The sequence below is a fragment of the Candidatus Eisenbacteria bacterium genome (genome assembly GCA_016867495.1).
Lineage (GTDB): Bacteria > Eisenbacteria > RBG-16-71-46 > CAIMUX01 > VGJL01 > VGJL01.
Genome location: VGJL01000002.1, coordinates 1 through 57,671 on the forward strand (window position 1 = coordinate 1; position 57,671 = coordinate 57,671).

A 57,671-nucleotide genomic window follows, 5' to 3' on the forward strand; every position below is an offset into this window, starting at 1 on the left:
GATCGTGTGCGGGCCCGGCGTCAGGTGATCCGAGAGATCGAACTCCATCGGAAGGACCTCCACGCCCGGGCACCAGCCGCTGCGGCTGTAGTCGGAGGACCAGCTCCCATCCGTCCAGCGCGCGCAGTAGGGATTCCGGTCGCGGAAGCGCCGGCAGTCGTCGCGCCACGGATGGACGCGGGCGACCGCGACGCCGTCGACCGAGATGACGTTCGCCTTCGAGACGAACTCGTCCTCGTCCCTTCCATCGGTGCAATGCCCCGTGGAGAAGTAGCGCAGCACGGTCCGCGCGAGCCCCTGCGGCACTTCGACGCGCGTTTCCATGCCGCCTCCGTTATCCCTGCGATTGAAGGAGTCCGTGTAGAGGACGGGCAGGACCCATGCGGGGGCGTCGTAGGTCGTGTCCGGCTCGTAGCGGAGGGAGAAGTCGACGCGCCAGCCGGGGCTCGTCCATGTGTCGATGAAGGCGCGGATGTCGCGCCGGCCCGTGAGGAGCGGCGCGAGGTCCGAGACGTCCACCTCGTGCTCGGTGCGCCCGCCATAGGAAGTGACGAATCGCACGATCTCGAGATCCGGCGTCCCCTCCGCGACGAGGCGGATGTTCCCGGCGCGATCCCAGCGGTCCCACACCTCGCGATCGTTCTTGGGCGTGGGGCGCAGCGTGATCAGGGCGTGGACCCGGCAGGGAAGATGGGGTTCGGGAAGCATGGCCGCGGTGCGGACGATGCGCCCGCCGTCCTCCGCCGTGAAGCCTTCCGGAGCGTAGCGTCCGGCCGAGTCGGCGTGGAAGTGGACCATGGCGCCGGTCAGGATCGGGACCGACACGGTGTCGAAGGGGGAGGGGAAGTCGATCGGCTCCCGCGCCCCGGCGTTTCCCGCTGCGAGCGAGGTTCCGAGTACGATCACGATCGCGGCCGCGGTTGCCGGCGATGTTCTCGGCACGAAGCGGTCAGCGATGATTCGCGGGGGAAGCGGCCTCATGCGTCTCTCCCCGTTCGGAGCGCGACGCGGGAGTAGACGGGCGATGCGGGAGTGGACGGACGGCGCGGGGGGCGGCATCAAGCGTCCCTCCTCACGAATCCGTCATCGGTGTGATCGCGTTGCCTCGTTCGCAGGGTCCGGAACATCCGTGCCAGGTCGACGAAACCGCCCGTCGTGAACCAGACGACCGTGACGACGGCCAGGCCGACCTGAATCCAGATCTGGATTCTCCAGAATCGCATCCACGAAGCGTCGCGCACCTCGTGCGTCAGGTTGTAGACGGTCCCGACGACGAAGACGAGGAACCAGCCCAAGGTCCAGACATAGTTGAGCAACAGGATCAGGCGATCTCCGCGCGTGAAGTCGGGTCCCGCCCACAAGGTGCGGAGGCCCCGGCGTTCGCGCGTCCAGTCGGACGCGCCATGCGGCGCGTGCTTGCCCCGATGGAGAAGCCTGTCGAGATCGAAGTCGGTCCGCCTGCCGAGGAGAGAGACGAGGACGAACAGGACGGCGGAGGCGCCCATCGCGAGCGCCCAGAACTCCTGCCCGTTGATGAAGAAGTCCTCCTTGAACTGATGGATGACGATTCCACCCACGGAGATGAGGGAACCCGCGAGCATCGCGGTCCATGCGGCGGCGGTCGATCCCCTCTTCCAGTAGAGCCCTCCGATGATGACGGCTCCCGAACCGCCGGCGAAGATGGCTCCCGTGATCGCGAAGAAGAGGAAGATGTACTGGGTCTGCTTGAAGATCATGCTGAAGCAGAAGACGAAGACCGCCACGCCCAGAATCGCCAGCCTCAGGACGCGGAGATGCGTCTTCGTTTCGAGCGGCCGCCCGCGCAGCGGGATGATGACATCCTGGACGAGGATGGTTCCCCAGGAGTGGAGGTAGGAGTTGAAGGTGGTGATCGAGGCCGCCAGCATGATGGCGACGAAGATCCCTACCAGGCCGGGCGGCAGCATCATGCGCATGACAAGCGGGACCTTGAGCTGATTCTGGACAGCCGCGGTCTCCCCGGCCGGAAGGAGCGCCTGCACGGAGGCGGCGACGGACCGGAAGTCGACATGGTGGAGGACGGTGTAGGCGACGATCGGGACGAACGAGAGCATCACCCCCTGCGGCATTCCCCTCCAGAGCCCCACGATTCCCGCCATCCTCGCCTCGTGGGCGTTCTCCGCGGAGGCGTTGTAGGCCTGGGTCCCCTGCCAGGACATGGCGGAGTAGAGGAATCCGAAGACTCCGATCAGGAAGTACCAGAAGTTGAAATCGCGGAGAGCGCTCGTTTGAAAGGGGTTGATCAGCGATTGATCTGCGGGTGCTTGTTGTAACGTCTCGGTGATCGTCGTCCAGTCGACTTGCAGGAGGAAGAAGAGGGCGATCACGAGGAGCCCCGCGTTGAGGAACGCTCCCTGGAGGAAGTCGGCGACGATCACGGCCACCTGTCCGCCCAGGAAGAGGAATCCGATCGCGATCGACAGCAAGAGGATCATCAGAAGCGCGAAGACGGAGAGGGTGATCGGTCCGATCTGGATCTCGGCGGGAAACCCGCAGAAGTACTGGAAGAAGCGGGCCTCGACGGCGGGGAAGATCCCCATGTTCACGATTCCCGAGAGAAAGGCGAGAAGGCCGGTGAAGATCCGAAAGCGCCTGCTGTACCTATGCTCGAAGAACTGCGCGAGCGTCATGCAGCGCGTCTGGCGGAAGCGATAGATGACCCATCCCGCGGCCGTCGCGACGAGGACCACGACGCCCATCGTCATGCCCCACCAGCCCATGGAGAAGCCGGCGAGGAAGTTCATCTCGAGGTTCCCGATCACGGTGATCGCGCCGAGCGCGGCGGCCCCCGAGGAGACAGCGATCAGGTAGCGCCCCGCGCTGCGTCCGGCCGCGAGGAAGTCCGCCACGCTTCTCACGTGGGAGCGGCTGACCAGCGCGGATGACGCCATGAACGCGAACATGAGACCGACAATGATCCAGTCGATTCCATGAAGTGGCATCGGATCTCCCTATCGTGTCCGCCAGACGCGCCCGGCGTCATCGATATGCAGAATCGCGCCGTCCGCCCCGTTCAGGGAAGCCTCGAATCCGGCCGGCGTGACAGCGATCCGAGCCTCGGAGGGGATGGCCTGTTCGGAGATGAAGGTCGATGTCGCCAGGACGGAGAGATCGCCGGCGAAGCCCAGGCCGCGCTCGACGCGCTCCTTCTGGGCATAGTAGAGGAGACGAAGCGCCCAGAATCGCGCATCGTCCGGGTCGGCGCGCGGGGGCGCCGCGCCGGTTCCGGCCGGGATCGCCGAGAACTGGACGAATCCCCACATCTCCGGGTAGTGCATCGCGATGAGTCCCTGCGGAGACCAGACCCAGTTTGCCTCAGGAAGCGGCTTGCCGGTCGCAGGATCCGTCACCTTCCTGTACCCGCCATCCGCCGAGTCGAGCCGCCACTCGACCCGGGAGAAGTTGACGCGCCAGAGATCGCCGTTGGCGGGGGGAACCGGCCGGCCGGCGCACTCCCTCAGCGCCTCCCACGGGAAGGCGATCTCGACCGACCAGCCGGCGTCGAGATCGGAGGGGTCGTTGAGAGTGCCGTCGAGCAGGGTGGCGGTTTCGAGCCCCGCGATGTCCCATCCATGGACTGCCGGGCCGCCATCTCGGTAAGGCCGGACGAGGAGCAGATCCCAGACGGTGTTCAGGGCGTTGATCTCGAGCTCGTAGTAGAGATGGGTGTCGCCGTCCGGATCGAGGAAGACCTCGAAGTCGTTCTCGTGGTAGATGACGGCGTCTCGCGCCGTGTAGGTCGCCCAGAGATGCGGTTCCTCCATCTCGGCGAGAATGTACAGGCACCGATCGTCCCAGAGCATCTTGACGCGTGTCCGCAACGGCGGAAGCGGCCGGAGGTCTCCCTCGATGTCGACGAACGGCTCCGACCAGGAAGCGGCTTCCCACACCGGATCGCCGGGACTCCCATCGATGCGCGGAGGGGCCTCGGCCCTGTAGCAGATCTGATGCCGCGGCGAATAGGGGATCTGGGGAGTCGGAAAAGCGGATGACGCGGGCGAGAGAGAGCAGATCGACAGAAGGAGGCAAAGCGCCAGAACCGTCCTCATGCGCGGCAGTCCTCGAGCAGTTCGGCGATCGTCGTCGTCGCAAGACAGACCGTCGTGTCGGCCGCCCCGTAGTAGACCAGCGCGCGGCTCTCGGGAAGCGCGAATCCCTCGGCGTCTCGATCGGGGACCACCCATCCGCACGGCAGGACGACATTCGGCACCTGGCCGACCATCTCGTACGGCTCGCGCGGCTCGAGGATGTTGTAGCGGGTCCGCGCGAGGAGCCGGGAAGGATCGTCGAGGTCGAGGAGCAAGGCGCCGACCTGATAGACGTTGGCGCTGGCGAAGTGGGTCGCCACCCCATGGTAGAGAAGGAGCCATCCCTCGCGCGTCTTCACGGGAGGCGTGCCCGGCGCGATCCTCTCGTCCCAGTATCTCCACCTGCCCTTGGCCACTGTCGCGCGGCGGCGCCACACACGGAGATCATCGGAGTAGGAGAGGACGATCTCGTCACCGGTCGGGGGGCCGTCATCGGGACGCACCCGATTGGGGCGCTCGAGCATCGCCCACTTCCCGCCGATTCTCTCCGGGAAGAGGGCGCCATTGCGGCTGTCGTCCTCAGATATGACATCGAGGAAGCGAAGCTCGCGAAAGTCCTTCGTCGCGGCCAGGCCCAGGCGGCAGTCGTCATCCCTGTCGAGGGCGAGGACCACGAGCCACTCATCTTCGATTCGCGTGATCCGCGGGTCATAGGCGTGATAGACGCGCCCCGCGCGGCTCAGGTCGCGCAGAGGGATCTCCCCCGGACGGACGCGGAAACGCACGCCGTCCTCGCTATCCGCGCCCATGAGGTAGGTCTCGCGCCCTCGATTCTGCACGCGGAGCAGCAGGAACACGCGGCCGTCCAGGAGGGCCGCCCCCGGATTGAACACGGACGAGACGTCGGCGAGATGAGCCTCGCTCGCCGGGATGTCGGCCCGTGTGAGGATCGGGTTCGCGGGATGGCGGCTCAGTGGCATCGATAGGGAGCCAAACGCATCGAACGCCGGTTTGTCAACCGGGGATGCAAAGAGGGGCCGCAAGCTGGCACAATCGTCTCGTGGGCGGTGGAGCGCCCGGCAGGGGCGCGAAGGTCTCTTCCCGGAGGTGGAGGTTTGGCGGAGTCGTTGGGGGCGAAGGAGTCAGGGATGCCGGGAGCCGGCTGGCTGCGCGGCTATCGGAGATCGATCTCGGGGGAGAAGCTCTCCTACCACTCCCCCTATCCGGACGCCGCCACGGCGCTCCTGGTCCGAGCCACCGATGGGGGGATGCGGATCGAGTGGGAGAGCGAGCCCGTTCCGGTGGATGCGGCCGGCCCCTCGACCTTCCTCTGGATGTGCGGGCTCGCCACCCAGAAGGGCGCCCACGCCTTTCATCTCTCGGTGGGGGGCCGCCCCGTCCTCTGCTTCCGCACAGGGAAGGACGCCTCCGAGAGATGCTGGGAGATAGAGGGGGAGGATGGGGCGAGGTTGCGCTTCCTGACGACGATGGTCGATCAGTTCGATGAGCTCTTCGGGTTCATGTGGCTCGTCCTTCCGCCGTCCATGATCGAGCCCGGGAAGCCGGTCGTGATCGGCGTCACGGGGGAGAAGGGAGAGAGCCAGGACTGGTACATGGTCTTCGAGTACGACCTGCAGCCGTGGGTGCGGGCCTCGGGAGAGGAAGCTCTCGTGCGGGAGGGCGGCCGGCTCCTCCAGCTCCTCCGCGTCGAGGTCAGCCACCTCGGTCCGCCGCGGGGGGTGAGCCTCTCCAGCGAGTCAAGCCGAGGGCGGATTCGCTCCGAGCTTACGACCGGCTACAACATCTTCCATCTCCCCATCGAGCCCGCCGGGGCCGAGACGGAGCTCGAGGTCACGATATCGATCGAGGGCGAGGGGGACCGCGTGGAGCGCGCGCGCGTTCGCCCCGTCGAAAAGCGGGAGATCTACCTTCTCCCTCACTCCCACCTGGACATCGGCTATTCCGATCCGCAACCGGTCGTCGAGAGAAAGCACTGGGGCTACTTCGAGCAGGCGCTCGAGCTCTCCGAGCGGAGCGCGGGCAATCCTCCCGGAGCGAGGTTCAAATGGAACGTGGAGAACCTCTGGGCCGTGGAGACCTTCCTCCGGCAGGCCCCGCCGGAGATCAAGGAGTCGTTCTTTCGAGCGGCGCGCGACGGACGGATCGGCCTGCAGGCGCTGCTCGCGAACGAGCTGACCGGGATCTGCCATCCGGAGGAGATCCTGAAGCTGACGGAGTTCGCGCGGAGGCTCGCGGGCGAGTGCGGGGTGCGCATCACGTCGGCGATGATCACCGACATCCCCAGCTACACATGGAACCTCGTCCCGGCGCTCGCGCAGGGCGGCGTCAGGTATCTCTCGAGCGGACCGAACTACATGCCCCGTCTGCCGGACGGCGGGGACCGGATCGGCTACGCGCTCAAGACATGGGGCGATCGTCCCTTCTACTGGATCTCCCCGTCGGGAACGGAGCGCGTCCTGCTCTGGATGACCGGCCGCGGCTATTCGTGGTTCCACGGCCTCAACACGGGGAAGATCGGCTCCGCCGCCGAACGATCGATCCTCGACTACATGCGCGAGCTCGCCGATGCGGGCTACCCGTACGCGATGGTCCAGGTCAGGTACACGATCGGCGGGGACAACGGTCCGCCCGATCCGGAGCTTGCCGATTTCGTCAAGTCGTGGAACGAGAGGTTCGAATCGCCGAGAATGGCCATCGCCACTTCCCAGGAGCTGTTCGAGGAGTTCGAGGCGCGATATGGCGATCGCCTGCCCGAGGTGCGCGGCGACTTCACTCCCTACTGGGAGGATGGCGTCGCCTCCAGCGCGAGGGAGACGGCCGTCAGCCGGAGATCGGCGGAGCGGCTCCTCCAGGCGCAGGCTCTCTGGTCGATCCTGCGGGCGGACGACTATCCGGCCGAGGAGTTCTACGAGGCGTGGCGGCATCTCCTGCTCTTCGACGAGCACACCTGGGGCGCGGCCGACAGCGTGAGCGACCCGGACGGGGAGAACGCGAGGGCACAGTGGGCATGGAAGGAGGCTCTGGCCGCGGAGGGAGCGCGGAGGGCCGATCGTCTCCTGCGTTCCTCGCTCGACGATTCTCTGGCCGGCCGAGCGGCCGCGCCCGGACGGGATGGATCGCGCGCCATCGAGGTGTTCAACACACGGGCGTGGAGACGAACGGAGGTCGTCCTCGTCCCGCGCGATCTCTGCGACACGGGAGATCTCGTCCTCGATGATGCCGGCGCCCCCGTCCCCTCACAGCGGCTGTCGACCGGGGATCTGGCGATTCTCGCCTCCGGCGTGCCGGGGCTTGGGATGATGCGCTATCGAGTGCAGCGCGGGAGCGCGTTCCAGGGAGATCTCGGCGTCCTCTCGGTCGAGCCGTCATACCTCGAGAACGACCGAATCCGAGCGACGCTGGATCCTGAGACGGGCGCCGTCTCGAGCCTCGTCCTGAAGGGGCGGCCGGACATCGAGTGCGCCGATCAGGCGGCGGGCAATGGTCTCAACGCCTATCTCCACCTGCTCGGCCACGGGCCGGAACGGGCGCGCGGCGCGCGGCGGGCCAGAGCGCGGGTCAAGGAGAGCGGGCCCTTGGTCGCTTCGCTGCGAGTCGAGGCGGAAGCGCCCGGGTGCAGATCGCTCGCGATCGAGTACACGCTCCACGCGGGCGCCGATCGACTTCTCATCGTGAACGAGATCGACAAGGAGAGGGTCCGGGAGAAGGAGAGCGTGCACTTCGCATTCCCCTTCCGGATCCCGGGCGGGGTGTTCCGGTTGGACCTGGGTTGGGTCTTCATCCGGCCGGAGGAGGACCAGATCCCGGGGGCGTGCAGAGACTTCTTCTGCTTGCACAACACCGCCGATCTGTCGGGGGATCGCGCCGGGATCACCTTCGTCGCTCTCGATGTCCCGCTCGTCGAGATCGGGCGGATCACCGACGAGTCGCCGGTCGCCGGGGGGACGCGAGCGTGGCGCCGGGCCATCGAGCCGACCCAGACGGTCTTCTCCTATGCCATGAACAACTACTGGCACACCAACTACAAGGCCGATCAGGAAGGCCGCGCCGACCTGCGCTACGCGGTGAGACCCCATCGCGTCGATGGTTGCCTTGGAGCCAAGAAGACGGGCATGGAACTGAGCCAGCCGCTGGTGGTCCGGCGGGCCGGCGGGGGACAGGTCTCCGCGGAGCCCCTTCTCGAGATCGAGGGCGAGACGGTCGTCTTGACATCGATCGCGCCGCTCGAGGACGGCGCGGGATGGCTCGTGAGGCTTCACAATGTGTCTGAGTCGCCGGGGGCGGCGCGGCTCGGTGGGATGATCGGACGGGAGTGCGCGGTCTATAGGAGCGATCTCGATGAGGCTCGATACGAGCCGATCGATGGGTCTTTCGCCATTCCCCCCTGGGGCATCGCGACCCTGCGGGCCGAGCGACGCGCGCGGTAGGAGGAGCCCGCCGCCGGGCGCGCGCGATAGGATGGGCCCGCCGGCCTCTCTCGAACGAGTCGCCGATGCCGGGTTCGCGGGCTCACTCAGTCCCTACGAGGATCTTCCGGAGGAGCCAGCGGGACTCCATCCTCGATCGCTGGGCCGGCGTGATCGTCACGACTCCTCGCTGATCGGCGATGTGATCGAGGAGGTCGCCGACGGGGAGGAAGCATCCGTCCTTCTTCGCGAGGCGCTCGATGAGCTGCCGGAATCGCGGATTCAGCCTGCCGTCGGCATAGAACCCGTTCGCGAAGTGGGTATACATGATGCAGGCCCCGCCGTCCTCTTCCAGACGATCCTGCTCGCGCTCGGAGATCGTCGCCGCGAATGTCGCGCAGCTCCCGCCCGGCGAGGAGGCGAACCAGGAGTTCACATACGGGCGGGCGGGGTCGTGATAGGGCATCCAAGGACATGAGCGGATGGTGTCGATGCCGGGGAAGACGAAGCTCCGAACATAGCGGACCCGCTCGCGGCAGATGTCTCCCCAGAAGAGAGGGTCTCCCTCCACATGCCCCCGAGCCCTGCCCGCGCTCCGGAATCCGGTCAGCATGTTGTACAGCAGGGCGCGGGGCCCGGTGAGGCGCGCGTCGTACCAGTAGATGCTCTCCCGGGTGCCGGCGTGGTTCGCGAGGGTTCGCGGGTCGTGGCCGAAGAGCTGGCGGAACCGATCGAAACCGTGGATCGTCTCCTCCCGCGAGCTGGTTCCGTAGGAGACATTGTGCAGGGCGATCTCGAATCCTCGCGCCTTGAGATCGAGGAGCCAGGTCAGATAGGCCTCGTCCTCGCACGTCATCCCGGCAAGGTGATGCTCCTCCTTGCCGGGGCTGACCCAGACCGATTTCGTCGTTCGCAGGCCGAGGTCCGCGAGGAGATCGTAGACCGGCCGCGCATTCTCCAGAGTGGCGCGGTCGGTGTCGTCGAAGACCGAGAACGCGAAACGCTTTTCTCCGGGCCAGACCATGGTAGGGCGAGAGTATCCTCGGGATGCCGGCTTCCGCAAGAATCGAGCGTCCGAGGCGAGGCCGAGCGTCCCGGATGCAGTCAAGGCGCTCCGGGGTTGTAGAATGCCCTTGCGGAGGCTCAACCTCCAGGAGGAACGGATGTCCAGCCTGTTCTGGTACAACGGCCACGAGCTCCTGCTTCCCGACATCGTGCGGGCGGAGAACTGCCACCTCTTCGATTCCGAGGGGAGGAGGTATGTCGACCTGGAGTCGGGCGTCTGGTGCACGCCGATCGGGCATGGGCATCCACGCGTGCTAGGGGCGCTGGTCCGGCAGTCCGCGCGACTTGCGCACACGGGGTATTGCTACTCCTCCGCGATCGTGGAGGAGGCCGCCGGGCAGATCCTCGCCCTTGCCGGCCTGCAGGGCGGCAGATGCGTCTTCCTCTGCTCGGGAGGGGAGGCGATCGAGTACGGAGTCCGTGTGGCCCAGGCGGTCTCGGAGCGCCCCTTGCTGATGACGATGGCCGACTCCTACTTCGGCGCCTACGGATCGGCGAGCAAGCGGAAGGAAGACGAGTGGTTCGCCTTCGATTGGATGGGCTGCATCGACTGCGATCACTCCGAGGGATGCGGCAGCCGATGCGAGCGGTGGGCCTCGATCCCGTTTCAGCGGATCGGCGGCTTCCTGCTCGAGCCGGGAAGCTCCTCCGGGCTCGTCCGGTTTCCGCCCGAGCGGCTGGTGAGAGGGATCGTGGAGCGAGTTCGCGCGGACGGCGGGCTCTACCTCGTGAACGAAGTGACGACCGGAGTGGGCCGGACGGGAAGATGGTTCGGCTATGAGCACTACGGGCTCTCTCCCGATGTGATCGCGCTCGGGAAGGGGATCGGGAACGGATATCCGGTGAGCGTGGCGCTGTTCTCGCCTGAAGTCGTCAGGCGAATCGGCGAGGGAGGCGTCAAGTACGCGCAGTCGCACCAGAACGACCCGCTGGGAGCGGCGGTGGCGCTCGAGGTCGTGCGCGCCATCCGCGACGAGGACCTCATCCGGCGCGGGGTGGAGATCGCCGGCCTTCTGGTGAGCGGGCTCCGCGGGATCGGAGAGTCCCGCAGCCGGATCAGGGAGATTCGATCGCGAGGACTGATGATCGCCCTCGATCTGGCCGATGACCCGGGGGCCTCCTATTCCGACTGGACGCAGCGAGAACTCGTCCGCCGCGGGTATGTCCTCGCCCGGAGGCCGGGTCTGAACGTGCTGCGGATCGACCCGGCGTTGACGATCGAGCGATCGGACATCGAGGGGTTCATCAGGACATTCGACGAGGTGCTCGCTGAAGGCTCCCCGCGCTGACCTTCTCGGCGGCGCAGGATCCGGGCACTGCCGATCTTGGTCGCGGGCGCGTAGAGGGAATCGACATGTGTCCGGAGGCGTCTGAGATGAGGCTGACGGAGCTGGTAGTTCTCCAGATCCGGGGAGATGACGACGAGCGCCGGCGGGTTCGCTGACAGATCGGCGAGAAGCTCATCCAAGGCTCCCGGCAGACCGGGGCGGCCCGCATGGTCCACGTTCGGTCCAACGATCGGCATGAGCCCCACGAAGCGGCCGGGCGCGGATCGTCCCGCGATCACATAGATCTCGGGACGCGGCCCCCACACCAGGATCGGATCGCTCGGCGCCGTGCGCGCGCGAATCGCCTGGGCGATCTCGATGTTCTCCGCGGAGGGTCCTGCTGATCCCGCCAGCGAGCCTCTAAGCGAAACGGCGACCTGAGCAAGCAGAAGAACAGCGCCGAGGGCGAGAACCCAACGCCTTCGGGCATTCCACAGTTCCTGCGCCCCGATCCCCGCGAGACAGCAGAGGGGCGGGAGCAGGAGCTGGATGTAGTGCGGGAACGGGCGGGCCGCCCCGAAGGCGACGGCCGCGGCGAGCGCCAGCCATACGCACAACAGGCGCAGCTCCCCGCGCTCGCGGTATCGAAACGCCGCGAAGGCGAGAAGGGCCATCGGGGCGCATATCGGAAGGGCCAGCCGGCCGAAGATCGCCGCCTGCCGGAGCGACTCGAGAGCGCCGATGGAATCCGAGCGATCGAAGAGAACGTAGCGAACGGCGCAGGAGAAGGCTTCGGCCAGCGCTCCTGATATCAGGAAGGGGAGCCCCGCGGCGGCCAGGACCAGTCCGGCCCCGGCCGTCGCCCGGCCCGCTCTACGCCGGTCTTCCGGGGTCGTCAGGAAAGGAATCGCGAGGAACGCCAGCGCGCTCTGCTTGAAGAGACCGGCCGCGCCCACGAGGACTCCAAAGAGCAGGATCTTCCTCGCGCGCAGGGAGATGATCGCGGCCGTGACGCAGAGGACCATGAACGGCTCCGCCGCCACCGCGTGGCCTTCTACCGAGAACGAGCCCGCCACGGCCGCGTACACGACGATGCAGGATGCGAACGGATGGCGCAGGCTCCGGCGCATCAGCGCATGAAGCGCGACCAAGCCGCCCAGGCGCGCCAGGAGATGGACGAGCCGCAGGAGAGTCATCCCCTGCGCCGGCCAGAGGTCGAAGCAGATCGCGGAGAGGTAGTACAGGCCAGGGAAGGGAACATCCCAGAAGTCGCGATACAGGATGAATGAGGAGGATGCATGGGCGCCGAAGTAGGCCAGCATCGCCTCGTCCCGTCCCACGAGAGATACGCCCAGGACCGGGACCTGCTCGATGATCGCGATGGCAAACGCAACGATGAGCCACAGCATCTGCGTCCGACTATAGGGGAAGTCGAAGCGTCCGTCAGCCCGGCCCTCAGCCGAGCCGGCGCGGTCTTCCGATTCCCGAGCGCACCTCGCGCTTCACATCTCGCCAACCGTGGATGGCCCGGTCGTAGGCTCGGGCAACGCGATAGGGGAGCGTGCGCGCTCTCGATCCCAGATGGGGCGCCAGGTCGGGCTCGCTGTTGACCAGACGGACGAAGTCGTAGCACTCCGACAGGGAGCCGAAGCGCGCGGGGCGCGGCCTGCAGTCGAGGATCTGGACGCCGTCGCCGACTCGGAGGAAGTTCGCGATATGGGGATCCCCATGGACCCACCCGGCGCGATGGAGCGAGGCCAACGACTCCACGACCAGACCGTACTGGTCGGAGCCGCACGGAACACCCGGGACGAAGAGGTAGAACATCCAGGAGTCAACGATCATCCCGAGAGATCTGCGTTCGAGAGAGCAGATGTACTCCGGCACGGGGATCCCGTCGCTCCGAACCGCGAGGCAGGCGGTGACGGTCGCCGTGGACTCTCCCGTTCTGAGGAGAGTCGTGAGGCGATTCCACGAAGCCCGGTTCTTCATGCGAGGCGACTTGGCGACCACACGCCGCCCCTCGACTTCGAAGACGCCCACGTAGCTTCGGTAGTCGTCGCGCAGCGGCTCGACCGGAGGGGGAGGGGGAGTGAAGCGCGTCAGGAGGCGGGCCAGCCGCTCATGCCCTGGCGCGGCGCGGACGAGCCAGCCATCGTGCGAGAACTTGACGAGAGCGTTGCGCATCGTAGGCGCGGTGTCACTCGGGCATCTGGCCCATGGTCGTCATCGAAGCTCCTCCCCCTCCATGCGCGAGGGGAGTCGATTCTTCAAGCAGGTCCCACAAGTCGACCCCACCGGTCGGCGTCACGACGATCGGCGATCCAGCCGCGCGGCAAAGCTACCAGAAACCGGCGGGAGGTCTCAACATGGCTGCGGTCGTCGCCGCCTACGCCGCAGCACCCCGGAGTCGAAGGCCGACGCTCAGGAGAATGAGGAACAGAGTCAGGAAGGCGAGGATCGCGGGAGCGGCGGGCGTGTCGAACCTGATGGAGGCTGTCAGTCCCGCGAGGCAGGCGAGGAATCCGAAGATCCAGCCGATCATGAGCGCCGCGCCGGGGCGATCCGTCGTCATGAGGCCGGCCACGGCCGGAATGACGAGCAAGCCGAAGACAAGCAATACGCCCGCGATCTGGACGGAGGATGTGACGACGATGCCGAAGAGCGCATAGAAGAGGAAGTCCCACGCGAACATGTTCCTTCCTCTTTCTTCCGCCCGCCGAGGGTCGTTGGTGATCTCGAGGAACGGACGGCGGAGGAGAAAGTGGATCGCCCCGATCGCCGCATACAGGATGGCTGTCTTCAAGACCTTATCGGGCGCGATGGTGAAGAGCGATCCCACCAGAGTCTCCTTCAGGTGCTCCGGTCCGGCGGGGGACTTCTCAAGAACGAGGAAGACCGCCGCCTGCGCGGTGGCGAAGACGATTCCGATGAACGCCTCCAGCGGGATCTGCCGATGCCGGCGCCGCAGCCAGGCGAAGCAGAGAGCGCCGACCATGGTCGTGGCGACGGCGAGAAGATAGGAGGCGATTGCGTTCTCCTCCAGGTGCAACACGACACCGACGGCGACGCCCAGGGCCGCCATCTGCGCCAGCGCAAGGTCCACGAAGATCACGCCGCGGCGCACGACGTGGAACCCGAGGTAGGCGTGGATCCCGGCGAGGACGACGCTCGCGGCCAATGCGGTCCGGAAGAACGGAAGGCCGATCGCTTCGATCATGGATTCCTCACTCCGCAGCAGCGAGCGCGCGCAGGAAGGTGTCGAAGTGCGCGAGATAGCTGTCGGGTTCAGTCGTGTCGCAGGAAGGGGAGATCTTGACGATCCTTGCTCCCGCCTCGCGGGCCAGAAACGCACCCGCCTCATCGGAGAAGTACGGTTCCTGAAGCACCGCCAGGATCGTTGAACGGCGGAACAGATCGACCAGCTCGCGCAGGTGTCTGCCGGGAGGGGGAATGCCGGGGATCGGCTCGATCGTCCCCCTCACGTTGAGGTCGAACGCTCTCGCCAGATAGACCCAGGAGGCGTGATAGGAGACGATGTCCCGGCTCGGGATGTCGGCGAGGAGGCGTTGTCCCTCGGCAAGGACCTTCTCCGTCTCCTCGGCGAAGCGCTCCGCCCTCTGCCGATACGCCGGAGCGTTGGCGGGGTCGATTCGCGAGAGCGCCTCGGCGATCGATGAGGCGACGATCGCGCCGTTGCGGGGATCGAGCCAGTAGTGCGGATTGCCGCCCGGATGCACATCGCCCATGGAGGCGTCGACCTTGCCCTCGGGCTTCTCGAGGATCTCGAGGCCGGCCGAGCAGTCGAGCACCGTTAGCTCGTCGTTTCGCGATCCGTCGATGATCGGATCGGCCCATCCGTCGAGCCCCAGACCGACCTTGAGGTAGAGGCGCGCCCGCGAGACGCGGACCATGTGCGACGGGAGAGCCTCCACTCGGTGGACATCGGAGTTGGGCCGGGCGATCGCCTGGACTTCGACCAGATCGCCGCCGACGCGGCTGGCGATGGACCCGAGATCGGTCGTCGAGGAGACGATGCGGATCTTCCCTTGGGCGGAGTCCGGGACGGCGCCGTGGAGGGCTGCCGCGAGGAGCAACCCTGCGATGAGGCGGTTCATTGTCGCCTCCTAGAACTGATGCGCCTTGTGAGGGCCCATCGAGAAGATCACATGCAGGCGCGCGCTGTTCTCGGGCTCGCCTGCGTCGGGCTCGAGTCTCTGGTAGACCAGGCGAAAGAGCAGCGTCTCTTCCATGACCGCGTATCCGGCGAAGATCCCGAGGGCGCGACTCCACCCTTCTTCGACATTCGGCTCCTGGTAGCTTTCGTAGGAGATCCCCGCGTTGTATCGCAGCCCGAAGTTATAGTCAGCGAAGAGGTATCCACCCGTCGGCGTCACGGCGGTCTTCGCATAGCCCGCCTCGGGCCTCCATGTGGCCTGCTCCCGGTCGAGGGCGATGACCTCTCCTTGGATCACGAGATAGGATCGGCTCGAGTTCCAGAGCTTGGCCTTCAGATCCGCGCCATAGACCTCGGTGCGCGCTCGCGCCGCGACGTTGTTGGTCCCGCCGGCCGCGGAGATCCCGAACTCGATGCCTGAGCGCTCTCCGAGCGGGGCGAATCCGCTGAGGCGTGCCGCTACTCCCGGACGAGTGAGCTCCTGCTTGTCCCCCGTGTCCGTCAGCAGGGGATCCAGCGTGTCGCCGGGAGCCCGCTCGACACGGAAGGATTGCCCGTCCAGATAGTCGAGGGCGGCAGTCAGTCCGGCATCGCCGAAGAGGGGAATCCGCGCCGACAGGGAGATACCGACGTCATTGAATGACTCCTCTCCGGGAAGATAGGTCGTGAGGACGGTCAGGGGTTCGGCGAACGGATACGTATGCGGATGGAGCGGGTTCATCTTCCCGAAGCCGACCCGGTACTTCCCGCCCTTGAGATTGAGACCGAGAGGAAGACCCCGAAGGACTGAGAAGTACCCCTCCTCGAGTTCGGCCCCCTCCTCCCCGATGGCGAGCGTGAAGTATCCCTTCGCGTACGGATTGAGGTAGGCGTCCAGGACGATTTCGGTCTCCCCGGCAGCCGCCTTCAGGCGGTTCCGATCCGGATCCTCGGGCTGGTCGCTGATCGACAGGAATGGTTGGCCGATCACGGAGATGTCGGGATTGACGACGCCGGCCGCGGCGGGGGCGGCCAGCATGGCGGTGACTGACAGGCACAAGATGAGCGCACGACGCATGATCGAATCTCCTCGCCCGCGATCCTCGCGGGCGGCAACACGAAAACCCCATCCGCCGTGGGTCGGGGCGACTCGCGGCGGGTGAACGACTCTCGAGCGGATGCGATCAGGCGACAGGCGGCGCGCGAGGTCGATGAGAGCGGGGGGAGGGGATCGCTGGCGGGCGCGCGACCTCGACCTGTGCGACACAGCCGGTGTCGGCGGGAGCGCCGATGGCTTCCAGCGGAGAGTCCGGCGGCAGATCCTCCTGCGAGATCGCCAGCTGGCACCAGGAACAGGCGTGGTCCGTGGCGAGAGGATCGTGATCGTGGTGCTCGGCGAACTCCGCGACGGCGGCCAGGGCCGTTAACATGCACAGGACCGCAAGAGTGCCGAGAAGAGCGGGCGAGCGCCGTCTCATGCGTGAGAGACTAACCGGCCAGGAGACATGGCGCAAGCGAGTCAGTCTCACGCGCACTGGGAGACCGATGTCGATCGAGCGCGGGAATCCGGGCCGCGGGGGATCCTGTTCCTCTGCGTCGATCCCCGCGGCTGAGATCGACCGCGTGATCACCCTCTGCGCGGAGGAACTCAAGCGTCGTATCGACAGGCTGCTGCTGTCGTCTTCCTCCGGCTGATCCGCCCACCCCGGGCGCCTTCATCCCCTTGACGACTTGGCGAGTTGGCCATATAGTCTGTAAGCAGAGATGGCAACGCAGACTGAGAGAAACATCTTCCGCGCGCAGGCGAGGGTCCTGAAGGCTCTCGCCAACGAGTCGCGCCTGATGATCATCGACCGCCTGAGCCGGGGGGAGTGCAGCGCCGGGGATCTGACACGTCTGGTCGGATCGGACCAGACGACGGTCTCCAAGCATCTGGCCGTCCTCAGAGCCCACGGCATCGTCGACGACCGGCGTGAGGGGAGCATCGTCATCTATCGCCTGCTCACGCCGTGCGTGATGAGCTTCTTCTCATGCGCGACTCAAGTGATGAAGGAGTCGAGGTGAGGCCAGCTCTCTTTTCTGTCTCGGTGTTGTTGAATTGGCCAAGTCGCCATATGCGAACATGGGAGAGGCGCATCAGTTGGGCGAGCTGATCATCAGGCTGCTGCAGGGCGGGCTCGGAAATCTCGCGTCCTACCTGGCCGCGCACGTGCTCCTCTGCCTTGTTCCGGCCTTCTTCATTGCGGGGGCGATGACCGCGCTTGTCCCGAAGCAGGCCATTACCCGCCTACTCGGGCGCAGCACCCCTCGGGCGATCTCATACCCGGCCGCGGCCCTCGCGGGATCGGTCCTGGCCGTCTGCTCCTGCACGATCGTTCCGATCTTCGCGGGGATTTACAGGAAGGGGGCCGGTCTGGGACCGGCCATCACCTTCCTCTTCTTCGCCCCCGCTGCGAACATCCTCGCGCTGATCTACACGGGCGGCCTGATCGGCGCGGATCTCGCCATCGCTCGTCTGATTCTCTCTCTCGCTTTCGGCATCGGCATCGGCATGATCATGGCGTTGATCTTTCGCCATGAGGACGCGGCGCACGATCGAGACACAGACGCGCTCTTCGCAGGGGCATCGGAAGGAACGCGGAGCCCGCTGTACTTCCTTCTTGGCCTGGTTGTGGTGCTGCTCGTCGGAACGTTGAAGCTCGACTTCCTCAGCAGAGCCTATGCAGAGATCACACTGTCATTCGCCGGGGGGGTCGGTTTGCAGGAAGCGCTCCTTCGTCTCATTCCCTTTGACGCGACGCGGGGGGAGGAAGGGGTGAGCGTTCAGGGAGCGATCCTGATCGCTTTCCTTGCGCTCATCGCCGTCACGGCGTGGCGCGGGCTCAGAAACATCGATGAGGGATGGAACCGGTGGGCCAAGGCCTCCCTGGCTCTCATGGCGGTCACACTGTTGATCGCGGCGGCGCGAATCGCTCCCCGCCCCGAGGGCCTCTCCATTGGATTCACCGGCCGCTTCGTCGGAATGGGGCTCGGCATGACGGGAATCGCCTTGATGGCGCGATGGCGCCTCGGCGCCGACGAGACGCGCGCCTGGCTCGCGGAGAGCTACAGATTCATCCGCCAGATCTTCCCCCTGCTCATCGTCGGAGTGTTCGCGGTAGGCATTGCCCGCCAGGTCATCCGCCCCGAATGGATCAAGTCTCTCGCCGGGGGCAACACGCTGCTGGGGAATGCCGCCGGGGTGCTCTTCGGAGTCTTCATGTACTTCCCGACGCTGGTGGAAGTCCCGATCGCCAAGATGTTCCTCTCGCTCGGGATGCATCGAGGCCCGCTCCTGGCGTATCTGATGGCTGATCCCGAGCTGAGCCTGCAGAGCATACTGATCATCTCGGCTATCATCGGTCGAACGAAGACCTGGACGTACGTGGGCTTGGTCGCGGTCTTCAGCGCGCTCGCCGGACTCATCTACGGCGCGTGGGTGGACCGCAAGGGGATCGCGCTCCTCTTCGTCTATCTCATCGTCTTACTCAGCGTTGTCGCGCTGGGTCTGCTCCTGGTGAAAAGACGCAATCGTCGGCGAGCCGCGGCGCGCCTGCTAGCATCTCAGGTGCTGTCAAGTCCGTCTGACTCCCCTTGCGGTTCATGAAGGAGGTGGCTTCATGTCGAGTGTCCTTGTGCTCGGTCCCGGATGCCAGAAGTGTCAGACTCTCTATGAGCGGGTCACGCAGGCGGCGGAGGAGATGGGTCTCGCCTGCGAGATCGCCAAGGTGACCGACATCGAGGCCATCGTCGGCTTCGGCGTCCTCTCGACCCCGGCGCTCGTAGTCGACGGTACGGTCAAGATGAGTGGCCGCGTTCCGACGGTCGCGCAACTGAAGGAGATGCTCAAGTGAAGGAACCTCGGGCCTTGAGCTATGCCCCAGATCGCGGCGGCTGGATGCTTGGTTTGTCGAGTCGCCCTCTTGTCGTCGCGACGGCGCTCGCTCTCCTACTCGTCGGAGGCGGCCTTCTTGCCTATGCGGCGGCCGATGATCCCAAGCCCGTCGCTCCGGCCGATACTCTGGACTCCGCGAGCGATCAAGCCGCGCTCTCGCGCCAGATCATCTCCTACTACTTCCACACCACGAAGCGCTGCGTGTCCTGCCGCAAGATCGAGGCCTATGGGCGGGAGGCGATCGAGGCCGGTTTCCCCGAGCAGTTGCGCCGCGGCGAAATCGTCTGGCTTCCCGTCAACATCGACGAGAAGGACAACGAGCACTTCGTGGAGGACTATCAGCTTTTCACCAAGTCGATCATCCTCGTGGAAAGGAACGACACCACGCAGGTTCGCTGGAAGAACCTCTCGCGGGTCTGGGAGCTGCTGAACGACAAGTCGCGCTTCGTGCAATATGTCCAGGAGGAGACGCGCGCCTATATGGAGTCACCGAACTGATCATGGATTTCGCGCTCGCCCTCGGCTCGGCGCTCTGGCTGGGAGTCCTCACGTCGATCAGCCCCTGCCCGTTGGCTTCCAACATCGCCGCCGTGAGCTACGTGGGCAGGACGGTCGGCAGTCCGGGGCGGGTTCTGGTCGCGGGCCTCGTCTACTCGCTCGGGCGAGCGCTGGCCTACGTGTCGGTCGCCATGCTGGTCGTCTCCAGCGTTCTGTCGATTCCCAGGGTCTCCTTCTTCCTCCAGGAGCGGATGAACCAGGTTCTCGGGCCCCTTCTGATCGTCATTGGGATCGGCATCCTCGGACTGGTCCGGTTCCCGCTGCCTTCCTGGAGCTGGGGGCAGGCGGCCAAGGAGCGAAGCGCGCGCGCCGGCATCCTCGGCGTGGCGTTTCTCGGGATCCTCTTCGCCCTGTCGTTCTGTCCCGTTTCGGCGGGGATCTTCTTCGGCGGGCTCATCCCGCTCGCGGTGAACGCTCAGTCCCGGATGCTCGTTCCGGCCGTCTACGGGATCGGCACGGGCCTCCCCGTCCTCGTCTTCGCGATCCTCCTCGTTCTCGGCGCGCAATGGGCCGGCAGAGCCTTCCGGATCCTCACGGCGATCGAGCGCGGCGCGCGTCCCGCTACGGGGGCGATCTTCATCCTCGCGGGCCTCTACCTCTCCTTGAGATACCTCGTCGGATTGGGGATCTAGACGCGCCCGAGTGGATCCGAGAAACGGGCGGGCGCGCCGCGAGGCCCGGCGCGATGTGTCGCGTTGTGACCCGCTCCGCGCTAGCGGATTCGAAGCATGGTTCCCGTTGCGGTCTGGGGGCCTCTCTCCGCCCGCCAGAAGAAGGCTCCTGACGGGACGGGGCGTCCGAGCTGATGCGGCAGTCGACCAGATCGAGATGGGTGAGACCGAACAGGTGGTCTCCCGCCGCGTCGGCGGCCACCCGCGTCAAGTCCTGCGGCGATGGGCTCGAGCCGTCGAGCAGCCTGACCGGCATGAAGTCCAGGTCGGCGCCCTGAAGGAGGCGGAAACCGTAGTAGGGCCGCTGCCCCGCGGGCCCGGGGACCGTCCCCTCGATCGTCGAGGGCCCGTCCAGTACGGCGGTCATAGCTGCTTCCTGTATGCCCGCAGAGGCGAAGAGGATCTGATTCTGGACGCCGGCCCCCGTGGGGTTCTCCGCGCGAACCGTCACACGCCCATCAGGCAGGGGCGCGTTGTGGCGGATCTGGTTCCAGTAGTCATGACCGCGAGCCTGTGACGCCGCCGCGAGAAGGGATGCGAACAGAAGCAACGCGATCGGTGCAGAACGCATCGGGCGCCTCCTATAGACGGTATCCAATCGTGATCCAGTGGCTCTGGTTCCGCAGGGGAACGGGGTCGTTCTCGATGAGGACCTGTTCGTCGCCGAACGGCACGTATGCGTATGTGGGAAGACGGAACTCGTTCCAGCCGATCGTGAAGCGATACTCCATGGCGAGGTCGATGCCCGCCAACGCGGAATCCGACCCGAAGCCAAGCGCCAAGCTGGTGTCGGATTCGGAGCCAGGGCTGTCACCCGACTGGGCGGAATGGAATCCCGCGCGCTCCTTGTCGAGAGTCCCTAGGCTCAGGCCGATGCCCGGGCCGATGTACCCGCGAAGGGCCCCGGGGGCGGCCGGCCCCGTCGGGGCGGCAGCCCCTATGCAGACCGCCAGCAGGAGAACCAGACCTCTTCATAGATCGTCTCCTGGACGTCGACTTTCATGAGAACGACTCTCTCCACGCGGTCAGGAGGGACTCTTCCCGCCGAAATGATTCTCCCTCTAGCAAACTCGATCGCTGCGCCCTAGCATGGTCTCGGCATTCGTCTGTTTGTTGCCCGGCAGCTCGGCAGGTGGCCGCCGGCCGGGCAGGCCGCAGCAATGAAGGGAGCCATGAAGATGAGCAGGTTATTCCTTGTACTCGCGTTGTTAGGATCTCTGGCGCTGGCGTCATGCAGCGACGATGAGAACAATGGGAATCCATCCGACACGACAGATCCCGAAGTCACGATCCAGCAGCCTGCGAATGGAGCCACGCTGCCCGCGGGCGCTGTCGGAATCTCCGCGCTCGCCACGGACAACCAGGCAGTCGCGAAGGTTGAGTTCGCTGTCGACGGAACGACCATAGGCGAGGATGCGACCGGGGTGGCCAACGTCTATCAGTACACCTGGGATGCATCGGGTGCGGCGGCGGGTAGCCATACGATCCGGGCGCGGGCCATAGACACCTCGGGCAACGACAAGGATGCCGCCGTCACGGTCACGATCACCTCGGGCGGCGGACCCACGTACCATTCAGAGAACATCACAACCGACGAGACCTGGCGCGCGTCAGGCAATCCGCACATCGTGACCGGACCGATCGGTGTCGGAAACGGAACCCCAGGCCTCTCGGCCACGCTGACGATCGAGCCTGGCTGCATCGTCAAGTTCGCAGCCGATGCCGACGCGGGCCTCGGTTGCGGGTGGGTTGCCTCAGGTTCGATCGTTGCCGTCGGCACGCCGACGCTTCCCATCCTCTTCACCTCGAACGCCGCCATCCCTCAGCGTGGCGACTGGCGCGGGTTCAGCTTCTTCGAAGGGACCATGGCGACCGCGCGCTTCAGCTACTGCACGATCGAGTACACCGGCTACGACGACGGAGCGGGTCTCTACGTCTCCTGGGGCGCCGCAGTCCGGATGGACCACAGCACGATTCGCCTGGGCGCCGGCCCCGGGGTCAGCTATGACCACGCTGGCCACGTCGAGCAGTTCAACAACAACATCATCACTGGCTGTGCCGGGTACGCCCTGGAGACCGAACCCGAGTACGCGCGTCATCTGGGCGTGGGCAACAACCTCTCCGGGAACGACCCGGGCAAGGACAAGGTCATGCTCTATGACGGCGTGGTCGTGACGAGCGGCACTTGGCGCAGTCAGGGCGTGCCGTTCGAGGTCGCGCAGGTGAACGAGGGCGGCGGCATCTATATCACCCCCACCGACGGCACCACGGCGATCCTCACGATCGAGCCGGGAACCACGATACGGTTCAGCGCCGGATCACAGGTCCTCATCGGTTACGGCGGTTCCCTCGGGGGACTCAGGGCGGTGGGGACGGAGTTGCAGCCGATCACGTTCACCAGCGCTGCCTCCAACCCTCAGCCAGGCGACTGGCAGCAGATCAACTTCGCGGACGGCACGGCGGACGCTCAGTCGCGCCTCGAACATTGCGTCATCGAGTACGGCGGCAGCGCGGGCTACGGGAACGTCTTGATCGCTGATGCGCTTCCCAGCATCTCGAACTGCTCCATTGGAAACGGCTCCAGCCACGGGATCGTCCTCGCGGGGTTCGAGTACCCAAGCGCAGGAACTCTCGAGGCGAACAACACGTTCTATAGCCTTGCCGGCGAGAACGTGCACGTGGAGCCGTAGGGGCGCCTGCGGAGCCCGTTCGTAGGAGACAGGATGCGTGCCGCGCACCGGATCGACGGATGCGCGGCACGCGACCTCTAAGGGCTCAAGCTGTCGAGTATCGCCTCGAGGGCCGCGAAGCCTACCGAATCGCAGATGTCCTCGATCATGTCGGTCTGCGCCGCGTCGGGGCCGATCAGGCCATCCTTGACCATGAAGACCTTGTAGTCGAGATCCTGCGCTCCATGATAAGTCGCCAGAACGCATCCGGTCGAGCTGAGGCCGCAGAGGAAGACGGTGTTGCATCCCTTCTCGCGCAGCAGGTCTTGCAGGTTCGTCTTCTTGAACGAATTCGGGAAGTTCTTGATCACCTTCGGATCATCGTCCTTGACCGTGATGGAAGGCATGAACTGGAAGCCGTCCGAATCCTTCGCGGGGCCCCACTTCGGATCCGTGTGGTAGACGCGGATCACGGGCAGCCCGCGCTCCATCGAGGGGACAGGACGACAAGAGCAAGGATCAGGCTCAGGATCAGAATCCGCTTCATCACACACCACCTCTTCCAGCTAGCGCCCCAGCACGAGCGTCGCGCGGCCCAGCTCCCGGCCGCCCGTTCGAACCGTCATGAAGTATGCGCCAGCCGGGGCGCTCCTGCCAGAGGCTTCGCGCCCGTCCCACCTGATCTCCCGAGATCCTCGCGCTTCGCTCGACCAGACGCGCCGCCCCGAGACGCTGAGGAGATCGACTTGAACCAGTCCCGCTGGCGCGGCATCACTCCACCGAATCGTCGCCCCGCCGCGCGCGGGATTCGGAGAGACGGTGACGTGAGCGACTCCCGAGACGGTCTCCGCGACTGCCGACGGCTGATCGATGTCGTACGAGAAGATGCTGCGGCCATAGGTGCCGGCCGTGAGCCGGCGCGTGACCGGATCGAGAGCGAGCGACGTCACGACGACGTTGGGGAGATCCGATCCCAGGACTGACGAGACACCTCCTCCATCCCGACTTTCGAAGACGCCCACGTCGGTCGCGGCGAAGAGCCGGGCCGGATCGGACGGATCGATCGCCAGGTCGTTGGCCGGCGCCTCGGGGAGGGTGCCGGCGATCGCCGTCCAGCTCGCGCCCATGTCGGTCGTGCGAAAGAGGTGGGGAAGCGGCTCTCCCCACCGGAAGCCGGAGATCGTCACGTAGGCCGTCTCCCGCGAAACGGGGCTCGCGTGCACCGATGTGATCCAGCGATCGGGCAGCATGCCGGAGACATCGGTCCAGGCTCCTCCCGAGTTCGTCGTCACCTGCACGCGCCCGTCATCGCTTCCCGCCCAGATCACGCTGGCATCGAGGGGCGAGCTGTCGATCGTGGTCAGCGTCCCATGGACCTGGCCCGGCGCGCCTCCGCCGCTTCCCCCCGTCAGATCGCCCCTGATCGCCGTCCAGCTCGTCCCGTTCGTGCTCCTGTAGACGCGCTGCGTGCCGTAGTACATGCGGTCCGGATTCGTCGCATCGAAGCGGATCGGCGTATTCCAGTTGTGCCTGTCACTGCCGCTGATCCCGCTCATCGCGCTCATCCAGCTCCCGCCGCCGCCCCCGCGAAGACGACGGCATCATTCCCGGGATCGACCGCGAGGTCCGTGATGCGCCCGCCGATGTTGGTGGGGCCGCGGAACTCCCACGTCCCCCGGCCCGCCTTGCCCTGCTCCTTCATGGCCCGCGCCTCGATCTGGGCGGCCTCCCACGCCTCGCGCGGGATCTGGCCGAACGGGTATGCGCGCTCGAGGAAGAACCAGGGATTCGGCGCCTTCGGGGGCTTGCAGAGGGGAACGGGCTCGGTCGTGAACTCAGAGGACTATTGTACGCCAGTGGACGGTCGGCTCGCGCGCCGGGCGGGGGTCGATCAAACCACCGTCCACAACCGGGAGGCCGGCAACGCTTCACCGAGCCTCCGGACTCTGCCGGAAATGGTCCAATTCCTCGGTTACGACCCCCGGTTGACCCCTGAGGCAAGTGATTCGAGAGGTCGTCCGCCGTGCCCTGGCACGGGGGAACGGCCGTTCCGGTCTTTCGGGACCCACAGGACGCAACCCGGGATTGGGCTTGCTCTAGCTCCGGTCGGAGACGGAGCAAGTATCTCTTGTCAGATGCAATCGGCTGATCTACAATACCACTGCAAGATGGCCGATTGGGGTGGTAACATGTTCTATACCAGGGGATTGCTGGATCGGATTTCAGCAGGATCGGCGCAGTTTCCTGCCCTTCTCCTCACCGGACCGCGCCAAGTCGGCAAGACCACCCTGCTCCAGCATGCCGCGGACACCGATCGCCGATACGTGACTCTGGACGATCCCACAGTCCGCGCTCTGGCCCGGGAGGACCCCTCACTGTTCCTCCGCCAGAACCCTCCGCCCCTTCTGATCGACGAGGTCCAGTACGCGCCCGGGCTCTTTCCGTATCTCAAGGTCGAGATCGATCGCCTGAGGCGCCCGGGTCTCTTCTGGCTCACCGGCTCGCAGCAGTTTCACATGATGCGGGAGGTGACGGAGACGCTCGCCGGTCGCGTTGCCGTGATCCAAATGCTGGGCTTTTCATGGCGTGAGGGAACCCGACGTCGTGTCGACCTCGAGCCATTCCTACCGACTCGGGAGTGCGTCGCCGATCGCATGGTGGATCGCGCCGGAGCCGACACCGAGGAACTGTACAGGTTCATCTGGACCGGTTCGATGCCCGTGTTGAGCGCTGGGCCCGTTCTGGACCGGAGTCTGTTCTTGAGTTCCTACGTGCAGACCTACCTTCAGCGTGACGTTCGCGACCTCTCCCAGGTTGGAAGCCAGGAGTCGTTCCTGCGCTTTCTCAAAGCCTGTGCCGCCCGCACCGGCCAGATGTTGAATCTGTCGGACCTGGCCCGCGATGTCGACATCAGCGTCGGGACGGCGAGGAGCTGGCTTTCTATCCTGGAGGCCAGCCTGCAGGTCTATCTGCTTCCCCCCTTCCACACCAACGTCACCAAGCGGCTGATCAAGCGACCGAAGATGTACTTCCTCGACACCGGGCTCTGCAGCTACCTCGCCGACTGGACCTCGCCGGGGACCCTCGCCTCGGGCGCCATGGCGGGCGCCATCCTTGAGACCTTCGTCCTGGCTGAAATCCTCAAGAGCTGGTGGCACCGCATGAGACAGCCGAGTCTCTACTTCTACAGGGACAAAGATGGACGGGAAGTCGACTTCCTCTTCGCTCAGGATCGCGTCCTCTACCCGGTCGAGGTGAAGCGTTCCGCGACACCCCAGCGGGACTGGAGACGGCCGCTGGCCGCGCTCGACCGGCTTTCCGGCCAGCGCGGCCCCGGAGCGGTGATCTGCCTGGCGGCGGCGCCGATCGCCTTGGATGAGCTGATCATGGCGGTTCCAGTCGACATTCTCTGAACAGGACGGTTCGGAACGCGGGAGTCTGACCTGTGCCCGTCCGGTGCCGAAGGCAGTTCCATCGCGCGTGCATCTCGAGGATCCTGGTGCGAAGTTCATAATCGATTTATAATAAATGCGTTATGTGGTTCGATGTCAGATTGATCAGTGAGCAAGTATATTTGCTCACTGATTGAGAATTCTGTTGACCTCTCCTAACCTCACACCGTAACTATATCTTGGATATGCAGATCGAACGTCGAATCGTGGCTCGGATCTTGGATCGGCTGTCGGCGGGACCGCAGCTGCTCCAGATCATCGTCGGGCCCCGTCAGGTCGGTAAGACCACTGCGGCTCTCGCCGTCGGCAAGCGCTGGAGTGGGCCGGTCCGTCACGCGGCCGCCGATCTCCCGCTGCCTCCCGGGCCCGAATGGATCAGGAACCATTGGGAGCTCGCGCGCAGAGACGCGCGGGAGGGTCCGGCCCTCTTGATCCTGGATGAAGTGCAGAAGGTGCGCGGATGGAGCGAGGCGGTCAAGGCCTGCTGGGATGAAGACCGGGCGGTCGGGAGAGAAATCCGTGTCCTGCTTCTCGGTTCCTCCGCGCTGCTCCTCGCGCGAGGTGTGACGGAAAGCCTTGCAGGTCGCTTCTTCCTTCACCGCTGCCTGCATTGGTCCTGGCCGGAGTGCCGCGAAGCGTTCGGCTGGGACCTCGACCGCTGGATCTTCTTCGGGGGATACCCAGGCGCGGCCCCGCTCGCCGACGATCAGGCCGCCTGGCAGTCGTACGTCCTCGACTCGCTGATCGAGACGGTCCTTTCACGCGACGTGTTGTCGCTCCAGACGGTAGCCAAGCCGGCGCTTCTTCGGAATCTGTTCGCCTTCGCCGCCTCGCATCCCGCGCAGATCATCTCCTACAACAAGATGCTTGGCGAACTCCAGGACGCCGGCAACACGACGACGCTCGCGCATTACCTTCGCCTGCTGACCTCGGCGTTCCTGATCAGCGGACTCGAGCGGTTCTCCGCCGGGCAGGCGCGGACGCGAGGGTCCAGCCCGAAACTGGTCCCATGGAACAACGCGTTGATCAGCGCGCTTCGCTTGCAACCATTCGTGGAGGCGCGCTCATTGCACGACGCATGGGGGCGCCTGGTGGAGAATGCCGTGGGCGCACATCTGTTGAATCACCTGCAGGGGCTGCCCTACGAGGTCACATACTGGCGTGACCGCAATGCCGAAGTCGACTTCGTGGTCCGCTCGCCGCGCGGCCTGTGGGCGATCGAGGTCAAGAGCGGACGTCCCCGGAAGGCGCAAGGGATCGAGATGTTCCTCCGGAGGCATCCGAAGGCAAGATCCCTGCTTCTCGGCCCCGGGGGGATGCCCCTGGAGGAGTTCTTCTCGCTGGATCCATCAGAGCTCTTCGTGTGAGCGAGCCGCCCGGGAGTCTGCAAATCGCTCTCCGGCGACCGGGTCTTGCGAAAGCCACGGCAAGGCTCGCGTGATCGACCCGGCCGAGATCCCGGCATGCCCCAAGCGCGCGGCACGGATTCCGTCCTCCGAGGACCGCGATATTCTGTTTGCTCACAGTCGGTTACGGGTAAGTGTGCAGATTGTAATTTGATATTTCAACTTGTGCGGGTCCATGGGCCGAACATAGAGTAGCTGATGCCAGCCGCTCCGCTCCCGCAGGCAGGACCACGCGGCCGCGCTTCAGGAGGTAGATGATGATCCCCCGAACGCTCGCCACGGTTCTTCGAAGCCGGGCCAAGGACTACCCGGTCGTCTTTCTGACGGGACCGCGGCAGTCCGGGAAGACGACCCTGGCGCGCTCCACCTTTCCGGACTTCGAGTACCAGTCTCTTGAGGAGCTCGCCACGCGGCAGTTCGCGCATGAGGACCCCCGCGGGTTTCTTCATCGGCTGAGTGGCTTCCCCGGGGCGATACTCGATGAGGCCCAGAATGCCCCCGCCCTCTTCTCCTACGTCCAGGGATTCGCGGATGAGGGCAGGGGCGGGCCGCTGATCCTCACGGGGTCGCAGCAGTTTCTTCTCTCCGAGAGGATCTCTCAGTCCCTCGCAGGTCGCGCGGCTGTTCTTGAGCTGCTTCCGTTCTCCATGGCGGAGCTGGACTTCCGGCCTGCCCGAGAGCCCATCAGTTCCGCGATTCTGAAGGTCGGCCCCGCCCGTGAGCCGAGATACGACTTGAACACGGCATTGTCGATGGGCTTCTTCCCTCGGATCCACGATCGGGGCCTCGATCCCGCACCATGGTTGGACTCCTACGTGCGGACTTACGTGGAGCGCGACGTTCGCCTCATCTCCGGCGTGGGCGACCTGGATGCGTTCACCCGCTTCATCGGTCTCTGCGCCGGTCGAGCCGGGGGGCTCTTGAATCTCTCCTCGCTCGGCGCGGACGCTGGCGTGAGCCATGTCACCGCGAAGAAGTGGATCTCCATTCTCCGGGCGAGCTACGTCATCGATCTCGTTCAGCCGCATCACGAGAACTTCTCGAAGCGCTTGATCAAGTCACCCAAGCTGCAGTTCCTGGACTCGGGCCTCTTGTGTTTTCTCCTGGGGATTCGCAGCGCGGAGCACCTGGCGAATCACCCGCTTCGGGGCAGGATCTTCGAGAGCTTCGTCTACGCGGAGCTGTTGAAGATCTTCCTCCACCAGGGTCAGCGGAGTCGCATCTTCTTCTGGCGAGACTCGCGGGGTCGGGAAGTGGATTTTCTGATCGATCTTGGCGCACAGCGAATCCCAGTCGAAGCCAAGATGGGCAGGACGATACCAAGCGATGCCTTCGCGGACATGGACTGGTACGTGCGTCTGTCCGGGGACGCGAAAGGAGTACTCATCACCGGAGGAAGCGAGGCGTATCGCCACGGCGTCCACACGGTGCTTCCATGGTTCACTGTGAGCGGATGACCCGCATCCGGACGGAGATCGGGCCGCCCGGGAGTCTCCAGATCGCTCTCCGGCGACCGGGTCTGACGGAAGCCACGGCAAGGCTCGCGCGATCGACCCGGCCGAGAGCTCGCGGATAGCGCTCCCACGCCGAGCGCAGGCTCAGTCGTCCACGGATGCGCGATCGAGCACTCGATACCCCACCGCCTCGGCGACATGCTTCTCGCCGACGTCCGTCGCTCCCTCCAGGTCGGCGATCGTGCGGGCGACGCGCAGGATCCTGTGGTAGGCGCGTCCGGAGAGCCCCAGGCGCTCGGCGGCCATTCGCAGGAGCGCGTGCCCTCTCTGTCCCGGCCAGGCGTGGCGGGTGAGCAGCCTGAGTCTCATCTGCGCGTTGCAGTGGACTCCGGGCTCGTCCGCGTAGCGCGCCGTCTGGATCTCGCGCGCGGCGATCACCCGTGTCCGGACGGCCGCCGTCGACTCGCCGTCGCTGGTTCCCGCGATCGCATCGAGCGAGACGCGCGGCACCTCGATGTGGAGGTCGATTCGATCGAGGAGAGGTCCGCTGACGCGGCCGCGGTAGCGCCGCACCGCGGTCGGCGGGCAGCGACAGGCGCGCCGGGCGTCCCCGAGGTGCCCGCACGGGCACGGATTCATGGAAGCCACGAGGACAAGCTTCGCCGGAAACGATGCGGAGCCGTGGGCGCGAACGATCGTGATGCTCCCATCCTCAAGCGGCTGCCTGAGCAGATTCAAGGTCATCGGCGAGAACTCGGGCAGCTCATCGAGGAAGAGAACTCCGTTGTGCGCGAGGCTGACTTCGCCGGGAGCTGGGCTCATCCCGCCGCCGACGAGGCCGGCTCCGCTGATCGATGAGTGCGGCGCTCGGAATGGACGCTGGCAGAGGAGCCCCGCGCCGGCGGGGACCCGCCCCGCCGCGCTGTAGACGAGGGTCGTCTCGAGACTCTCCTGTTTCGACATCGGAGGCAGGATCCCGGGGATGCGCTGGGCGAGGAGCGTCTTGCCGCCGCCCGGCGGCCCGATCAAGAGGATGTTGTGACCCCCCGCGACGGCCACCTCGAGCGCGCGGCGGGCCATCTGCTGGCCGCGCACGTCGGAGAGATCGGCTTCCGCATCGCGCCGGTCCGCATCCGGCCAAGCGGGAGCGGGGACCGGCTCGCGCGCGACCGGCAAACGTCCGCCGATGGCCTCGACCGCCTCGCGTAGGTTCTCCACGGGAACCGTCTCGACGCCGTCCACGATCGCGGCCTCCGATGCGTTCTCGGCGGGGATCATGAGCCGGCGTCGGGGCTCCGGCGTCGCGGCGACGACCATCGCCATTCCAAGGACACCCCGCACCGCCTTGACGCTGCCGTCGAGGGAGAGCTCTCCGGCGATCGCCCAGCCGCCGAGCGCCTCGCGCGTGAGGCGCTTCTCCTCGGCGAGGATCGCCAGCGCCACCGGAAGATCGAAGGTCGCCCCTTCCTTGGGCAGCTCCGCGGGGGAGAGATTGATCGTGATCCGCCGGTCGGGAAACGAGAGGCCGCTCGCCTTGATCGCCGTCTCCACGCGCTCGCGGCTCTCCCGAATCGAGAGGTCGGGAAGGCCCACGATCGTCGTTCTCGGGTAGCCGTTGCGGACCGAGACCTCGACCGTGACGGGTCGCGCCTCGACGCCGACCAGGGTGAAGGACGTGACCTGGGAGACCAGGTAGATGATGCCCGGCCGCTCCGCGCGACAGGGGATGAGGCTCATCGTCGCTCCCTCATTGAGCCGATGAGCGCGTGCAAGAATCCGGCCGCCGGACCTGTCGGCTTCCGAACGATCCGGGAAGCGAGCAAGCGCGCCGCGAGGCCCGGCGCCCCCGGAACCTGGCCGGGCCGAGCGGATGCGCCAAGCGAGCTTCTCGGATGGAATCGAGTCGCTCTAGGCGAGGACCTTGTAGACCAGATCCCCGACCCGGGCGTGCTCCTTCACGCCGATGCCGATCGACTGCCCCTTCGTCGCGCGCGGGACATTCGTCTTGTCGATCTGCATCGACTCGATCTTCTCGGTGAAGTCGGAGGTGTGCCCCACGATCCGGATCGTGTCCCCGACGGCAAGCTCCCCGTCGCTCAACTCGATCGCGGCGACCATGATCTTCCCGAAGTAGTGGGTCACGCGGCCTATCTTGACCTCATCCGCCATTTCCGTACCCTCCCCGCGGGCCGGGATCGCTCCCGAGCCCTCTTCGGACACTGGCTGACAGGCCGGCAGTCTACACCATATGGATCTCAGAGGGTGTCTCTCTCGACTGTCGATGCGAGGGCGAAGGCATCGACGGGCGCGGACACGAATCCGATCGGAGTCGCGCCGATCGCCCGCGACATCGACGGCGCGCCCGGCGTCGCGGGCCGCCCGGCATCGATGCCGGCCAGTCCCCCGTCCGTCACACGATCCGGCGGGCGCTCTTCCGAGCTGGGCGCCATCTCGGGACCGGTCGGGCGGCCGGCCTCCACGGCGATCCTCTCCCTACCGCCTCCCGCGTGGCGCGAGCCGAGCCACACTCCTCCGAGGGCGGCCAGGCAAACGAGCGCCACCGTGGCCGCGGCCGGCACAGGGAGCGAGAAGATCGGCAGGATCCCAAGCCTCCCGACGCGGCCGATCCCTCTCCCGGCCCGGCCGGTCCCTCTCCCGGCCCGGCCGGTCCCTCTCCCGACACGGTCGACCCGCTTCTCGACGGGGCCGATCCCGCGGAGAGTCGCGGCGAGATCCTCTTCCATCGCCGCGTAGGACGCTCGCTCCGGACCGTCCTCCGCCGCGCTCTCGGCCGCGGGCGTCGACGATTCCAGGAGCGCGCGGAGCAGCCTTTCCTCCGACGCGCAGGCGGCGCACTCGGCGAGATGCTGCTCGAGCAGGATCGCATCCTCCTCTCCGAGCTCATCGCTGAGGCGATCGATGATACGGCCCTGCCAGCTATCGCATGACACCATCACTTCCTCCATCCGCGGCGCCGCGCTCCGCGTAGTCCTCGAGATCGGCTCTTAGCCTTCTCACCGCGAAGTGGAAGCGCGACTTCGCGGTTCCGATCGGGCACTGCATGATCTCCGCGATGCGCTCATAGGTGAGCCCCTGGTCGATCTTGAGCAGAAAGACGACGCGGTGATTCGCCGGCATCCGCTCGAGCGCCCGCGAGACGCTCGTTCTCAGAGCGCCGGCTTCACGGGCGCGGGCCGGATCCGACGAGACGGGGGCGGCCAGAAGGGCCAGCTTCTCCTCGGGATCCGCGGACGCCGGTCGCGCGCGCTCCTTCCGCCAATGGCTGTAGGCGAGGTTCGAGGCGATCCGGTAGAACCATCCCGCGACGCTCCCGCGCTGCTCGAACGCCGGCGCCGCTTTCAGGATCCGAAGAAAGGTCTCCTGCAACAGGTCCTCGCCCGCTTCTCGGGAGCCGGCGGCGCCGCGGAGAAACCGGCCCAGCCGGGGCGCCCACCTCCGGAAGAGGAGACGGAAGGATGCCTCGTCGCCGGCGGCGACGCCCCTGAGAAGGGCGAGATCGTCCGGCTCCGACTCGCGATCAGATGTCTCGATCACGAGTTCCTTGCGCATGCCTGTCTGCCCCACGAGGCTCCTCGGTTCCTGGCGATTGGGCATCCGTTCGCAGTCGGCTTGGCGTCCGGGCCCGCGCGCGGTACCCCAGGAGGATAAACGCGCGGGGAGGCCGATTGGTTCAAATGCTCGGTTCAGGTCCCGCCCCGCATGGCGGCCCTGTTCAACCCTTCATGGGTCGCTGGCGTTATGCTAGTGGCCGCAAAGGGTGCGTGCCGCGAATCGTCCCGCCAGGGACATGGGGGAAGCCATGCGATCCAGGTATGTCGGACTGTCCTCTGGGCTCGTCGTCGTCGCCTTGGCCTTCGCTTGCCTGCCGGCGGTGGGCCCGGCTCGAGCAGAGGCGACTGCCTCCGCGGGTAGGCACTCGGCCGCCGGCGCGGATCTCGCGGGACGCCCCGCGGAGATCCTCTCGTGGCGCCATCAGATCCTCGCGCCGGAGCAGTACCAGAGATTGGCGGCGGAGTGGGAAGCGTACGTACAGAAGCACCCGACCGACGCCAGGGCGATCGTCGAGTGGGGGGATGCCCTGCGCTACTGCGGCAAGCGAGAGGAGGCGGTCAACGCCTATGCGATCGCCTACCAGACCGACTCCACGGACGCCGCGGCGATCACGGCCCACGTGCAGCACGGCATCTGCGGCGACTATGAGAACGCCGACTGGAATCGCGCGAAGCGAATGTATATGCGCGCCGTCGAGAGCGATCCAACCTACCCCGACACCTATTACATGCTATGGTTCACGGCGCTGAGAACGGGGGATTCCGCGCTGGCGGGGAAGTGCCTCGCCCGGACCGTCGAGCTGGGCGACATGCCGCGTCCCCTGGTGGACTTCGGCTACAACATGCTTGCGGGCGCTCCCGAGAACGCGATCGTCCTCACGAACGGCGACAACGACACCTATCCCCCTCTCGCCGTGCAGAGCACGATCGGCTTCCGGACCGATGTGAGCATCGTCAATCTCTCGCTTCTGAACGTGAAGTGGTACATCCGCCACCTCCGGGACGCGGGCGTCCCGTTCGGACTCGATGACAGGGCGATCGAGAAGCTCCAGCACGCGGAGGGGAAGGTCATCTCAATGCAGGCTCAGGAAGCCCTTCTGGCGAGTCTGAGAAAGGGCCGCTCGCCGCGCCCCCTTCTCTATGCGGCCTCGGTCATGGAGCAGAACAGGGCGCTGAAGGGCCCCTCCAGAGTCGACGGACTGCTGGAGTGGATCGTGGAAGCCGAACAGACCCCGCGCGCCGTCGGAGAGTTCGATCTCGATCACACCCGCATCCTCCTTGACAGGATCTACCGATTGGATGGCATCACGGACCCGCTCATCGACTGGGAGCGCGAGAACTCGGTGGCGAAGCTCGGTCTCAACTATGTCGTCCTTCTCTCGAAGGTGGGGGAGGGGCTTCTCGCCGAGAACAGGCCTCCCGAGGCGGCCCCCTATCTCCTCAAGGCGGTCTCGATCCTTGCCTTCCATGATCGGCCGGAAAAGGCACGGGAAGTCGTCGAGGTCTGGAGGAAGACGGATCCCGGCTCGCCTCTCCTGGCCGAAGCCCTGCGGCTGATCGAGCGGGCGGACGGGCGCGCGGCGCCGGGGCGCTGAGGCCGGTCCCGCCCGGCGCCGTCCGGCACTGTCCGGGCCCCTCGGCCCGTCCACAGCTGCCCGGCCCCTCCGGCCAGTCCAGCCCTGTCCGCCCCGGAATCGCTGAACATCTGGACCCGGGGACGCGTCATTACCTATTGTGCCGCGTGGCAAGGGGTCCCCGGGAGGGGAGTCCGGGAAGGTGTCGATGGGATCTCGGTTTTCGTTCCTGATCGCGCGTCCGTGCCTCCTCGTGTCCCTGCTCGTCGTCCTGGCGCTTTGCGCGCCGGGTCTCGGAGCTGTGGCGGAAGCCTCCTTCGCGGGGTTCTCGCGGCCGGCAGCGGAGCCCCGTCCGGAATCGGCTGGCGCGGCCGCGCCGGCCGATCCCGCCGACCGTCGCGAGATCCGAGCGCTTCGGCTCGACGACGGCGCCGGGATCAATGTGGATGGACGGCTCGATGAGCCGGCCTGGGCGGCGGGCCAGTCGGGGAGCGGATTCCGCCAATGGGATCCGGCGAGGGGCGGCGATGCATCAGAGCCGACCGTCTTCAAGGTCGCTTACGACCGGGAGGCGATCTACTTCGCCGTCGCCTGCTTCGAGATCGATCCGAGCCGCATCACCAAGCGGCTGGCTCGGCGCGATCGATTCAGCAACTCCGATCTCGTCAGCGTCTACATCGATCCCTATCGCGACCGGACGACGGGGTACAACTTCCGCGTCAATCCGCTGGGAGTCCAGGAGGACTCCTACGTCTTCGCCGACGGCAACATGGATCGCGATTGGGACGCGGTGTGGGAGGCGGAGACCTACGAGGACGACGAGGGATGGTACGCCGAGTTCCGGATCCCGTTCTCCTCGATCCGATACCATCCCGGGGAATCGACGTGGGGCCTTCAGATCTACCGCTACTTGCACGGGCGGGGCGAGGACACGGCCTGGGTCGTCTGGGACCGGGAGCTGCCCGGCTTCGTGAGCCGCTTCGGGGAACTCACGGGGCTGGAGGGATTGTCGGCGCCGCGTCAGCTCGAGCTCCTGCCCTACGTGGTCCATCGCACGACCGATGAGGCCGTGACCGGTCCGGAAAAGGCGGATCACTTCGAGAACATCGGCCTCGACCTCAAGTACGGCCTGACGGCCGATCTGACCCTGAACGCGACCTTCCAGCCGGACTTCGGTCAGGTGGAGGCCGATCCCGCGCTGCTGAACCTCTCCCCGTACGAGGTGCAGTTCCAGGAGAAGAGGCCCTTCTTCATCGAGGGGAGCCGCTCGTTCGAGCACACCTCGTTCAACCTGTTCTACTCGCGCCGCATAGGCACCGCGAGCGAGGATGAGCGGATCCGCTACGCGGCGAAGATCACGGGGAAGACCGCGGGGGATCTCAGCATCGCGATGCTCTTCGCGGCGACGGACAGCACGCAGCCGGGCAAGGCCCACAACTTCCTCAGGAGCGGCGATTGTCCCTCCCGTTACCTTGTCGGGAGATTCGGCAAGGAGTTCGCGCGCGGCGACCACCGGCTGCACATCATGCAGACGGCCGCGCTGAACAGCGGGTGCCGCGAGAGGTGCGGGGACAAAGGCTCGCGAGAGGCCTACACCACTGGCCTCGATTTCGACTTTCGCTTCCGCGATCGCCTCTACTCCGTCGTCGGCTCGGCCGTCGGCTCGATCATCGACCCCGAGGGGAATCCCGCCGACTCGATGCCGGCTCCGTCGGAGTCGTACGGAACGGGGGGAAGCCTCGAGCTTGCGAGAAGGGGCGGGTCGATCCGGGGAGGGATCACGGGATACTGGGCCTCGGGTCGATTGAACCTGAACGATCTCGGGTATCTGCGGTCGGGGGACGAGATCCGGACGGGCCTCTGGATCTACCGTCCCTACAACCCCGAGGGAGAGGCGCGGCGCGTGAACTCCGCGAGCCTCAATCTCAACCTCTTCAAGAGCTGGCTCTACGCTGGCCGGACCGGCCGCGACCTGACGACGGGGACTCCGGCCTGGACCTATGGCCCGGGGCATCCGCGCTTCCTCTCGGTCGAGTGCAACGCCTTCGTGCAGTGGCGAAACTACATGGCGAGCTGGTTCGGCATCAACGGCCACGACGAGGGAACGCAGCGCCACGAGACGAGAAGCACGGTCCATCTCGAGAGCGGAGACCAAGTCGCGATTCCCGGTGGAGGGCCCCTCGTCAGCGAGCCGGCGACGCTGGGAGGGTGGATCGGCTCTTCGACGGACGGCCGGAAGAGTTTCGTGGGCGAGGTGAACTTCGATTACTTCGAGGACACGGCAGGCAATGTGTCCAGGGGCGGCAACGCGAGCGTGAACTGGAGCCAGACCGGCGCGATCCGCCACACCCTGAGCGCGAGCCACAACGTCAGGACCGACGATACCGACCATCTCGGCAACTTCGAGAATCCGGGCGGCGGCATCGGCGGCGTGAGCTACGTCTTCGGGAGGCTCAAGCAGAGGACCGTCGACCTGACGCTGAGGACGAGCCTCCTGTTCAACAGGAGGCAGTCCCTCGATCTCTACGCGCAGCCATACGTGACCGTGGGCGACTACAGCGGCGCGCGCGAACTCGCCCGGCCGGACAGCTACGACTTTCGGCCCTACTCCGCGGAGGGGTTCCGGGCCGGAGACTACGACTTCCGGTACTCCTCCGTGAACCTGAACGTGGTCTACCGGTGGGAGTACCGCCCCGGCAGCGCCCTCTACATCGTCTGGACGCAGGGCCGCGAGGGGTATGTCGATCGCGGCTCTTTCTCGGGCTCCGACCGTTTCGACAACGAGATGAGTAGCCGCTCTCTCTTTCGAAACGAACCGACCAACACCTTCCTCGCGAAGATCTCCTACTGGTTCCCGGTGTAGGCAAGTCAGGACGAAGCCTGTCGCGCCTGCTCAGTTCAAGATGACGAGCTTCCTCGTGGACGAGAACGCGCCCGAGCGCATCGAGGCCCAGTAGACTCCGGCTCCGACGCTCTTGCCCGCGTCGCTCTTGCCGTCCCACGCGGCCGTGTGCCCGCCCTGCTCCATCGGGCCATCGACGAGAGTCCGGACGAGCCGTCCCCCGACATCGAAGATCCGGATCTCGACATGCTTGGGCGCGGCCAGGCTGAAGCGGATCGTCGTCCGCCCCGATGCCGGATTGGGCTCGGTTCCCCAGAGCCGGTCGATAGGCACCTCGGACTCCCCGGCCGCATCGGCTGGGTAAGGCCATGTGCCCTGATCGATGGCGAGGTCCTCGGTCTCGGTGAGCCTTGGGATCTGGTCGTTCGTGGGCACCCCGAACGCCCACCGGAGCGCATCGCCGATCTCGCCTGCCGCCGCGGCGAAGATCGCCGGCGGGTCCGTGCGGCAATGATCCTCCGCGGGAAGAGCGAGGCAACTCCAGCTCACCCCGTCGAGGACCGTTCTGTAGTTGCCGTCCGTCGCGGTCCAGCTGTTTCGGATCTGGCCCCAGTAGAGGTCAGGGGAGCCGTCCAACGCGGCGTAGTAGCGGCTGCCTGTCCCTGCGGTCGGGGACAGGATGGAGAAGGTCGTCCCCGGGATGACCTCGGAGATCCCTGGCGCCCAGCGGAAGCACTCGTCGGCGGCGTAGGTCCCAGTGAAGCCGGCGCCCAGGACCTCCTGCATGAAGGGGCGTCCGTACGTCGGGAACTCGTTCAGGATCTGCCCGGCGAAGTTGCCGTTCATCACGAAGGCCTGGCGGTACTCGTTGGCGCCGGAGTCCGGCGTCGTGAGCCACCAGCGGTACAGCGCGTAGTCCCAGTCCTCGGTCGTCCCCGGGCCATGGTTTCCGGTGCTCAAGAGGATAGTCCGGTACCCGAGGATCTGATTCAGGGTCATCCCATTGTTGCTGCCCACGATCGCGCCGCGGGCGAATGGGGCGTTCCAGTTTGACGATGCGTCGAGGTAATCGTAGCGGTCCCAGTGTGGGAAGAAGGGGAGCGGGCAACCGTCCTCGTCCTGGCAGGGCGGTGAGCCGTGCAGGACGGTCGCGAGAGCGTTCTCAATGTAGAATTGCGCGCCTCGGTTGTCCGCATCTATGTACAAGGTTGCGGGCTGGAAGACGCAGAAGTTGAAGCCGGGCACGTAGCAGTTCGGCACGTAGGCGGTGCGGAGGCCGGGAAGGACCTCGAACTCGAAGAAGAAGCCGCCCGTGGTGTCGGGGTGGTAGGCGAGCTCGTCGGGTTGGTTCACGTAGTTGGCCGTGAAGAAGTACTCGATCTTGGTGCCGGGAAAGAGCACGTCGTCCCAGATCATCTCGTTCTCCGGGTTGCCCTCGCCGACGAAGTCGTCGTCCTGTTCGCGGAAGTTGGACAGGAACTTGTGCCTGTAGGGGCTACTGCCCAGCTGCGCGGAGTCCATCCAACCCCAAGTGAACTCGGGTCGGAAAGGCCGATCGATGGCCAGCCCGTCGGCGACCCTGTCCCTCCAGACCTTGTAGCGGGTCTGGAAGCCCATCGCGACATCGGACTGGAGGGGGGCCCGGCGGGCGAGGCGCCACCACATCTTGGCCTCCCAGCGGGTGTTCGGATCGGAGGATGGCATCGGCCCCACGATCACGAGGCTGTCCCCGCAATAGTCCTTCCGGTCTGCGCTGTCCATGAACTTGTCAAACACGATGTTGGCTGGACCGGGAGCTCGGGGATCGTAGAGTATCGTCGGGTAGCTCCCCACGTCCTGGAAGCGCATCCCGAAATCGGTCTGGATCGCCGGCCCTGTGGGCTGTCTCATGGCCCCGGTCGCGAGGATGGAACCAGGCTCAGGTTCGGCGGTCGCAGAGGCGAAGGAAACGGCGGCAAGCAGGATTGCGAGAGTCGCGAGCGTCTTCATGGTGGGCCCCCTTTCGACTGGTCTCGAGAGAGTGGCGTCTGGCCAGGAGAGGGGGGACGGCCTGGCCGGACTTGCCGGTGGGCCCTAGGGTGCGGCCTGCCTCAGCGCTTGGTGTGCGGCTGGATGCTGGGGCAACGCGCCTGCGACGGGCCTGCCTGACCTATCGGGCCCCAGGAGACCTCTCGAAACAAGTCACCCGGCATCGGCGCGATGGAATGTCGGCAGCGCCTATCTGTGGTAAATATAACTGTCATCGGGCGCCCCGTCAATCCGGCCTGCAGAATCGCTGCCGGTCGGATCGCCTTCGGGAGTCAACAGGGCGCCGGCAAGGGACAAGTGGCTGAAGAGGAAAGAACGCCGGATCTCGCCTCCGCGGCCGTCGCCAACGCGGTGACCGCGATCCTGCCTCGCATCTCCGGCCTCGCTGTCGCGATCTTCCTGACCCCCTTCGTGCTGGGGCACCTCGGACAGGCTCTCTACGGCGTCCTCGTCGCGGTCGGATCCCTCTACGAGTATCTATCGGTCCTCAGGGGCGGAATGGGCGCCGCGCTGCGCCGCTACGTGACGGTCTCCTTCCACGCGGGCAAGCGCGAGCAGGCGCGCGAGTACTACGCCGCCGGCTTCTGGTGGGGGGGGGTCTTCCGGACCTTCATCTTCCTGCTGGGGCTGTCTCTCGCCGAGCCTCTCTGCCACTTCCTGAATCTGCCGGCCGAGTTCCTCCACGATGGGGCTTGGGGGGTGGCCCTGATCCTGACGGCGGCGATCATCGGGGACGCCGCCTTGATGCTCGACATCCCCATCTACGTGACGGGGCGGACGGCGCGGCTGTCAGTCCTGCGGACGTTCGCGGTCTGGTCGAAGCTGGCCATAACGGTCCTCGCCTTTCACTTCTTCGTCCCGAGCCTTCGTGTCCTCGGTGGAGCGGCAATCGTGATCGAGGCGATCCCGCTCCTGGTCATGATCTGGATGTCGCAGAAGGCGGGGACGGTGGGGGCCGCGATCCCGCGGCCGCGCTTCGGAAGGCCGGAAGTGCGCCGCGAGCTCTTCCGCTACGGGGGACTCGCGCTGCTCTCGCAGGCGGCCGCCCTGCTCTACATCTCGACCGACAATCTCCTGATCGGCCGCATCTACGGCACAGCGGCAGTGACGCACTACTCCCTCGGGGCCCGCTGGTCGCCGTTCATCCTGAGCTTTCTCGTGACCGCGGTCTATGCCCTCACTCCGCTCTTTACCCGGCTCGACGCCCAGGGGGAATCGGAGCGCAGCCGGAGCGCTCTGCTGCGGGTTGTAGGGGTGACCTCCGCGCTGGCGGTTCCGGCGTGCCTGGTTCCCTGCGTCGTGAGCGACATGTTCCTCGTCCACTGGGTCGGCCCGGAGTACCGTCGATCGGCGGTCTACATGATCGCGATGCTCGCGCCGTCGATGCTCGATGCCGCTCTGGCGCCGATCTGGATGGCGCTGACCGCTCGCGGGCGGATCGGATGGATCACAGCGGGGGAGCTGATCGTCGCGCTCGGAAACGTGGCTCTGAGCCTCGTTCTCGCGCTCGTGTTTCATCTCGAGCTGCTCGGATTCGCTCTGGGCAACACCGCGGCGCTTCTTGCGAAGAACCTGCTCCTGCGGCCGCTCGCCAGCCGCAGGGATCCCGATGTCCCGTCGGCCCGGGAGTTCCTGGGCCCGCTGGGCAGGGCGTTCGCCGGAGGGCTCCCCGCCCTCGTGCTCTTGTACATTACGAGGGGGCTCTACGATGGCAGCCTGGCGCAGGTCGTGATCGCGGGATTCGCCGGCGGCGCGATCTGCCTTGCGGGATCCTCCCTCGCCGCTCTGGGCCCCAAGGGAGTCCGCTCCGTGATCGACATCCTGCGCAGGGAGCTGATGAGGCGACGCCCGGCCGGCTTCTAGGCTCTCCTGACTGAATCTGACAAGCCGGCATGCTTGCCGCGAGGCCGACGGACCCCGACGGCTCCCCTTCGCCCCGCTATGTTCGCGTTCGCGGCGCGGGGCTTCGGGAACCCGTCGGGGTCCCCGGACGCCCCGGGTGGAGCGCTGATGGCCCGCGCCGCTCGCGCCCTGTCACTCAGCGAGCGGAGCGGGCCGCAGCGCGACACCGAACTGGGCGGACACTCTCCAGGAGAGCGTCGCGGACGCAGCCAGCCCGCTCCCCGCCTTGCTCACTGAGCCTCGTCCACGTCCGCCAGTCTGATGCCGAAGGTCCGGCACAGGATCGGCAAGACCGCGGCAGAGTCGAAGCGGCGCGCCGCCTTCCGCCCGGCCTCCCCCATCGAGCGACGCAGTTCGGGATCGGCCGCGAGACGGACCATGCACTCCATGAGGGAGGCCGCGTCGCCGGGCTCGCAGAGAAGCCCCGTGGCATCATGAGCGACGATCTCGGGAAGCGCGCGGAAGCGGGTCGCGATCACCGGGAGGCCGTGCGTCATCGCCTCGATCACGACCGCGGGGTATCCCTCCGTCGGCCAGGCCGTAGGAAGCGCGAGGATGTCGGACGAGCGGAGGACCTCGGGGATTCGCTCGTGCGCGACCTCCCCGCGATGGACAATCAGGTCCTTCATCTCAATGAGGATCTGTCTTGCCTCCGCCAGGACGCCGTCGACCTCAGGTCCGTAGATGTCGAGGCGCGATGCGACACCGCGCGCCGAGAGCCGTTCGTGCGCGCCGCGGAACGCCTCGATGAGAGGGAGAATCCCCTTCTCGCGCTTCACCTGGCCCAGGTAGAGGAAGCGGACCTCGCCGGCGGGCTTCTCGGCGGGCCTACCCCCGCCGGCCGCGCCGGCCGGAGCCAAGGCGACATCGAGAGGCGAGGAGCCGAGGTCGGTCCAGTTGGGGATGACGGACAGATTGGGGAACTCCTCCCGGAGAGATCGCCTGAGCTGCTCCGTCTGGACGCCGACCGCCCGCGCGCGGCGGAAGGCAAAGCGGACCCCCGCCCTGCACGCCGGCGCGAGGGAGGAGTAGTAGACATCGAAGCCGCCGCCCTGGACATAGATCCCGGCCTTCTTGCCGAGCAACGATGCGATGACGCTGAAGAGGGATCCTGCCGTGGCCGCGAAGCGCTGGGAGCCGTAGATCAGGATCGTGTCGCACCGACCGATCTGCTTCATGAAGGAAGCGAAGATCCCCGCGAACGGCCCCAGGACTCTCTTCGAGGCAAGGGAGTAGCCTCGCTTGCTCCCCGAAGTCGTGTTGATGACGGCGACATCAGCCGCCGCGCGCCCGCGGACGAAGCGTACGAGCGCGTCGAACGGGATGCTCGTCCCGCACTCGGGCGGTGGGCGGGGCCCGATCAGGAGGATCCGCTGGCGGCGCTGGGCGGCGGGCCGATCCTGCGCGGGTCGCGGCCCGCGGGGCGCGACGGGTGCGCCGCTCATGAGCCGTTCCCGTGCCCGCCGGCAGCATCCTTGCGCCGCGCGGCTTCTTCCCTTTCCCGCTGCTTCGTCTTCCAGTAGTCGATGTCGGAGATCTGATCCGCTCCGCTCAACAACAGGGGGGCCGTCCGGAGGATGATCGAGAGATCCATCCAGAGGCTGAGGCGCGCGACGTACTCGAGATCGAGCCGGATCCGCTCGGGCCAACGGATCGCCCCGCGCCCCTTGATCTGCGCCCAGCCGGTGATCCCCGGGCGCACGAGGAGACGGCCTTTCTGCTCTTCGTCGTACTGCTCCACCTGGTAGCGGAGTCCGGGGCGCGGGCCCACGACGCTCATGTCGCCCCGGATGACGTTGAGGACTTGCGCCAGCTCATCGAGGCTCAGCCGGCGGAGGACGCGGCCGACCCGGGTGATCCGCGAGTCGCCCTTCTCGACGAGGATTCCGGCTCCCTTCGTCTCCGCTCCGGGGACCATCGAACGGAACTTGAGGAGGTCGAAGGGCCGTCCCCCGCGGCCGATCCGCTCCTGGCGATAGAGGACGGGACCGCCGTCCTCGATCTTGATGAGGCAGGAGATCAAGAGCATGAGCGGGCCGGCGAGGATCAGGGCGAAGGCGGCGATGACGAGATCGAGAGGCCGCTTGCCGAAGCGCGCGTAGAAGCCCGCCGGGGGAGAGCCTGGCGAGGGTCTCATCCCTCCTCCCTCCCCGGCGCTCCCGCCGGTATCGAGAGGGGCGCCGACGGGATCACGGTCATCCTCCCGCCCCGGGGATGACGCTCCTCGAGATAGGCGAGGACCTCCTCCCACCGGCGCGCGTGGGGATAGCCGGTCCAGAACGAACGCCGCACGTCCAGGGTCGAGAGGGCGGGCGCAAAGACGATCAGTCCGCGCCCCTCGAGATAGGGACGGGGCCCCGGCTGCCGGTAGAGGCGCATGCCCGGGCCGTGGAGGCTGTGGTGGCCGACGCCCGCGCCGCACGCGGCGGCTATGATCACAGTTCCGCCTTCGCGCGCGAGGGGCGAATCGCTCGCGCGGTAGGCGTTGAAGGCGTTTCCCGCCTGGAGAAGCTCTCCGTCCTTCGGATAGGCGTTCAAGAGAACCGCGTCGGCGCGGGGGATGATCTCCGTCCTGAGCGCGCGGCGCGCGAAGTCGACCGCCGCGCGATGGGCTTTGATGGGATGGCCGTAGAAGTGGCCGAGGGGCTGCCGGCGGGATCCGGGAACGATGTTCACCACAGCCTGGAGTCCCGCCTGGATCGCGATCTCCTCGATCTCGGCGCGCGCCTGATTCCCCTCGATGACGCAGACGCCCGCGCCGGAAAGGCCGGTCACGGCGGGCCTGTGGTTCATCTCGAGCGTCTCGATCCCCGCGAGGCCGGGCAGGACGATCTTGCATCCGCCGCCGAAGCCGGCATAAGGATGCGGCATCACCGATCCGACCGCGATCTTGAGATCCCGCTCCAGGAAGGTCCTGTTGATTCGAACGGGGATGCCGCGGCGGGATCGGCCCAGATCGACCAGCTCCTCGTACGGATGGTGGTTCACGACCTCGCACGAGGCGAGCGCGCGCTCGCCGAGCTTCGCGCGCAGTTCCGGGAGACGGAGGGGAGCATGCGCTCCGATTGCGACGATCACGGCGACCCGCTCGGGAGGAATCCCGGCGGCGTCGAGCCGGTCGAGGATCGCCTCGATCGCCGGCCCGGCCGCGGAGGGCCGCGTGATGTCCTCGACCGCGATCGCTGCGCTCCCGCATCCCCGCGCGAGCCGCTCGAGCGGCGGAGCCTCGATCGGGCTATCGAGCGCTTCTTCCAGGGTGGGCCCGGGCGCCGCGCCCCCGGCATCGGAAGGAAGCTCGCCCGCGAGCTTGGCGATGTCGCATCTCCAGCCGGCTGGAACTGGCAGCTCGAGATCGCTCTCCTCCGCCCACGCTCCCCAGGGAATCCGGATCGAATCAGGCGCGGGCATCCGGTCTCAGCTCCGCGCGGCTTCGATCGACGCTGTCCTGAACGATCTCAGACCGCGGCATCCTTCTTCCCCACGCGCCCCACGATCCTCGCGGGGACGCCGAAGGCGATGGCCCCCGCTTCCAGATCCTCCAGGAGGACCGACCCGGCTCCGAGCTGCCCCTCGGCGCCGATCGACCGGCCCGGGAGGACCGATCCGTTCATGCCCACGAAGGCCGCTTCGCCCAGTCGGACGTTTCCGCCGACGTTCGCGCCGGGTCCGACGGTCGCGAAGGGTTCGAGCACGCAGTCGTGCCCGACCGTCGCGTTGAGGTTCACGAGCGTGTGTTCGCCGAGGCGCGTGGAGGCTGCGATCGTGGCTCCCGCGCCGACAACCGCCCCGGGCGAGATCGTGATGCCCCCATACAGCGTCGCCCGCGGATGGACGGCGATGGCGAAGACCGCTCCCAGCTCGGCGAGGCGTAGGGCGACCTCGCGGCGGGCCTTTGGTTCCCCCACCCCGATCAGGAAGCGATGGCCTTCGCGAATGAAGTCGCCCGCGACCCGCACGCTGCCGTAGACCTTCAGCCCCGCGGGCTCTGCATCCCGGCGGGACGGATCATCGTCGAGGAATCCGACCACCGTGCAGGGGAATCCTCCCGCCTCGGCGGCCGCGCGCAGGATCTCCAGGATCCCGCGGCCGTGACCGCCGGAGCCGACGATGACGATCGGTCCCGGGCCGCTCATGATCTCCCGCCCGCCTTCCTCTCGACGAAGCGGATCAGCAGATCGAGCGTTTCGAAGTTCTCGCCGACGACGTCCTCGTCGCCGATCTCGATCGAGAAGGTCGCCTCGAGGTCCGAGATGAGGCGGATCATGCGAAGCGAGCCGAGGCCAAGGTCGCGGAGCGGGCGGGCCCCGTCGACCTTGAGATCGAGCGCCCGTCCCAGCGTCTCTCCCACGATCTTCATGACTCCTTGCGCGAGGCCGCTCCCCTCGAGCGCGACCCGGATCTCCTCCGCGCGCAGGTGGCAGGCGCGCACGGTCTCGACGACCGCGTCGAGCGTGGACTCCTCCATGTGCGAGAAGAGGGGCAGGCAGAGGATCTCCGAGAGGAGCAGCTCGGTCCCCGGGAACGGCCCCTGTCCTTCGAAGAGGTGCGTGAACCGTGTCTGCCTGTGCAGGGGAGGGGCGAAGTAGATCTTCGATTGGATCCCCTGCTTCTTGAGCGCGTCCTGCGTCTCGACGTTCGTGAGGCCGAAGCGCTCGGGATTGAGCCGGACGGCGAAGTAGTTGTAGGTCGTGCGGCAGCGCGGATCGATCGCTTGAAAGCGGCACCCGGGCAGATCTCGCAATCCCGCGCGATAGCGCTCGACGAGCGCGTGACGGCGCGCGATCGCCTGCTCGGTCATCTCGAGGCTGAGCGAGGCCAGGAGGCTGTGGAGCTCGCTCAGGCGAGCGTTCATGCCCGCGAGGCGGCAGTCGTAGTCGCCCGGGTTTCCGTATTCGCGCGCGACGCGAAGCTCGGCGGCCAGGGCGCGATCGTTCGTCGCGACGAGTCCTCCTTCGCCCGCGACGGTCACCTTCGTGGGGGCGAGGCTGAAGATCTCGGCCCGACCGAAGTTGCCCGCCATGGTGTCTCCCCACCGGGTTCCCATCGCGTGCGCCGCGTCGCTGTAGACGGCGAGATCGGCCCGCGCGAGGAGGGGGCGCAGAGAGTCCCAGTCCGGGCTGTTTCCGAAGATGTAGACGGGAACGAGCGCGCTCCCTCCATGCGCCAGCGCCGCGACGGCAGAGGCCGGATCGAGGTTGAAGGTGTCCGGATCGCAGTCGATCAACCTCGGACGCAGGCCGTTCCAGAGCAGCGCGTGGAGCGTCGCGGGGAATGTGAATGTGGGCAGGCAGGCCTCTCCGGTCAGCCCCAGGACCTTGGGAAGCAGCACGAGGCCGGATGTCGCGCTCGCCATCGCGACGACCTCGCTGCATCCGAGGTAGGCGGCTGCGCGGGCCTCCAGCTCGCGGACCCATCTGCCGTTCGTGATCATGCGAGAGGCGAAGATCTTCTCCAGGTGACCGGCGTAGACCTCGTAGGGAGGGAGAGTCGGCTGGCTGACCGGGATCGTCGTCTCGGGAACCGGCCCGCCCAGTATCGCTAGCTTGTCCAAGTCGTCCCTCCTCCGGCTATGCCCGCGCGTTCCAATCGTCCTTCAGCTTCTGCTTCTGGATCTTGCCCGACTCGTTCTTCGGAAGTTCGGCGCGGATCGAGAAGGCCGCCGGGATCTTGTACTCGGGGAGGCGGGAAGAGGCGAAATCCTTGAGGGCCGCCTCGGTCGCGCTGTGCCCCTCCCGCAGGACGACGAAGGCGAGGATCGCCTCGCCCAGGATCTCATCGGGAATCCCGATCACCGCGGCTTCGTGGATCTCGGGATGCTCCATCAGAACCTCCTCGACTTCCTTCGGACTGATGCGGTGCGCGCCGCACTTGATCATCTCCCGCTTCCGCCCGACGACGTAGAGGAATCCCTCCTCGTCCCTACGCCCGAGATCTCCGGTGTGGAACCCCTCGGGTCCGAGCACGCGGCGGGTCTCCTCGAGATCTCCCCAGTATCCCGCCATGATGTTCGAGCCGCGAGCGACCAGCTCGCCCGTCTCGCCGACATCGGCCTCGGTCGCGTCCTCGCGGAGGACGCGCATCTCGACATTGGGGATCGCGCGCCCGATCGACCCGACCTTTCGCGGAAGATCGGCGGGCGGAAGGTAGGTGAGTCGCGCCCCGGCCTCGGTCGCCCCGTACATGATGTAGATCGTCACGCCCGGGAGGGCCTCCATCAGTCGCCGGATCAGCTCCGGCGCCATGGCTCCTCCCGCCTGGGTGATGTAGCGGAGGGATGGCGGGGTGTCGGCGGCGAGACGGGATCGGTTCATGAGGAGCGCGAACGTCGAGGGGACGCCGGAGATCCCTGTCGCGCCATCCTTCTTCATCCTGTCTACAACGCTGTTCGGGAACAGGAGATCGCTGCCGACAATCAGCGAGCCGCCCGCCCACGCGTGCGTGTTGAGCAGCGACTTCCCATAGACGTAGTAGAAGGGGAGGATGACGAGGATGCGGTCCTCGCTCGTCAGGCGGAGGTAGGTGACGATCGAACGGACATTGGAGACGAGATTCAGATGGGTGAGCATCGCGCCGCGAGGTTGCCCCGTCGAGCCCGAGGTGTAGATGATCGATGCGAGGTCGATGTCGACGGCGGGGCACGGCGGGGCGGAGGCGCCCGATTCCGCCTCGAGAGCGGCGGGCAGAGGAATCGGCTCGATGTGCGCCGGTATGGCGCCGAACGCCCCTGGGTCCCTCGTGATCAGGTGCCGGAGATCGGGCGTTCTCGCAAGGGCCGGGGTGGTCACCTCGGCGAAGCGCGGCTGCGTCACGAGGGCGCGCACGCGACAGTTGTCGAGGATGAAGTCGAGGCCCCGCGCGTCGAGGGACGTGTTGATCGGAACCGCCGCGGCGCCGGCCTTGAGCGTGCCGTAATAGGAGAGAACGTAGTCGAGCGAGTTCTCCGCGAGGATTCCGATCCGGTCTCCGCGCCGGATGCGGAGGCGCCGGAGGCATCGCGCGAATCGGTTCGCTTGATCCTCCGCTTCTCCGTAGGTGACGATCCGATCCGGAAAGCGGAGGAACGGGCTCTCGGGCGCGCGCTCCGCGCTTCGCTCGAGGACTTCGTGCAGGAGAACCGGTTCGCCGGGAATGGCCAACTCCTTCCTGTTCGGGCGCTTGCCTCGCTGCGAGGCGGGCGGCCGAGCACACTACTATAGTATCGACCCTGCCGCAGTGCTGCTTGAGAACGAAGCCGCCGCAACTCTTTTCATCTGTTGGGATTCCGGACACGTGACCATGGAGCCGGCGGCCGCGGAGCGATCGAAACTCCTTGCCAGGCTCTCCGCATCGCCCACAATGATCGCGCGGATCTGGCGGCGAAGAAGGGGCCCTGCCTCTCGAAGACCGATGGACGCGATCGAAACCTGGAACGACGCGCAACTCGTCGCGGCGGTCGGCGGCGGAAGCACGCAGGCCGAGGCCGAGGTCTGCGTCCGCTATCGGGCGAGGATCCGCCGCAAAGTGGATGCCTCGCTCCGCGGCAGCCCCGACGCCGAGGATCTCACGTCCGAGATCCTGCAGGCGACGATCGAGTCGCTGAGGCGCGGGAGCTTCCGGGGCGAGTGCCAGCTCGGGACCTTCGTCCACGCGGTCTCCAGGAACAAGATCGCCGAGTACATCCGCCGCCGCAGGCCGGAGTCGGTGGAGCTGACGGAGGACGTCCCCGATCATCGGATTTCGCCCGAGGAGGAGGTTATCCGAGGGGAGATCGCCGACGCCGTGCGCAAGGCGGTCGGGGAGCTCAAGCCGAAGTACCGTAACGTGTTATATCTGTACTACTTCCGAGGTCTGAGCATCGCCGAGATCGCAGCCCGTTTGGGGGCTCCGGGCCGGCGCGTCAGCGAGTGGAAGGACTATGGGCTCAAGATGATCCGTTCCAAGGCGGGACCGTCGCTACTTCGATTCCGGTAACCGCCTCTCCGGTGCAACCAACATGTGGGGACGAAGGCCATGGACTGCGAATCGGTCCGGAAAGGAAGGCTTGCGGAGCGGTATCGGGAGGGGCATCTCTCTCCCGAGGAAGCGGAGGAGTACGAGCGCCACTACTTTTCCTGCGACCGCTGCTTTCAGGATCTGAGGTTGGAGGATCTGGTCGCCGAGCGGATCAGTGCGGAGGGGGAGGCCCTCTTCGCCGAGGAGATCGTTGCAGAGTCTGCCGTTGGATCGCGCGGCGCGGCTCCGGTCTCCGGGACGATTCCCGCGCGACGCCGTCCCCTCATCGATCTCAGGAAGTGGTGGTCCTCTCTTGCCCGCCCCGCCTGGGCAGGCGGCCTGGTCGCGGCGACGGCCGTCGCCGTCATCGCGATCGTCAGCATGATGAGCATGAATCGCGACGCCGCTCTCAAGAGATGCTGGACTCCATCCGCGCACCCCTACATCGCCTCCGAGTTGCGGGGAGCCGAGGAGATCGACGAGTTTCGGCAGGGGATGGAGTCTTACGCGGCCGGCCGCTACAAGGAGGCTGCGGACCGGCTGTCCCGCAGCGCCGAAGTTGACCCGCGCGACGCGGACATCCACTTCTACAGGGGGGTCGCCCTCCTCATGTCCGGAAGACCCCGCGCCGCGCGGGAGGCTCTCCAGACCGCGTCCGGTCTCGTTCCCGCCTCCGAGCTTTACCGCTGGTATCTCGCGCAGGCGCAGCTCATGAGCGGCGAGGTCGCGAAGGCCGAAGAGAGCTTGCGGCCGCTCGCCGCCGGCGACGAGTACGCGGTGCGGGCGAGAGCGCTGCTCGACAGGATCGCGGAGGTCAGGAGGGACTAGGCGACGCCGAGCAGTCCGGAGAGACTACGCCTGCGCGCGGCTCGAAACCCCTACGATGCCCTCGCAGGCCTCATGCGTTTCACGCCCGCCGCGACGCCGAAGAAGAGAAGCATCCCGGCGATGCACAGCGTGGCCTCCGTGTTGAGCATCCCGCGCGCGCCCCAACGCGTGTGCGCCCATCCGTCGACGAGGGTCATGTAGTAGATCGGGGTGTTCGAGAGCGAGGCGAAGACGTTGTACTTCGTCGCCGCGGCCCCTGTCCCCATCGCCTCGAGGACGAACGCGGTGAACCCGGCGAAGGTGAGGCCGGTGATCACCGCGTAGAGCGACGTGAACACGATGTACATCCGCTCGGTCCGCGGGGCGAACGCCATGCCGACCGCGCATGCTGCCTGAAGCGCACCGTAGATGACGTAGGCGGTCTTCCGGTCCATCCGGTCGCAGATGTAGCCGCCGATCAGACAACCGGCCGCGGAGAGGATCCCGCCCATGATGCCTGTCACGAGGGCCACCGTCTCGGCCGAGGCGCTCCAGTCCCCGGCCACAGCCGACCAGAGCCCCGAGGCGGCCCCCGAGCCGATCGGAAGGAAGCAGAGGAAGAGGGCGAGGAACCCGATCCGGGACTTCGCCATCGACCAGAGATCCAGAGCCACATTGCGCAGCGTCCGAAGGACCTTGTCGTCGCGAATCGTGGAGGCCGGCTCGGGGACGAAGAGCAGGGCGAGGCAGCACAGGAGACAGGCGGCCGCGAGGATCGCGCCGGCCATCCATGGGGCGGGAAGGCGCTGCGCGAGCAGAAGGCCCGCCCCTCCTCCCAGGCCCGCGCCGCCGAGATTGCCGGCCTGGAACCATCCGCCCGCCCTTCCCTTCTGCTCCTGAGGAGTGGCGTAGGCCATGAGGCTGTCGGTCGCCATGCCCAGGAAGGTCGCCGCGAAGTTCGAAATCAGGATGATCGTCGTGAGCAGCGGAATGCTCGACTCCCTGATCGGCGCCATTCCGGTCGCGAGGATTCCCAGGGCGCTCAGGACGCTCGCCGCGAGATACCAGCCCTTGCGCGTGAAGAGCGAGTCGACCAGAGGAGCCCAGAAGAACTTCCACGTGTGGGGAACGATGCCGACGGCGACCAGGGCCGCGATCCGCTCGACCGGGACGCCCTCCTTCGAGAACAGGTAGGCGAGGGCCACCGAGACGTATCCGCCCATCGCCCCGAAGGGGATGATGAGAAACATGAAGACCGACGGATGCGTGCGCCGCGGGGACATACGCGGGGCATGGTAGCACGGCCGAAGGCGCCGTTCACCGGTCCCCTGCCTCCACTCGCCGATCATCCATGGTCCGCCGCTTGATCAGGCGCGATCCTCTCCGTGTGGACGAGAAGAGGCCTCAGGGCTTCGGGAGAAAGGAGAGGAGAGTCATGAACGAGTTGAGGACAAGTCACAGCGTCGGGAAGCTGATCCTCGGAATCGCCGTCGTCGCGCTCGGCCTGATCTTCACGCTGAGCAATCTCAACTTGATCGATTCGGACCGCTATCTGCGATTCTGGCCGGTCGTCCTGATCGCCTTCGGCCTGGAGAAACTCCTCCAGCCGCGCGCGTCGAGCGGCCGGATGTTCGGATTCATCCTCGCCGCGGTCGGCGTGCTGCTCCTTCTTCGCAACCTCGCGATGATCACGTGGAACATCTGGGATCTCTGGCCGCTGATCCTGGTTCTGATCGGCTTCAGCATCGTCTGGGGAGCCCTCGGCCGCCGGTCGGGCCGGGAACGCTTCCGCTGCCGCCCGGATGTCTCGGTCTCCTTCGACGACGACGCGAAGAGGCGGCAGGTCGACCCGGAATCGACGCTGAACATCAGCGCCGTCTTCGGAGGCGATGAGCGCGTCGTCACGTCTCAAGGCTTCCGCGGCGGGACGGTTTCGACCATCATGGGGGGGTGCGACATCGATCTGAGGCAAGCATCGATCGCCCAGGGCGAAGCGATCCTCGATGTCTCGGTCGTCTTCGGGGGGGTCGAGATCCGGGTCCCCGAGGACTGGAAGGTCGTGCTGCGCGTCAACTCGATTCTCGGCGGCGTGGAAGAGAAGACCCGCAAGCCGATAGGGGATGCGGCCAAGACGCTGGTGATCACGGGCAGCGTCATCTTCGGCGGAGTGGAGATTCGCAACTGATCCTGACGGATCAGAGAGAGGCAGGTCGGCAGCCGTGACGCCGCTGGCGACGACCCGGCGATTCATCCCGCCCTATCTGGCGGCATGGGTTCCCATCGCCGGGCTCCTTGCGGCGATGCTCCGTCTGACGCCGGGGACGACATGGACCGGCGCCCTGGCCGTCGCGATTCCCGGCTCGGCGCTCCTTTCCTTCCTCTGTGTCGCGATCCGCTATCCCGTGCGCGGGCTGCCGGCAGAACGGATGCCGGTGTCGCGCTTGCTCGCGCTCCACCTGGGCGGCGCAGCCTTCGCGACGGCGGTCTGGCTCGGCGCGCTCAGGCTCTGGGTCGAGGTCCTCGGGCAGACGCGACCGTTCGAGCTCCTGCCGGAGGCCTTCCGGAGCCACGCGCCGCTGCTCGCGGCCGCCGGGTTGCTGCTCTATCTGCTGGCCGTGACGTTTCACTCGCTCCTGCGCGCGGTGGAGCGGAGCCGCGAGGCCGAAAGGCGCGCCCTGGAGCTGAGCCTCATCGCGCGCGACGCGGAGATCGCCCTGCTCAGGTCCCAGGTCGATCCGCACTTTCTCTTCAATGCGCTGAACTCGATCGCCGGCCTCACGCGGGACGATCCGGATCGCGCGCGCACTCTCTGCCTGCGTCTCGGTGACTTCCTCCGGGCGGGACTCAGGATCGGGAGTCGGGCGCGCATTTCGCTCCGCGAGGAGCTGGCTCTCGCCCGCGACTACCTCGAGATCGAGCGGATCCGCTTCGGCGCAAGGCTCCGGGTCGCGGAGGATGTCGACGAGGCAGGCCTCTCGTGCCCCGTGCCGCCCTTGATCCTCCTGCCTCTGCTCGAGAACGCTGTGCGTCATGGGATCTCGGGACTGGTCGAGGGAGGCGAGGTGCTGATCGGCGTTCGCGTGGGGGGAGGGGGCATCGAGATCATTGTCGAGAACCCTCGCGACGCCGAGGCGCGATCGAGGGCCGGGGAAGGGATCGGGCTGCGGAACGTTCGCCGACGGCTGGAGACGCTCTACGGCCGGGCGGGGGGACTCGCGATCCGAGAGACGCCGGAGAGCTTCAGGATCGAGATCGCGATTCCCCGGCAACTCGCGCCGGAATCGGGCGACGGCGGCGGCGCGAGCGAGAGGCAAGGATGATGAGCAAGACCAGCGATCTGCGCCTCCTCATCGTGGATGACGAGGAGCCGGCCCGGCTGCTGCTGCGGGACTATCTGCGCGGCGCGCCCGGCGTGACGATCGTGGGGGAGTGCGCGGACGGTTTCGCGGCGGTCAAGGCGGTCACGGACCTCGATCCCGACCTCCTCCTGCTCGACATCCAGATGCCCAAGCTCGACGGATTAGAAGTCCTCGAGCTGATCGGGCGTGAGATCGCGGTCGTCTTCGTCACGGCCTATGACGAGTACTCGATCCGGGCCTTCGAGATCCACGCGGTCGACTATCTGCTGAAGCCCTACTCGCGCGAGCGGCTCCTCGAGGCGCTCGATCGGGCCCGCGAGAGGGTTGCGCGGCTCGGCCCGCGCCGGAAGGGAGCGCCGGCGTCGCAAGCCGCCGCCACCGCCGGCGCCGGGAGCGCGACTCTGCCCGAGACGGTCGCCGCCATGGACATGCGCCGCTCGAGGCGGCCGCTCGAACGGATCCTCATCCGAGACAGAGCGCGCATCCATGTGATCCCGGTCGGCTCGATCCACTACGTGGAGGCGCAGGACGACTACATCTCCATCGTGACCAAGGACAGGAAGCTCCTCAAGCAGCAGACCCTGAACGAACTGGGGCAGGCGCTGGACGAGAGGCGCTTCGTCCGCGTTCATAGATCGTTCCTGCTCAACATCGAGCATCTGGCGAGGATCGAGACTTACGCGAAGGACTCGAGGATCGCGATCCTGAAGAGCGGCGCCCAGCTCCCGGTCAGCCGGAGCGGATACGAGAGGCTGCGGGGGTTGCTGTGACGCCTTCGACTTCCGCTCCAGTCCTCGGGCGGTTCCTTCCACGCTCCTGCAGCGAGGGCGTGGATTCCGGCGATTGCCGCCCAAACAGCTCAGCGTAGAGGCCGCCTTGCCCGATCAGCTCCGAGTGGGTGCCTTCCTCGACGATCCGGCCTCTCTCCATGACGAGGATGCGATCGGCGTCGACGACGGTGGAGAGCCTGTGCGAGATCATGATCGTCGTTCTCCCGGCCATCAGCGCGTCCATCGACCGCTTGACATGAGCTTCCGACTCCGCGTCCAGCGACGAGGTCGCCTCGTCGAAGATGACGATCGGCGGGTCTTTCAGGATCGCCCGCGCGATCGACAGTCTCTGCCTCTGCCCCCCGCTTAGGCAGGCGCCGCGCTCGCCGACGATGGTGTCGTACCCGCGGGGGAGCTCGCGAATGAACTCGTCGGCTTGGGCGAGGCGCGCCGCCCGCTCGATCTCCTCCGGGCCGGCGTCGGGATTCGCGATCCGCAGATTGTCGGCGACGCTGGCGTGGAAGAGAAAGGTCTCCTGGGGGACGACGCCGATCCTGAGGCGCAGATCATCGAGCGAGAGATCGCGCAGGTCATGCCCGTCCAGGAGGATCCTCCCCTTCTCGACGTCGTAGAGCCGGCAGATGAGATGCCCGACGGTGCTCTTCCCTGCGCCGCTCGCGCCGACGATGGCGACCTTTTCTCCCGGCGCGATCGCGATGTCGACGTCTTCCAGGATCAGCGGGCCGCCGTTCCCCCCGTAGCGGAAGCGGACGCTCTCGAAGACGATCTCCCCGCGTGTTCGGCCCGGGTGAACGGGCGTCGGGCTCTCGCTGACGCTCGGCTCGAGGTCGAGGAAGGCCAGAATCCTCTCGACCGCGCCCACTGCCGTCCGGAGTTGGACGTTGAGGAAGCTCAGGCGTTGGGCCGGCTCGTACATCCGTGTCAGGTAGCTGATGAATGCCACGAGCGTGCCGATCGTCATGGTCCCGGCTATGGACGCCCGGCCGCCATACAGGTAGATGAGAGCAGGCCCGACGGCGACGACGAAGAGGCCGAGCAGCCTCGATTGCGAGCCGAGGACTCCCATGCGGACGCTCGTGCGGGCATGGGCGCGCAACCTCCGCGCGAACGACTCCCCTCTTGCCGCCTCGTTCGTGAAGGCCTTGATCTCGCGTATCCCCGCGATCCCCTCCTGCAGCTCCTCGACGACCTCGCCGTAGCGGACCCGATTCTCGCGTGCAGCGGCGAGAAGGCGGCGGTCATGGAAGCGGAAAATCGCGAGCAGCAAGAGCAAGGTGGCCGCGCCGATCAGAGTCATCGGGAGGCTCATCGCCGCCATGAAGCCGAGCATGAGGAGGATCGTGAAGGAATCGGTCACGAGCATGAGAAAGGCGCTTGTCGTCAAGGCCTGGACGGCATCGACGTCACCCATGACCCGCGCCGTCATCTGCCCCGACTTGGTTCCGTCGAAGTGATCCGTCGACAGGCGCAGGAGGCAGTCGTGCATCCGTCTGCGAAGAGTGAGGACGACCCCGGCGCTCACCCGCAGGAAGAGGACGTCGGTGGCGAACATGCAGAGCATGTAGCCCGCGTGGATCGCGGCCATCGCGCTGACGATGCGGAGCAGCATGGCGCCGTCCCGCTCGGGCAGGGCCGCATCGAAGATCTGGCGCACGAGCAACGGGATCGTGAGGGAGGCGGCTGTTCCGATTCCCATGAAGGCCAGGCAGCCGAGCTGCTCCCTCCAGTACGGCTTCAGATAGCCGGCAAGGCGCAGGAGGCTTGTGCGCGTGCGGGGCGCCCCCTGCGGGAATGTCCCGGTCCCTGGGGTCAGCATGATCATGCTCCGGCGGAGCCGTCGGCCTCCGCGGCCGCGAGGAACCTGCGCCATCGTGCCTCGAGGGAGTCCACCGAGCACCCGTAGACGCGCCGCACGGCGCCGCGAGGGTCCCCCTTCGAGCTGCCATAGAGATCCTTGAAGCTCGCGACCCCGCGATCTCGGATCAGGAAGCCGGCGAACGATCCCGCCATCGGGTAGCTGAGCCACGGGTCGGCCTCCGTGAAGCGGGGGTCGTCGAGCAATCGCCCGAGATGAAGCTCGCCGCCGCGGGACCGCGCCCGCAGGTATGTGGAATGCGCCTGCTCGCGCAGCGCCGCGTATTCCGCGGCTCCCTCCTGCATGAGCATCGGAGGATCCCCGAGGGAACCAAGGAGGATGTGGCAGCTCTCATGCAGGGCGCCGACGCGGAGATACCTTCCATGGACAGCGTGGACCTCCGCCTGGCGGGAGTGCGCGTGCGCCGGCATCGGATCGCCCGTGGCGAGCTTCTTGTGCAGACTCGACTCGTACAGGAAGTAGACGATGGGTCGGGACCGCTCCCATCGAAGGTCGAAGAGCTCTTCAAGCTCCGCGAGCCCCGCCTCCAGGGCGGCGGCGATCTCCTCGCGCTCGTGGTCCGCCGTCGAGCCGGGAATCAGATGGAGGAGAAAACGGGGCGACTCGATGGCGCGCCACTTCGTGCCGAGGAGAAGCTCCTCGCCCGCCTCACACGGCCGATCCTGCAGCGCGAGGATCTGGGCCAGGTGGATGTGCAGGATGGCATCGTGCCCCGGAGAGTCGAGCGCGCTCCGGAGGGCCGCGAGCGCGGCGTCGACTCCCTCATGACCGAGCGAACGGGCGAGATGTCGCAGGTGACATTCCCTGGCGTAAGAGCTTCCCATCCCGAGCCCGGCGCAGATCCCCTCGAGTTCGTCGAGGGCGGTGAGGTCGTCGGGACAATCCCGGAGGTGGGCTTCCAGGATCGGGACGAGCCGCGCGGACTCTTGCATCGGGACCTCCCTGAAAGATGCGGGCCGTTACGGGCCTCGCTGGGGCGTCATGACATCCTCCCGATCGGAACTGGCCTGGGCCGCCCGCTCGCTGACCCAGGCCAGACCGATCGCTCGGATGGGCTTCTAGAACGGATCGGCGATCAGCCGGGGCCAGCAGTTCGGCCAGCAGTAGTAGCACGGCAGGCAGATGTGCGCCCTTCCCTGCACCTGGCCGGAGACCTTCTTCAGCTCGAGCATTCCTCTCACCTCCTGTCCTTTGGGATTCTCAGGCGCCCCGCAACGATCGACCAGGCGCCGCCCGGCGGGAGCCCCGGCTCACGCCGGCGCCCCCCACTCCCCCCTGTAGGGGTCGTAGCTGCAGTGGATCGATTTGGCCGTCAGCTCGCCCGTGGGCCCGTAGGTGATCGGCCGGCAGTCGTGGCACGCGTATCGGTACTCGCAGTCCCTGCAGACCTCGATCTTGTCGAAAGAGAGATCCCAGTATCTGCGCAGATCCCCCTCCACGATCTCGCGGAGGCTCCTCTCACAAACATTCCCGCAGGGATGGTCGCGTTGCATGATGCAGGGGTTCACGTCGCCGGTGCTGCTGATCGCGATCTTTCCCTGCCAGCAGCTATTCCCGTTGCACCGCCGTATGAAGGTCGCGCGATCGGTCCTCATGAACTCCGCGCGCGTCTTGTATGCGGTCGTCTTGGAGAGCTTGTCGGGAACCAGCTCGTCGTCATTGCCCCGGCCCGAGGGGCGGACGAGATCGAACCCCGGGGCCTCCATCCCCAGCTCGCGCACGAACTCCATTGTTTCGCGCACGTAGTCCTGGTTGTGCTTCATGACCGTCACCGCGAAGCGCGGCTGGATGCCTCGCTCCTTCAGGCGGGCGACGTTGCGCA

General features: G+C 66.6%; 47 protein-coding genes (1 of these 47 running past the window's edge). 21 read left to right on the top strand and 26 right to left on the bottom strand.

Annotation, left to right across the window (positions count from 1 at the left end):
* From FJY88_00835 to FJY88_00850, 4 genes are all read right to left on the bottom strand, one after another.
* The coding region (locus FJY88_00835) for a hypothetical protein (GenBank protein MBM3285887.1) at window positions 1-1,059 on the bottom strand (1,059 nt) is incomplete at its 3' end.
* Complete coding sequence (locus tag FJY88_00840; protein ID MBM3285888.1) at window positions 1,059-2,981, bottom strand: sodium:solute symporter family protein; 1,923 nt, start codon at window positions 2,979-2,981, stop codon at window positions 1,059-1,061. The genes FJY88_00835 and FJY88_00840, both read right to left, overlap by 1 nt.
* Window positions 2,982-2,990: 9 nt before the next feature.
* Window positions 2,991-4,088, bottom strand: a complete 1,098-nt coding sequence (locus FJY88_00845) for a carbohydrate-binding family 9-like protein (GenBank protein MBM3285889.1) — start codon at window positions 4,086-4,088, stop codon at window positions 2,991-2,993.
* The gene (locus FJY88_00850) at window positions 4,085-5,047 is read right to left on the bottom strand and encodes a hypothetical protein (GenBank protein MBM3285890.1); all 963 of its coding nucleotides are present in this window, start codon (window positions 5,045-5,047) and stop codon (window positions 4,085-4,087) included. The genes FJY88_00845 and FJY88_00850 overlap by 4 nt, the downstream gene beginning before the upstream one ends.
* A gap of 168 nt (window positions 5,048-5,215) precedes the next feature.
* Here FJY88_00850 and FJY88_00855 point away from each other — a divergent pair, with 168 nt between their 5' ends.
* The gene (locus FJY88_00855) at window positions 5,216-8,515 is read left to right on the top strand and encodes a hypothetical protein (GenBank protein MBM3285891.1); all 3,300 of its coding nucleotides are present in this window, start codon (window positions 5,216-5,218) and stop codon (window positions 8,513-8,515) included.
* Between the two features lie 82 nt (window positions 8,516-8,597).
* Here the strand turns inward: FJY88_00855 and FJY88_00860 are convergent, their stop codons facing one another.
* A complete protein-coding gene (locus FJY88_00860) occupies window positions 8,598-9,518 on the bottom strand; it encodes a hypothetical protein (GenBank protein MBM3285892.1) in 921 nt (306 codons plus the stop codon).
* Here FJY88_00860 and FJY88_00865 point away from each other — a divergent pair.
* Window positions 9,517-10,848, top strand: a complete 1,332-nt coding sequence (locus FJY88_00865; protein MBM3285893.1) for an aminotransferase class III-fold pyridoxal phosphate-dependent enzyme — start codon at window positions 9,517-9,519, stop codon at window positions 10,846-10,848. The two genes, FJY88_00860 and FJY88_00865, sit on opposite strands and share 2 nt — an antisense overlap.
* A gap of 1,434 nt (window positions 10,849-12,282) precedes the next feature.
* On the opposite strand, the gene FJY88_00870 is transcribed toward FJY88_00865, so the two are convergent.
* The 4 genes from FJY88_00870 to FJY88_00885 all read right to left on the bottom strand — a co-directional run bounded on the left by FJY88_00870 (window position 12,283) and on the right by FJY88_00885 (window position 16,061).
* Window positions 12,283-13,014 (bottom strand): hypothetical protein, encoded by a 732-nt coding sequence (locus tag FJY88_00870; protein ID MBM3285894.1) that lies wholly within the window; start codon window positions 13,012-13,014, stop codon window positions 12,283-12,285.
* Window positions 13,015-13,216: 202 nt separating this feature from the next.
* Window positions 13,217-14,047, bottom strand: a complete 831-nt coding sequence (locus FJY88_00875; protein ID MBM3285895.1) for a metal ABC transporter permease — start codon at window positions 14,045-14,047, stop codon at window positions 13,217-13,219.
* Between the two features lie 7 nt (window positions 14,048-14,054).
* Complete coding sequence (locus FJY88_00880) at window positions 14,055-14,945, bottom strand: zinc ABC transporter substrate-binding protein (protein MBM3285896.1); 891 nt, start codon at window positions 14,943-14,945, stop codon at window positions 14,055-14,057.
* 9 nt (window positions 14,946-14,954) lie between these two features.
* The gene (locus FJY88_00885) at window positions 14,955-16,061 is read right to left on the bottom strand and encodes a hypothetical protein (protein ID MBM3285897.1); all 1,107 of its coding nucleotides are present in this window, start codon (window positions 16,059-16,061) and stop codon (window positions 14,955-14,957) included.
* Window positions 16,062-16,194: 133 nt separating this feature from the next.
* Here FJY88_00885 and FJY88_00890 point away from each other — a divergent pair, with 133 nt between their 5' ends.
* From FJY88_00890 to FJY88_00925, 8 genes are all read left to right on the top strand, one after another.
* The gene (locus FJY88_00890; protein ID MBM3285898.1) at window positions 16,195-16,410 is read left to right on the top strand and encodes a hypothetical protein; all 216 of its coding nucleotides are present in this window, start codon (window positions 16,195-16,197) and stop codon (window positions 16,408-16,410) included.
* A 337-nt stretch (window positions 16,411-16,747) separates the two neighbouring features.
* A complete protein-coding gene (locus tag FJY88_00895) occupies window positions 16,748-17,047 on the top strand; it encodes a winged helix-turn-helix transcriptional regulator (protein ID MBM3285899.1) in 300 nt (99 codons plus the stop codon).
* Window positions 17,048-17,105: 58 nt separating this feature from the next.
* Window positions 17,106-18,629 (top strand): permease, encoded by a 1,524-nt coding sequence (locus FJY88_00900; GenBank protein ID MBM3285900.1) that lies wholly within the window; start codon window positions 17,106-17,108, stop codon window positions 18,627-18,629.
* Between the two features lie 13 nt (window positions 18,630-18,642).
* The gene (locus FJY88_00905; protein MBM3285901.1) at window positions 18,643-18,876 is read left to right on the top strand and encodes a thioredoxin family protein; all 234 of its coding nucleotides are present in this window, start codon (window positions 18,643-18,645) and stop codon (window positions 18,874-18,876) included.
* Window positions 18,877-18,929: 53 nt separating this feature from the next.
* Window positions 18,930-19,415 (top strand): hypothetical protein, encoded by a 486-nt coding sequence (locus FJY88_00910; protein MBM3285902.1) that lies wholly within the window; start codon window positions 18,930-18,932, stop codon window positions 19,413-19,415.
* 2 nt (window positions 19,416-19,417) lie between these two features.
* Complete coding sequence (locus FJY88_00915; protein MBM3285903.1) at window positions 19,418-20,107, top strand: sulfite exporter TauE/SafE family protein; 690 nt, start codon at window positions 19,418-19,420, stop codon at window positions 20,105-20,107.
* A gap of 196 nt (window positions 20,108-20,303) precedes the next feature.
* On the top strand, window positions 20,304-20,663 hold the full coding sequence (locus FJY88_00920; GenBank protein MBM3285904.1) for a hypothetical protein: 360 nt from the start codon (window positions 20,304-20,306) through the stop codon (window positions 20,661-20,663).
* Between the two features lie 661 nt (window positions 20,664-21,324).
* Entirely contained in the window at window positions 21,325-22,836 is a 1,512-nt protein-coding gene (locus tag FJY88_00925) for a hypothetical protein (GenBank protein ID MBM3285905.1), read from the top strand.
* Between the two features lie 77 nt (window positions 22,837-22,913).
* Here FJY88_00925 and FJY88_00930 read toward each other — a convergent pair whose 3' ends face one another.
* On the bottom strand, window positions 22,914-23,306 hold the full coding sequence (locus FJY88_00930) for an isochorismatase family protein (GenBank protein ID MBM3285906.1): 393 nt from the start codon (window positions 23,304-23,306) through the stop codon (window positions 22,914-22,916).
* Between the two features lie 75 nt (window positions 23,307-23,381).
* Window positions 23,382-24,371: a hypothetical protein gene (locus tag FJY88_00935; GenBank protein ID MBM3285907.1), complete on the bottom strand. Its 990-nt coding sequence runs from the start codon at window positions 24,369-24,371 to the stop codon at window positions 23,382-23,384.
* Between the two features lie 633 nt (window positions 24,372-25,004).
* Here FJY88_00935 and FJY88_00940 point away from each other — a divergent pair.
* The 3 genes from FJY88_00940 (at window position 25,005) to FJY88_00950 (ending at window position 29,130) form a co-directional block, all read left to right on the top strand.
* Window positions 25,005-26,228 (top strand): ATP-binding protein, encoded by a 1,224-nt coding sequence (locus FJY88_00940; protein ID MBM3285908.1) that lies wholly within the window; start codon window positions 25,005-25,007, stop codon window positions 26,226-26,228.
* A 224-nt stretch (window positions 26,229-26,452) separates the two neighbouring features.
* A complete protein-coding gene (locus FJY88_00945; protein ID MBM3285909.1) occupies window positions 26,453-27,634 on the top strand; it encodes an ATP-binding protein in 1,182 nt (393 codons plus the stop codon).
* A 293-nt stretch (window positions 27,635-27,927) separates the two neighbouring features.
* Entirely contained in the window at window positions 27,928-29,130 is a 1,203-nt protein-coding gene (locus FJY88_00950) for an ATP-binding protein (protein MBM3285910.1), read from the top strand.
* A gap of 141 nt (window positions 29,131-29,271) precedes the next feature.
* Here FJY88_00950 and FJY88_00955 read toward each other — a convergent pair whose 3' ends face one another.
* The 4 genes from FJY88_00955 to FJY88_00970 all read right to left on the bottom strand — a co-directional run bounded on the left by FJY88_00955 (window position 29,272) and on the right by FJY88_00970 (window position 32,742).
* Window positions 29,272-30,819 carry a YifB family Mg chelatase-like AAA ATPase gene (locus tag FJY88_00955; protein MBM3285911.1) on the bottom strand — a complete coding sequence of 516 codons (1,548 nt, stop codon included), beginning with the start codon at window positions 30,817-30,819 and terminating at the stop codon, window positions 29,272-29,274.
* 216 nt (window positions 30,820-31,035) lie between these two features.
* The gene (locus tag FJY88_00960) at window positions 31,036-31,296 is read right to left on the bottom strand and encodes a translation elongation factor-like protein (GenBank protein MBM3285912.1); all 261 of its coding nucleotides are present in this window, start codon (window positions 31,294-31,296) and stop codon (window positions 31,036-31,038) included.
* Window positions 31,297-31,382: 86 nt separating this feature from the next.
* Complete coding sequence (locus FJY88_00965; GenBank protein ID MBM3285913.1) at window positions 31,383-32,093, bottom strand: zf-HC2 domain-containing protein; 711 nt, start codon at window positions 32,091-32,093, stop codon at window positions 31,383-31,385.
* Window positions 32,065-32,742, bottom strand: coding sequence for an RNA polymerase sigma factor (locus FJY88_00970; GenBank protein ID MBM3285914.1), 678 nt, complete (start codon window positions 32,740-32,742; stop codon window positions 32,065-32,067). The genes FJY88_00965 and FJY88_00970 overlap by 29 nt, the downstream gene beginning before the upstream one ends.
* Window positions 32,743-32,947: 205 nt before the next feature.
* Between FJY88_00970 and FJY88_00975 the strand changes: the two genes are divergently transcribed.
* Both FJY88_00975 and FJY88_00980 read left to right on the top strand, forming a co-directional pair.
* Window positions 32,948-34,294: a hypothetical protein gene (locus tag FJY88_00975; GenBank protein ID MBM3285915.1), complete on the top strand. Its 1,347-nt coding sequence runs from the start codon at window positions 32,948-32,950 to the stop codon at window positions 34,292-34,294.
* Window positions 34,295-34,481: 187 nt separating this feature from the next.
* The gene (locus FJY88_00980) at window positions 34,482-37,136 is read left to right on the top strand and encodes a carbohydrate binding family 9 domain-containing protein (protein ID MBM3285916.1); all 2,655 of its coding nucleotides are present in this window, start codon (window positions 34,482-34,484) and stop codon (window positions 37,134-37,136) included.
* 30 nt (window positions 37,137-37,166) lie between these two features.
* On the opposite strand, the gene FJY88_00985 is transcribed toward FJY88_00980, so the two are convergent.
* Window positions 37,167-39,104, bottom strand: a complete 1,938-nt coding sequence (locus FJY88_00985) for a T9SS type A sorting domain-containing protein (protein MBM3285917.1) — start codon at window positions 39,102-39,104, stop codon at window positions 37,167-37,169.
* 210 nt (window positions 39,105-39,314) lie between these two features.
* On the opposite strand from FJY88_00985, the gene FJY88_00990 reads away from it, so the two are divergent.
* Window positions 39,315-41,006: a hypothetical protein gene (locus FJY88_00990; protein ID MBM3285918.1), complete on the top strand. Its 1,692-nt coding sequence runs from the start codon at window positions 39,315-39,317 to the stop codon at window positions 41,004-41,006.
* Window positions 41,007-41,275: 269 nt separating this feature from the next.
* Here FJY88_00990 and FJY88_00995 read toward each other — a convergent pair whose 3' ends face one another.
* From FJY88_00995 to FJY88_01020, 6 genes are read right to left on the bottom strand one after another with little or no spacing between them, the layout of a single operon-like run.
* Window positions 41,276-42,490 carry a glycosyltransferase family 4 protein gene (locus FJY88_00995; GenBank protein MBM3285919.1) on the bottom strand — a complete coding sequence of 405 codons (1,215 nt, stop codon included), beginning with the start codon at window positions 42,488-42,490 and terminating at the stop codon, window positions 41,276-41,278.
* Window positions 42,487-43,182, bottom strand: a complete 696-nt coding sequence (locus FJY88_01000) for a sugar transferase (protein MBM3285920.1) — start codon at window positions 43,180-43,182, stop codon at window positions 42,487-42,489. Before FJY88_01000 ends, FJY88_00995 begins: the two co-directional genes overlap by 4 nt.
* Window positions 43,179-44,453: a DUF2088 domain-containing protein gene (locus FJY88_01005; GenBank protein MBM3285921.1), complete on the bottom strand. Its 1,275-nt coding sequence runs from the start codon at window positions 44,451-44,453 to the stop codon at window positions 43,179-43,181. The genes FJY88_01000 and FJY88_01005 overlap by 4 nt, the downstream gene beginning before the upstream one ends.
* 47 nt (window positions 44,454-44,500) lie before the next feature.
* A complete protein-coding gene (locus tag FJY88_01010) occupies window positions 44,501-45,178 on the bottom strand; it encodes an acetyltransferase (protein ID MBM3285922.1) in 678 nt (225 codons plus the stop codon).
* A complete protein-coding gene (locus FJY88_01015; GenBank protein ID MBM3285923.1) occupies window positions 45,175-46,596 on the bottom strand; it encodes a DegT/DnrJ/EryC1/StrS family aminotransferase in 1,422 nt (473 codons plus the stop codon). Before FJY88_01015 ends, FJY88_01010 begins: the two co-directional genes overlap by 4 nt.
* 16 nt (window positions 46,597-46,612) lie before the next feature.
* On the bottom strand, window positions 46,613-48,181 hold the full coding sequence (locus tag FJY88_01020; protein MBM3285924.1) for an acyl--CoA ligase: 1,569 nt from the start codon (window positions 48,179-48,181) through the stop codon (window positions 46,613-46,615).
* Between FJY88_01020 and FJY88_01025 the strand changes: the two genes are divergently transcribed.
* Together FJY88_01025 and FJY88_01030 are read left to right on the top strand one after the other, a co-directional pair.
* A complete protein-coding gene (locus tag FJY88_01025) occupies window positions 48,174-48,995 on the top strand; it encodes a sigma-70 family RNA polymerase sigma factor (protein ID MBM3285925.1) in 822 nt (273 codons plus the stop codon). The genes FJY88_01020 and FJY88_01025 overlap by 8 nt on opposite strands.
* Before the next feature lie 39 nt (window positions 48,996-49,034).
* Window positions 49,035-49,844 carry a tetratricopeptide repeat protein gene (locus FJY88_01030; protein MBM3285926.1) on the top strand — a complete coding sequence of 270 codons (810 nt, stop codon included), beginning with the start codon at window positions 49,035-49,037 and terminating at the stop codon, window positions 49,842-49,844.
* Between the two features lie 50 nt (window positions 49,845-49,894).
* On the opposite strand, the gene FJY88_01035 is transcribed toward FJY88_01030, so the two are convergent.
* On the bottom strand, window positions 49,895-51,172 hold the full coding sequence (locus FJY88_01035; protein ID MBM3285927.1) for an AmpG family muropeptide MFS transporter: 1,278 nt from the start codon (window positions 51,170-51,172) through the stop codon (window positions 49,895-49,897).
* Window positions 51,173-51,174: 2 nt separating this feature from the next.
* On the opposite strand from FJY88_01035, the gene FJY88_01040 reads away from it, so the two are divergent.
* From FJY88_01040 to FJY88_01050, 3 genes are read left to right on the top strand one after another with little or no spacing between them, the layout of a single operon-like run.
* Window positions 51,175-52,008: a hypothetical protein gene (locus FJY88_01040; protein MBM3285928.1), complete on the top strand. Its 834-nt coding sequence runs from the start codon at window positions 51,175-51,177 to the stop codon at window positions 52,006-52,008.
* A gap of 34 nt (window positions 52,009-52,042) precedes the next feature.
* Window positions 52,043-53,143 (top strand): hypothetical protein, encoded by a 1,101-nt coding sequence (locus tag FJY88_01045; protein MBM3285929.1) that lies wholly within the window; start codon window positions 52,043-52,045, stop codon window positions 53,141-53,143.
* Window positions 53,144-53,160: 17 nt separating this feature from the next.
* Complete coding sequence (locus tag FJY88_01050; GenBank protein MBM3285930.1) at window positions 53,161-53,952, top strand: response regulator; 792 nt, start codon at window positions 53,161-53,163, stop codon at window positions 53,950-53,952.
* On the opposite strand, the gene FJY88_01055 is transcribed toward FJY88_01050, so the two are convergent.
* From FJY88_01055 to FJY88_01065, 3 genes are all read right to left on the bottom strand, one after another.
* Window positions 53,912-55,843, bottom strand: a complete 1,932-nt coding sequence (locus FJY88_01055; GenBank protein MBM3285931.1) for an ABC transporter ATP-binding protein — start codon at window positions 55,841-55,843, stop codon at window positions 53,912-53,914. The genes FJY88_01050 and FJY88_01055 overlap by 41 nt on opposite strands.
* The gene (locus FJY88_01060) at window positions 55,792-56,781 is read right to left on the bottom strand and encodes a hypothetical protein (GenBank protein MBM3285932.1); all 990 of its coding nucleotides are present in this window, start codon (window positions 56,779-56,781) and stop codon (window positions 55,792-55,794) included. The genes FJY88_01055 and FJY88_01060 overlap by 52 nt, the downstream gene beginning before the upstream one ends.
* A 318-nt stretch (window positions 56,782-57,099) precedes the next feature.
* Window positions 57,100-57,671, bottom strand: the final stretch of a protein-coding gene (locus FJY88_01065; protein ID MBM3285933.1) for a radical SAM protein. It continues 805 nt past the right edge of the window; 572 of the gene's 1,377 nt are visible here — the last part of the coding sequence; its start codon lies off the right edge, out of view; its stop codon occupies window positions 57,100-57,102.

What these genes read in the sequence shown, in the direction of transcription:
- FJY88_00850 (MBM3285890.1), bottom strand. Translation starts at nt 5,047, where the DNA reads ATGCCACTGAGCCGCCATCCCGCGAACCCGATCCTCACACGGGCCGAC.
- FJY88_00965 (MBM3285913.1), bottom strand. Translation starts at nt 32,093, where the DNA reads ATGGAGGAAGTGATGGTGTCATGCGATAGCTGGCAGGGCCGTATCATC.
- FJY88_00915 (MBM3285903.1), top strand. Translation starts at nt 19,418, where the DNA reads ATGGATTTCGCGCTCGCCCTCGGCTCGGCGCTCTGGCTGGGAGTCCTC.
- FJY88_01010 (MBM3285922.1), bottom strand. Translation starts at nt 45,178, where the DNA reads ATGAGCGGCCCGGGACCGATCGTCATCGTCGGCTCCGGCGGTCACGGC.
- FJY88_00930 (MBM3285906.1), bottom strand. Translation starts at nt 23,306, where the DNA reads ATGGAGCGCGGGCTGCCCGTGATCCGCGTCTACCACACGGATCCGAAG.
- FJY88_01035 (MBM3285927.1), bottom strand. Translation starts at nt 51,172, where the DNA reads ATGATCGGCGAGTGGAGGCAGGGGACCGGTGAACGGCGCCTTCGGCCG.
- FJY88_00905 (MBM3285901.1), top strand. Translation starts at nt 18,643, where the DNA reads ATGTCGAGTGTCCTTGTGCTCGGTCCCGGATGCCAGAAGTGTCAGACT.
- FJY88_00890 (MBM3285898.1), top strand. Translation starts at nt 16,195, where the DNA reads ATGAGAGCGGGGGGAGGGGATCGCTGGCGGGCGCGCGACCTCGACCTG.
- FJY88_00950 (MBM3285910.1), top strand. Translation starts at nt 27,928, where the DNA reads ATGATGATCCCCCGAACGCTCGCCACGGTTCTTCGAAGCCGGGCCAAG.
- FJY88_00865 (MBM3285893.1), top strand. Translation starts at nt 9,517, where the DNA reads ATGGTAGGGCGAGAGTATCCTCGGGATGCCGGCTTCCGCAAGAATCGA.
- FJY88_01005 (MBM3285921.1), bottom strand. Translation starts at nt 44,453, where the DNA reads ATGCCCGCGCCTGATTCGATCCGGATTCCCTGGGGAGCGTGGGCGGAG.
- FJY88_00980 (MBM3285916.1), top strand. Translation starts at nt 34,482, where the DNA reads ATGGGATCTCGGTTTTCGTTCCTGATCGCGCGTCCGTGCCTCCTCGTG.
- FJY88_01055 (MBM3285931.1), bottom strand. Translation starts at nt 55,843, where the DNA reads ATGGCGCAGGTTCCTCGCGGCCGCGGAGGCCGACGGCTCCGCCGGAGC.
- FJY88_00870 (MBM3285894.1), bottom strand. Translation starts at nt 13,014, where the DNA reads ATGCGCAACGCTCTCGTCAAGTTCTCGCACGATGGCTGGCTCGTCCGC.
- FJY88_00960 (MBM3285912.1), bottom strand. Translation starts at nt 31,296, where the DNA reads ATGGCGGATGAGGTCAAGATAGGCCGCGTGACCCACTACTTCGGGAAG.
- FJY88_01030 (MBM3285926.1), top strand. Translation starts at nt 49,035, where the DNA reads ATGGACTGCGAATCGGTCCGGAAAGGAAGGCTTGCGGAGCGGTATCGG.
- FJY88_00920 (MBM3285904.1), top strand. Translation starts at nt 20,304, where the DNA reads ATGGGTGAGACCGAACAGGTGGTCTCCCGCCGCGTCGGCGGCCACCCG.
- FJY88_01040 (MBM3285928.1), top strand. Translation starts at nt 51,175, where the DNA reads ATGGTCCGCCGCTTGATCAGGCGCGATCCTCTCCGTGTGGACGAGAAG.
- FJY88_01000 (MBM3285920.1), bottom strand. Translation starts at nt 43,182, where the DNA reads ATGAGACCCTCGCCAGGCTCTCCCCCGGCGGGCTTCTACGCGCGCTTC.
- FJY88_00900 (MBM3285900.1), top strand. Translation starts at nt 17,106, where the DNA reads ATGGGAGAGGCGCATCAGTTGGGCGAGCTGATCATCAGGCTGCTGCAG.
- FJY88_00995 (MBM3285919.1), bottom strand. Translation starts at nt 42,490, where the DNA reads ATGAGCGGCGCACCCGTCGCGCCCCGCGGGCCGCGACCCGCGCAGGAT.
- FJY88_00885 (MBM3285897.1), bottom strand. Translation starts at nt 16,061, where the DNA reads ATGCGTCGTGCGCTCATCTTGTGCCTGTCAGTCACCGCCATGCTGGCC.
- FJY88_01025 (MBM3285925.1), top strand. Translation starts at nt 48,174, where the DNA reads ATGGCCAACTCCTTCCTGTTCGGGCGCTTGCCTCGCTGCGAGGCGGGC.
- FJY88_00860 (MBM3285892.1), bottom strand. Translation starts at nt 9,518, where the DNA reads ATGGTCTGGCCCGGAGAAAAGCGTTTCGCGTTCTCGGTCTTCGACGAC.
- FJY88_00990 (MBM3285918.1), top strand. Translation starts at nt 39,315, where the DNA reads ATGGAATGTCGGCAGCGCCTATCTGTGGTAAATATAACTGTCATCGGG.
- FJY88_00935 (MBM3285907.1), bottom strand. Translation starts at nt 24,371, where the DNA reads ATGAGCGGGATCAGCGGCAGTGACAGGCACAACTGGAATACGCCGATC.
- FJY88_00925 (MBM3285905.1), top strand. Translation starts at nt 21,325, where the DNA reads ATGAGCAGGTTATTCCTTGTACTCGCGTTGTTAGGATCTCTGGCGCTG.
- FJY88_01060 (MBM3285932.1), bottom strand. Translation starts at nt 56,781, where the DNA reads ATGCAAGAGTCCGCGCGGCTCGTCCCGATCCTGGAAGCCCACCTCCGG.
- FJY88_00940 (MBM3285908.1), top strand. Translation starts at nt 25,005, where the DNA reads ATGTTCTATACCAGGGGATTGCTGGATCGGATTTCAGCAGGATCGGCG.
- FJY88_00855 (MBM3285891.1), top strand. Translation starts at nt 5,216, where the DNA reads ATGCCGGGAGCCGGCTGGCTGCGCGGCTATCGGAGATCGATCTCGGGG.
- FJY88_00880 (MBM3285896.1), bottom strand. Translation starts at nt 14,945, where the DNA reads ATGAACCGCCTCATCGCAGGGTTGCTCCTCGCGGCAGCCCTCCACGGC.
- FJY88_00975 (MBM3285915.1), top strand. Translation starts at nt 32,948, where the DNA reads ATGCGATCCAGGTATGTCGGACTGTCCTCTGGGCTCGTCGTCGTCGCC.
- FJY88_00945 (MBM3285909.1), top strand. Translation starts at nt 26,453, where the DNA reads ATGCAGATCGAACGTCGAATCGTGGCTCGGATCTTGGATCGGCTGTCG.
- FJY88_00895 (MBM3285899.1), top strand. Translation starts at nt 16,748, where the DNA reads ATGGCAACGCAGACTGAGAGAAACATCTTCCGCGCGCAGGCGAGGGTC.
- FJY88_00840 (MBM3285888.1), bottom strand. Translation starts at nt 2,981, where the DNA reads ATGCCACTTCATGGAATCGACTGGATCATTGTCGGTCTCATGTTCGCG.
- FJY88_00970 (MBM3285914.1), bottom strand. Translation starts at nt 32,742, where the DNA reads ATGCCCAATCGCCAGGAACCGAGGAGCCTCGTGGGGCAGACAGGCATG.
- FJY88_00845 (MBM3285889.1), bottom strand. Translation starts at nt 4,088, where the DNA reads ATGAGGACGGTTCTGGCGCTTTGCCTCCTTCTGTCGATCTGCTCTCTC.
- FJY88_00985 (MBM3285917.1), bottom strand. Translation starts at nt 39,104, where the DNA reads ATGAAGACGCTCGCGACTCTCGCAATCCTGCTTGCCGCCGTTTCCTTC.
- FJY88_00875 (MBM3285895.1), bottom strand. Translation starts at nt 14,047, where the DNA reads ATGATCGAAGCGATCGGCCTTCCGTTCTTCCGGACCGCATTGGCCGCG.